Origin of the sequence: Halomonas sp. AOP43-A1-21 (assembly GCF_052376775.1) — a bacterium.
In the GTDB taxonomy this organism is placed as follows: Bacteria; Pseudomonadota; Gammaproteobacteria; order Pseudomonadales; family Halomonadaceae; genus Vreelandella; species Vreelandella colorata.
The window spans coordinates 56520-113598 of sequence record NZ_JBQSWC010000005.1; the positions used below are offsets into that span (position 1 = coordinate 56520).

57 protein-coding genes (1 of these 57 running past the window's edge) are annotated in these 57079 nt (G+C 55.5%); 18 read left to right on the forward strand and 39 right to left on the reverse strand.

Translation table 11 applies throughout. The features are described from left to right. Nucleotides 1-110 precede the first annotated feature (110 nt). The 3 genes from ACT3R7_RS04415 to rho form a co-directional block, all read right to left on the reverse strand. The gene (locus ACT3R7_RS04415) at nt 111-848 is read right to left on the reverse strand and encodes an NAD(P)H-flavin reductase (protein ID WP_193091028.1); all 738 of its coding nucleotides are present in this window, start codon (nt 846-848) and stop codon (nt 111-113) included. A gap of 44 nt (nt 849-892) precedes the next feature. After that, the gene (gene ubiD, locus ACT3R7_RS04420; protein ID WP_018918240.1) at nt 893-2389 is read right to left on the reverse strand and encodes a 4-hydroxy-3-polyprenylbenzoate decarboxylase; all 1497 of its coding nucleotides are present in this window, start codon (nt 2387-2389) and stop codon (nt 893-895) included. 88 nt (nt 2390-2477) lie between these two features. Then, nucleotides 2478-3737, reverse strand: a complete 1260-nt coding sequence (gene rho / locus ACT3R7_RS04425; protein WP_193091027.1) for a transcription termination factor Rho — start codon at nt 3735-3737, stop codon at nt 2478-2480. Between the two features lie 735 nt (nt 3738-4472). Between rho and ppx the strand changes: the two genes are divergently transcribed. After that, nucleotides 4473-6017 carry an exopolyphosphatase gene (gene ppx / locus ACT3R7_RS04430; protein ID WP_193091026.1) on the forward strand — a complete coding sequence of 515 codons (1545 nt, stop codon included), beginning with the start codon at nt 4473-4475 and terminating at the stop codon, nt 6015-6017. A 27-nt stretch (nt 6018-6044) separates the two neighbouring features. Here the strand turns inward: ppx and tilS are convergent, their stop codons facing one another. From tilS to rpsB, 18 genes are all read right to left on the reverse strand, one after another. Then, entirely contained in the window at nt 6045-7343 is a 1299-nt protein-coding gene (gene tilS / locus ACT3R7_RS04435; protein WP_193091025.1) for a tRNA lysidine(34) synthetase TilS, read from the reverse strand. Further along, nucleotides 7324-8277 (reverse strand): acetyl-CoA carboxylase carboxyl transferase subunit alpha, encoded by a 954-nt coding sequence (gene accA, locus ACT3R7_RS04440; protein WP_193091024.1) that lies wholly within the window; start codon nt 8275-8277, stop codon nt 7324-7326. The genes tilS and accA overlap by 20 nt, the downstream gene beginning before the upstream one ends. A gap of 137 nt (nt 8278-8414) precedes the next feature. Beyond that, nucleotides 8415-11921 (reverse strand): DNA polymerase III subunit alpha, encoded by a 3507-nt coding sequence (gene dnaE, locus ACT3R7_RS04445; RefSeq protein WP_193091023.1) that lies wholly within the window; start codon nt 11919-11921, stop codon nt 8415-8417. Between the two features lie 47 nt (nt 11922-11968). Further along, the gene (gene rnhB / locus ACT3R7_RS04450) at nt 11969-12586 is read right to left on the reverse strand and encodes a ribonuclease HII (protein ID WP_018918246.1); all 618 of its coding nucleotides are present in this window, start codon (nt 12584-12586) and stop codon (nt 11969-11971) included. Continuing rightward, nucleotides 12576-13748 (reverse strand): lipid-A-disaccharide synthase, encoded by a 1173-nt coding sequence (lpxB, locus tag ACT3R7_RS04455; protein WP_193091022.1) that lies wholly within the window; start codon nt 13746-13748, stop codon nt 12576-12578. The genes rnhB and lpxB overlap by 11 nt, the downstream gene beginning before the upstream one ends. Before the next feature lie 16 nt (nt 13749-13764). Continuing rightward, nucleotides 13765-14532, reverse strand: a complete 768-nt coding sequence (lpxA, locus tag ACT3R7_RS04460; protein WP_193091021.1) for an acyl-ACP--UDP-N-acetylglucosamine O-acyltransferase — start codon at nt 14530-14532, stop codon at nt 13765-13767. Then, the gene (fabZ, locus tag ACT3R7_RS04465) at nt 14529-14972 is read right to left on the reverse strand and encodes a 3-hydroxyacyl-ACP dehydratase FabZ (RefSeq protein WP_018918249.1); all 444 of its coding nucleotides are present in this window, start codon (nt 14970-14972) and stop codon (nt 14529-14531) included. The genes lpxA and fabZ overlap by 4 nt, the downstream gene beginning before the upstream one ends. Nucleotides 14973-15136: 164 nt before the next feature. Continuing rightward, nucleotides 15137-16174: a UDP-3-O-(3-hydroxymyristoyl)glucosamine N-acyltransferase gene (lpxD, locus tag ACT3R7_RS04470; protein ID WP_193091020.1), complete on the reverse strand. Its 1038-nt coding sequence runs from the start codon at nt 16172-16174 to the stop codon at nt 15137-15139. Between the two features lie 57 nt (nt 16175-16231). Further along, nucleotides 16232-16738 carry an OmpH/Skp family outer membrane protein gene (locus ACT3R7_RS04475; RefSeq protein ID WP_193091019.1) on the reverse strand — a complete coding sequence of 169 codons (507 nt, stop codon included), beginning with the start codon at nt 16736-16738 and terminating at the stop codon, nt 16232-16234. A gap of 59 nt (nt 16739-16797) precedes the next feature. Further along, nucleotides 16798-19149: an outer membrane protein assembly factor BamA gene (gene bamA, locus ACT3R7_RS04480; RefSeq protein ID WP_407648026.1), complete on the reverse strand. Its 2352-nt coding sequence runs from the start codon at nt 19147-19149 to the stop codon at nt 16798-16800. Nucleotides 19150-19249: 100 nt separating this feature from the next. Beyond that, a complete protein-coding gene (gene rseP, locus ACT3R7_RS04485; protein ID WP_193091018.1) occupies nt 19250-20608 on the reverse strand; it encodes an RIP metalloprotease RseP in 1359 nt (452 codons plus the stop codon). 86 nt (nt 20609-20694) lie between these two features. After that, entirely contained in the window at nt 20695-21885 is a 1191-nt protein-coding gene (gene ispC / locus ACT3R7_RS04490) for a 1-deoxy-D-xylulose-5-phosphate reductoisomerase (RefSeq protein ID WP_192538088.1), read from the reverse strand. Further along, nucleotides 21882-22703 (reverse strand): phosphatidate cytidylyltransferase, encoded by an 822-nt coding sequence (locus ACT3R7_RS04495; RefSeq protein ID WP_193091017.1) that lies wholly within the window; start codon nt 22701-22703, stop codon nt 21882-21884. Before ACT3R7_RS04495 ends, ispC begins: the two co-directional genes overlap by 4 nt. Beyond that, nucleotides 22696-23484, reverse strand: a complete 789-nt coding sequence (gene uppS, locus ACT3R7_RS04500) for a polyprenyl diphosphate synthase (protein WP_193091016.1) — start codon at nt 23482-23484, stop codon at nt 22696-22698. Before uppS ends, ACT3R7_RS04495 begins: the two co-directional genes overlap by 8 nt. A gap of 86 nt (nt 23485-23570) precedes the next feature. Beyond that, nucleotides 23571-24128 (reverse strand): ribosome recycling factor, encoded by a 558-nt coding sequence (gene frr / locus ACT3R7_RS04505; protein WP_193091015.1) that lies wholly within the window; start codon nt 24126-24128, stop codon nt 23571-23573. A 4-nt stretch (nt 24129-24132) separates the two neighbouring features. Then, the gene (gene pyrH / locus ACT3R7_RS04510) at nt 24133-24906 is read right to left on the reverse strand and encodes a UMP kinase (protein WP_018918258.1); all 774 of its coding nucleotides are present in this window, start codon (nt 24904-24906) and stop codon (nt 24133-24135) included. A 121-nt stretch (nt 24907-25027) separates the two neighbouring features. Continuing rightward, on the reverse strand, nt 25028-25897 hold the full coding sequence (tsf, locus tag ACT3R7_RS04515; protein ID WP_193091014.1) for a translation elongation factor Ts: 870 nt from the start codon (nt 25895-25897) through the stop codon (nt 25028-25030). A 219-nt stretch (nt 25898-26116) separates the two neighbouring features. Continuing rightward, the gene (gene rpsB, locus ACT3R7_RS04520) at nt 26117-26866 is read right to left on the reverse strand and encodes a 30S ribosomal protein S2 (protein WP_018918260.1); all 750 of its coding nucleotides are present in this window, start codon (nt 26864-26866) and stop codon (nt 26117-26119) included. 424 nt (nt 26867-27290) lie between these two features. Here rpsB and map point away from each other — a divergent pair, with 424 nt between their 5' ends. From map to ACT3R7_RS04555, 7 genes are all read left to right on the forward strand, one after another. After that, nucleotides 27291-28082, forward strand: a complete 792-nt coding sequence (gene map / locus ACT3R7_RS04525; protein WP_496198844.1) for a type I methionyl aminopeptidase — start codon at nt 27291-27293, stop codon at nt 28080-28082. Then, complete coding sequence (locus ACT3R7_RS04530; RefSeq protein WP_193091012.1) at nt 28082-30757, forward strand: [protein-PII] uridylyltransferase; 2676 nt, start codon at nt 28082-28084, stop codon at nt 30755-30757. Before map ends, ACT3R7_RS04530 begins: the two co-directional genes overlap by 1 nt. 116 nt (nt 30758-30873) lie before the next feature. After that, complete coding sequence (gene dapC, locus ACT3R7_RS04535) at nt 30874-32070, forward strand: succinyldiaminopimelate transaminase (protein WP_193091011.1); 1197 nt, start codon at nt 30874-30876, stop codon at nt 32068-32070. Nucleotides 32071-32110: 40 nt separating this feature from the next. Beyond that, nucleotides 32111-32458 carry a Spx/MgsR family RNA polymerase-binding regulatory protein gene (locus ACT3R7_RS04540; protein ID WP_193091010.1) on the forward strand — a complete coding sequence of 116 codons (348 nt, stop codon included), beginning with the start codon at nt 32111-32113 and terminating at the stop codon, nt 32456-32458. 134 nt (nt 32459-32592) lie between these two features. Continuing rightward, nucleotides 32593-33618, forward strand: coding sequence for a 2,3,4,5-tetrahydropyridine-2,6-dicarboxylate N-succinyltransferase (dapD, locus tag ACT3R7_RS04545; protein ID WP_193091009.1), 1026 nt, complete (start codon nt 32593-32595; stop codon nt 33616-33618). Beyond that, the gene (dapE, locus tag ACT3R7_RS04550; RefSeq protein ID WP_192538098.1) at nt 33605-34777 is read left to right on the forward strand and encodes a succinyl-diaminopimelate desuccinylase; all 1173 of its coding nucleotides are present in this window, start codon (nt 33605-33607) and stop codon (nt 34775-34777) included. The genes dapD and dapE overlap by 14 nt, the downstream gene beginning before the upstream one ends. After that, nucleotides 34777-35166, forward strand: coding sequence for a hypothetical protein (locus ACT3R7_RS04555; RefSeq protein ID WP_192538099.1), 390 nt, complete (start codon nt 34777-34779; stop codon nt 35164-35166). The genes dapE and ACT3R7_RS04555 overlap by 1 nt, the downstream gene beginning before the upstream one ends. 69 nt (nt 35167-35235) lie before the next feature. On the opposite strand, the gene ACT3R7_RS04560 is transcribed toward ACT3R7_RS04555, so the two are convergent. After that, nucleotides 35236-35790, reverse strand: a complete 555-nt coding sequence (locus tag ACT3R7_RS04560; RefSeq protein ID WP_225736151.1) for a cold-shock protein — start codon at nt 35788-35790, stop codon at nt 35236-35238. Nucleotides 35791-35900: 110 nt separating this feature from the next. Between ACT3R7_RS04560 and ACT3R7_RS04565 the strand changes: the two genes are divergently transcribed. After that, nucleotides 35901-36149, forward strand: a complete 249-nt coding sequence (locus tag ACT3R7_RS04565; RefSeq protein ID WP_018918283.1) for a SlyX family protein — start codon at nt 35901-35903, stop codon at nt 36147-36149. A 96-nt stretch (nt 36150-36245) separates the two neighbouring features. On the opposite strand, the gene ald is transcribed toward ACT3R7_RS04565, so the two are convergent. From ald to radC, 7 genes are all read right to left on the reverse strand, one after another. Next, on the reverse strand, nt 36246-37364 hold the full coding sequence (gene ald, locus ACT3R7_RS04570) for an alanine dehydrogenase (RefSeq protein WP_192538100.1): 1119 nt from the start codon (nt 37362-37364) through the stop codon (nt 36246-36248). A 162-nt stretch (nt 37365-37526) separates the two neighbouring features. Then, nucleotides 37527-37961: an acyl-CoA thioesterase gene (locus tag ACT3R7_RS04575; RefSeq protein WP_192538101.1), complete on the reverse strand. Its 435-nt coding sequence runs from the start codon at nt 37959-37961 to the stop codon at nt 37527-37529. 63 nt (nt 37962-38024) lie between these two features. Next, nucleotides 38025-39215, reverse strand: coding sequence for a class I SAM-dependent rRNA methyltransferase (locus ACT3R7_RS04580; RefSeq protein WP_018918286.1), 1191 nt, complete (start codon nt 39213-39215; stop codon nt 38025-38027). Between the two features lie 50 nt (nt 39216-39265). Next, on the reverse strand, nt 39266-40093 hold the full coding sequence (gene mutM, locus ACT3R7_RS04585) for a bifunctional DNA-formamidopyrimidine glycosylase/DNA-(apurinic or apyrimidinic site) lyase (RefSeq protein WP_193091008.1): 828 nt from the start codon (nt 40091-40093) through the stop codon (nt 39266-39268). Between the two features lie 151 nt (nt 40094-40244). After that, nucleotides 40245-40400, reverse strand: coding sequence for a 50S ribosomal protein L33 (gene rpmG / locus ACT3R7_RS04590; protein WP_009098622.1), 156 nt, complete (start codon nt 40398-40400; stop codon nt 40245-40247). A gap of 26 nt (nt 40401-40426) precedes the next feature. Beyond that, nucleotides 40427-40663 (reverse strand): 50S ribosomal protein L28, encoded by a 237-nt coding sequence (rpmB, locus tag ACT3R7_RS04595; protein WP_009724126.1) that lies wholly within the window; start codon nt 40661-40663, stop codon nt 40427-40429. Between the two features lie 261 nt (nt 40664-40924). Continuing rightward, on the reverse strand, nt 40925-41599 hold the full coding sequence (gene radC, locus ACT3R7_RS04600) for a RadC family protein (protein ID WP_193091007.1): 675 nt from the start codon (nt 41597-41599) through the stop codon (nt 40925-40927). Between the two features lie 147 nt (nt 41600-41746). Between radC and coaBC the strand changes: the two genes are divergently transcribed. The 7 genes from coaBC (at nt 41747) to ACT3R7_RS04635 (ending at nt 47788) form a co-directional block, all read left to right on the forward strand. Continuing rightward, nucleotides 41747-43009 carry a bifunctional phosphopantothenoylcysteine decarboxylase/phosphopantothenate--cysteine ligase CoaBC gene (gene coaBC / locus ACT3R7_RS04605; protein WP_193091006.1) on the forward strand — a complete coding sequence of 421 codons (1263 nt, stop codon included), beginning with the start codon at nt 41747-41749 and terminating at the stop codon, nt 43007-43009. A 92-nt stretch (nt 43010-43101) separates the two neighbouring features. After that, nucleotides 43102-43560: a dUTP diphosphatase gene (gene dut / locus ACT3R7_RS04610; RefSeq protein WP_192538104.1), complete on the forward strand. Its 459-nt coding sequence runs from the start codon at nt 43102-43104 to the stop codon at nt 43558-43560. Nucleotides 43561-43642: 82 nt separating this feature from the next. After that, a complete protein-coding gene (locus tag ACT3R7_RS04615; RefSeq protein ID WP_193091005.1) occupies nt 43643-45028 on the forward strand; it encodes a phosphomannomutase/phosphoglucomutase in 1386 nt (461 codons plus the stop codon). A 103-nt stretch (nt 45029-45131) separates the two neighbouring features. Further along, nucleotides 45132-46031, forward strand: coding sequence for an acetylglutamate kinase (gene argB / locus ACT3R7_RS04620; RefSeq protein WP_496198845.1), 900 nt, complete (start codon nt 45132-45134; stop codon nt 46029-46031). Nucleotides 46032-46052: 21 nt separating this feature from the next. Further along, a complete protein-coding gene (slmA, locus tag ACT3R7_RS04625) occupies nt 46053-46661 on the forward strand; it encodes a nucleoid occlusion factor SlmA (protein ID WP_192538107.1) in 609 nt (202 codons plus the stop codon). 164 nt (nt 46662-46825) lie between these two features. Further along, the gene (locus ACT3R7_RS04630) at nt 46826-47350 is read left to right on the forward strand and encodes a GNAT family N-acetyltransferase (protein ID WP_192538108.1); all 525 of its coding nucleotides are present in this window, start codon (nt 46826-46828) and stop codon (nt 47348-47350) included. 132 nt (nt 47351-47482) lie between these two features. Then, nucleotides 47483-47788 carry a hypothetical protein gene (locus tag ACT3R7_RS04635; protein WP_192538109.1) on the forward strand — a complete coding sequence of 102 codons (306 nt, stop codon included), beginning with the start codon at nt 47483-47485 and terminating at the stop codon, nt 47786-47788. Between the two features lie 105 nt (nt 47789-47893). On the opposite strand, the gene rpoH is transcribed toward ACT3R7_RS04635, so the two are convergent. From rpoH to ftsY, 4 genes are all read right to left on the reverse strand, one after another. Next, on the reverse strand, nt 47894-48760 hold the full coding sequence (gene rpoH, locus ACT3R7_RS04640) for an RNA polymerase sigma factor RpoH (RefSeq protein WP_018918295.1): 867 nt from the start codon (nt 48758-48760) through the stop codon (nt 47894-47896). 217 nt (nt 48761-48977) lie between these two features. Beyond that, nucleotides 48978-50018 carry a permease-like cell division protein FtsX gene (gene ftsX, locus ACT3R7_RS04645; RefSeq protein ID WP_192538110.1) on the reverse strand — a complete coding sequence of 347 codons (1041 nt, stop codon included), beginning with the start codon at nt 50016-50018 and terminating at the stop codon, nt 48978-48980. Beyond that, the gene (gene ftsE, locus ACT3R7_RS04650; RefSeq protein WP_018918297.1) at nt 50015-50683 is read right to left on the reverse strand and encodes a cell division ATP-binding protein FtsE; all 669 of its coding nucleotides are present in this window, start codon (nt 50681-50683) and stop codon (nt 50015-50017) included. The genes ftsX and ftsE overlap by 4 nt, the downstream gene beginning before the upstream one ends. Next, a complete protein-coding gene (gene ftsY / locus ACT3R7_RS04655; RefSeq protein WP_496198846.1) occupies nt 50680-52134 on the reverse strand; it encodes a signal recognition particle-docking protein FtsY in 1455 nt (484 codons plus the stop codon). The genes ftsE and ftsY overlap by 4 nt, the downstream gene beginning before the upstream one ends. Before the next feature lie 90 nt (nt 52135-52224). On the opposite strand from ftsY, the gene rsmD reads away from it, so the two are divergent. Together rsmD and ACT3R7_RS04665 are read left to right on the forward strand one after the other, a co-directional pair. Then, entirely contained in the window at nt 52225-52869 is a 645-nt protein-coding gene (rsmD, locus tag ACT3R7_RS04660) for a 16S rRNA (guanine(966)-N(2))-methyltransferase RsmD (RefSeq protein WP_193091082.1), read from the forward strand. Nucleotides 52870-52976: 107 nt separating this feature from the next. Beyond that, entirely contained in the window at nt 52977-53174 is a 198-nt protein-coding gene (locus ACT3R7_RS04665) for a cell division protein ZapB (protein ID WP_018918300.1), read from the forward strand. Here ACT3R7_RS04665 and ACT3R7_RS04670 read toward each other — a convergent pair. The 6 genes from ACT3R7_RS04670 to lysS all read right to left on the reverse strand — a co-directional run. After that, nucleotides 53167-53625: a GNAT family N-acetyltransferase gene (locus tag ACT3R7_RS04670; RefSeq protein ID WP_319643906.1), complete on the reverse strand. Its 459-nt coding sequence runs from the start codon at nt 53623-53625 to the stop codon at nt 53167-53169. The two genes, ACT3R7_RS04665 and ACT3R7_RS04670, sit on opposite strands and share 8 nt — an antisense overlap. Then, a complete protein-coding gene (locus ACT3R7_RS04675) occupies nt 53618-54454 on the reverse strand; it encodes a hypothetical protein (RefSeq protein WP_193091003.1) in 837 nt (278 codons plus the stop codon). Before ACT3R7_RS04675 ends, ACT3R7_RS04670 begins: the two co-directional genes overlap by 8 nt. Further along, on the reverse strand, nt 54451-54759 hold the full coding sequence (locus tag ACT3R7_RS04680) for a BolA family protein (RefSeq protein ID WP_192538714.1): 309 nt from the start codon (nt 54757-54759) through the stop codon (nt 54451-54453). Before ACT3R7_RS04680 ends, ACT3R7_RS04675 begins: the two co-directional genes overlap by 4 nt. A 40-nt stretch (nt 54760-54799) precedes the next feature. Next, entirely contained in the window at nt 54800-56203 is a 1404-nt protein-coding gene (locus ACT3R7_RS04685) for an MFS transporter (RefSeq protein WP_193091002.1), read from the reverse strand. 115 nt (nt 56204-56318) lie between these two features. Next, entirely contained in the window at nt 56319-56705 is a 387-nt protein-coding gene (locus tag ACT3R7_RS04690) for a hypothetical protein (protein WP_018918305.1), read from the reverse strand. Nucleotides 56706-56768: 63 nt separating this feature from the next. Beyond that, nucleotides 56769-57079 carry the end of a lysine--tRNA ligase gene (lysS, locus tag ACT3R7_RS04695; RefSeq protein WP_193091001.1) on the reverse strand. Its footprint extends 1201 nt past the window's final position, so the window shows 311 of its 1512 coding nt (coding positions 1202-1512); its start codon lies off the right edge, out of view; the stop codon is at nt 56769-56771.

Here is a 57079-nt window from a genome sequence, read left to right on the forward strand (position 1 = left end):
TGGCTTTATCCTGCCCTTACGCTTGGCAAATGGCAACTGTTTATCGCAAAACTGTTTATCGCAAAACAATGCATTTGGCAAACGCGGGCAGGTTTTTCGTCTTGCATCAATCAAGGGCGCGGCGCGTAGGCAAATACGTCTGAGAAGACACGCTCGCGGGTTACCCCTTTGGCTTCCAGAATATCCAGGCAGGCGTACACCATGCCGGGCGAGCCCGAGAGGTAAATATCGTAATCGCTAAACGTAAGCGCAGTCTTTTCCAGGACCAGGTCGATCCGACCCTGGTGATGATGAATTCGCTCACCGCTTGCCAGTGGCTCGGTCAGAGGGAATTCAGTCACGGCCTGAAAGGTGATCTGGGGGTAACGCCGGGCCCACTCAGACGCCAGATTTTCAGCATACAGATCACGGTGTTCGCGGGCGGCCCACCACAGGGAAATCGGCCGCTCGGGCTGATCACGCAGCGTAGCTTCAACGATGGCTTTCATCTGCGCAAAACCGGTGCCTGCGGCAATCAGCATTAGCGGACGCTGACTTTTCGGGTCAACAACACACTCACCGCCCGGCAAGCGCAGGGTCAGTTGGTTGGCTACTTGCAGCAGATTGCGCAACCGCGCCGAGTTATCGCGCTCGGGCCAGTGCTGAATATGCAGCTCGATCACGCCATCGCCCTGCTCGGCACTGGCAATCGAGAACGGCACCCAAGTCGTGTCATCCAACCGGAGTTCTAAATACTGACCGGGGGCATGCTGCATTGCTTCTGCGCGGCCTTCCAGCGTTACGCCAAATACGTCAGGATTTAAATCCTCAACGGCCGTTACCTGGCAGGTTAACGTCCTTGCGCTCATGAAAACCTCTTTGTAAAAAATCAATCAGCGATGCGCCACTAAACTTAACCGCCGTGCCGCGGAGCAGGCAGGGGAATACCAATCCCTAGCTCTTCCCATCGCTCGTCAACGCGGTTTTTAACCGTCTCATCCATCACGATGGGGGTGCCCCACTCACGGTCCGTTTCACCCGGCCATTTATTGGTCGCGTCCAGGCCCATCTTGGAGCCCAGGCCTGACACGGGCGAGGCGAAATCCAAGTAATCAATGGGTGTGTTTTCCACCATCACGGTATCGCGTGCCGGATCCATGCGTGTCGTGATCGCCCAGATCACGTCTTCCCAGTTGCGCGCATCGACATCGTCATCCAGCACAATCACAAACTTGGTGTACATGAACTGACGCAAAAAGCTCCATACGCCCATCATTACGCGCTTGGCGTGGCCGGGATACTGCTTTTTCATGGTGACGACCGCCATCCGATACGAGCACCCTTCCGGAGGCAGGTAGAAGTCAACGATTTCAGGAAACTGCTTGCAGAGTATTGGCACAAACACTTCGTTGAGTGCTAACCCCAAAACGGCTGGCTCATCCGGCGGGCGCCCGGTATAGGTCGAGTGATAAATGGCATCACGACGCATGGTCATGCGAGTGACCGTAAAGACCGGGAAGTGATCCACCTCGTTGTAATAACCGGTGTGATCACCGTATGGGCCTTCCGGCGCCATATCATCGGGATAGATAACCCCTTCCAAAATGATCTCGCTTGAAGCGGGTACCTCAAGGTCTGAATGACCACATTTAACGAGTTCGGTACGTGAGCCGCGCAGAAGCCCGGCAAACGCATATTCGGAGAGGGAATCAGGAACGGGGGTCACGGCCGCCAGGATCGTGGCAGGGTCAGCACCCAGCGCCACGGCAACCGGGAAAGGCTCGCCAGGATGCGCTTGCTGAAACTCCTGGAAATCCAGCGCCCCTCCACGGTGGGAGAGCCAGCGCATGATCAAGCGGTTTTTGCCGATCTTTTGCTGCCGGTAAATCCCCAGATTCTGACGCTTTTTATGCGGGCCTCGGGTAATGACCAGCGGCCATGTTACCAAAGGCGCCGCATCGCCCGGCCAGCAGTGCTGGATAGGCAGGCGATCAAGATCAACCTCGTCACCTTCAAAAACGACTTCCTGCACCGGGGCCCGCTTAACGGTTTTAGGCCCCATGCTAAGCACCTGCTTGAAAATGGGCAGCTTATCCCAGGCGTCTTTCAACCCCTTGGGCGGGTCAGGCTCTTTTAAAAAGGCCAGCAGCTTACCCACTTCACGCAGCGCTTCGACCGACTCCTGCCCCATCCCCAGCGCCACACGTTTGGGTGTACCGAAAAGATTGCCCAAAAGCGGCATGTCGTGACCCTTCACGTTCTCGAACAGAAGCGCCGGGCCACCGGCACGCAGCGTGCGGTCGCAAATTTCGGTGATTTCCAGGTAAGGATCGACTTCGGCTTGGATACGCTTGAGTTCACCGCGCGCTTCCAGCGCCGCGATGAAGTCGCGCAAGTCGTTATACTTCAAGACACACTCCCCGATAGGCTTACGCCGCCATGTAAGTATTAATCAACTCAGATAGGTGCTTATCAGCCCTAGCAGGTATCGATCAATCCTAGCGGCGCTTCATCGCTTCAAAGAACTCAAGATTCGTCTTGGTATCCTTCAGACGATCAATCAGGAATTCCGTGGCAGCAGTATCTTCCATCGGGTTGAGCAGCTTGCGTAAAATCCACATGCGCTGCATCTCTTCCTCAGACGCCAGCAGATCTTCACGCCGCGTACCGCTGCGACGAATATTGATTGCTGGGAAAACACGCCTTTCCGCCAGTTTGCGGTCAAGGTGCGCTTCCATATTACCGGTACCCTTGAACTCTTCGAAGATAACTTCATCCATCTTCGAACCGGTATCTACCAGGGCCGTGGCAATAATGGTCAGGCTGCCGCCTTCTTCGATATTACGCGCCGCACCGAAGAAGCGTTTGGGCTTCTCAAGGGCATGAGCGTCGACACCACCGGTCAGCACTTTACCCGAGCTCGGCACGACGGTGTTGTAGGCACGCGCCAAGCGGGTAATCGAGTCAAGCAGGATGACCACGTCTTTTTTGTGCTCAACCAAACGCTTGGCTTTTTCGATGACCATTTCAGCGACCTGAACGTGGCGCGCCGGCGGCTCATCGAAGGTGGAAGCCACCACTTCACCGCGCACGGTGCGCGACATTTCGGTAACTTCCTCCGGGCGCTCATCGATCAGCAGTACGATCAGATGGCACTCAGGGTTGTTGCGCGTAATCGAGGTGGCGATATTCTGCAGCATTAGTGTCTTACCCGCTTTGGGCGGAGACACCAGCAAGCCACGCTGACCTTTACCAATCGGTGCGGTCAGATCGATGATGCGGGCCGTAAGATCTTCGGTGGAACCGTTACCGATTTCCATCCGCATACGGTCATTCGGGAATAGCGGCGTCAGGTTCTCGAAGAGAATCTTATGTTTGGCATTTTCCGGACGGTCAAAGTTGATCTGGCTAACTTTGAGCAGGGCAAAATAGCGCTCGCCTTCTTTGGGCGGACGAATTTTGCCGGAAATGGAGTCGCCTTTGCGCAGATTGAAACGGCGGATCTGCGAGGGCGATACGTAGATATCGTCCGGTCCGGCAAGATACGAGCTGTCGGCGCTGCGCAGGAAGCCAAAGCCATCCTGAAGAATTTCCAGCACACCGTCGCCATAGATATCCTCACCGCTTTTAGCGTGTCGTTTGAGGATGGCGAAAATGATGTCCTGCTTGCGCGAACGGGCCAGATTATCGATACCCATTTCGCGGGCGATATCGAGCAGCTCGGGAACGGTTTTTTGCTTGAGTTCAGTGAGATTCATCGGTGTGTTAGAAAATTGCTCATGGAAGCTAGGCGCAAGCGCCAAAATAAGACAGGAGGCGTAGCACGTAATGATATGGCTAGGCACCGTGTGATGCGTTCAGATCCCGATAGGGCACATACTCGAAGATACGTCATTAGGCATGTACTAACTCATGGCAAGTGCGCAATGAGTTCTTGCTCAGTTCGAGAGTGCTAGCAGTTGTTTGCTGTGATTAGCATAAGGAAAGAACCAATCAACGGGTTATCTGACGACTTGGAAATCTGGCTGATGCTATCTGGATAAGTACTATAATGGACAAGTACTATTCTGGATAAGCACTATTTAGTCAACACTAAAAATTTCATCAACATCTGCATCGAAAAATACTACAAGCAGCAGCGTTGGGTAAGCACAGCGTTAAATAAATACGACTTCATCAATACGGGTAACGCCGATAACCATCAAGACGACACTAACGTTAATGCCATTTTCATGTAAACGTCGACGTTCAAGGCAACAGTGCTGCTTAGGCTTAAGTGCTGCTTAGGCTCAGAGAACAGGATTAATCTTAACCGCTGCGAATTTTAACCGCTACTGTCAATAATTAATACTGCCAGCACACTGTCATTTACCAGGTCGAATCAAGCCAGTCGTTCGATGGTAGTCAAGCCCTGTGATAAACGCAAGTCTTTGCCAATTGACAATAGCCAGAGCGCACCGCAACCTTGGCATAGCCAATACCAAGGATAGCTCATGCCCAAGGACATTTCAGCCTCAGTCACAGCTCCATCTAGCGAGTTAGAAAGCACGGCTCCGCAGCGTTTAGCCGCGATCGACCTCGGCTCTAACAGCTTCCACTTGCTGGTGGCCAACTATCAAAATGAGCGCCTTCAAGTCGTTGCCCGCTTGGGCGAAAAGGTCCAGCTAGCCGCTGGTTTGGATGAAGACGGCAAGCTTAACGAAGCTGCCATGCAGCGCGCGTTAGACTGCCTGGGTCGTTTTGCACCCTTTTTAAGTGATATCGAGAGCGCCAACCTGCGCATTGTGGGTACCAACGCCCTACGCGATGCGCATAATAGCCAGGCCTTTATTGAGCGCGCCGAAGCGCAGCTGGGCCATTCCATCGAGATTATCGCAGGACGTGAAGAAGCCCGGCTTATCTATCTAGGGGCTGCCCATGCGCTGGCAGAAAACGGGCGTCGCCTGATTGTTGATATTGGCGGCGGCTCGACAGAATTTATTATTGGCGAGGAGTTTGAGCCCAAGGCGCTTGAAAGCCTGCGCATGGGCTGCATCACGTTTACCAGCCGTTTCTTCCCTGATGGTGAACTCAGCGAAAAACGCATGCGCCGCGCCGAGCTTGCCGCGCTATCAGAGCTTGCCCATATTCAGCGCCCCTACCAGCGTTTGGGCTGGGAGGACCCGGTGGGCTCCAGCGGCACTATTAAAGCAGCAGCCAGCGTTCTACTCGCCTACGGCGACACGCCCAGCGAGGGCGTGATTACCCGTAGCGGCCTCAAGAAGCTGCGTGAGCGCCTCATTAAGTGCAAACACCTGGATAAGGTGGAGCTGGATGGGCTTAAGCCTGACCGCGCCCGTGTCTTCCCGGCAGGAATCGCGATTTTAAGTGCCATCTTCGAAGCCTTTGACCTACCTCAAATGCGCTTTGCCGATGGCGCCCTGCGCGAGGGCGTGCTCTATGATATGGCCGGGCGCAACAGCGCTGAGGATACCCGTTCCAGAAGCCTGGAGACCCTTCAGCGAATCTATGATGTGGATTCCCGCCAGGCCGATAACGTGGCTGACACCGCGCTGCGCCTGTTTAAGCAGGTACAAGGCATTTGGTCGCTCACCCACGAGCACCGCTACTACCTTGAGTGGGCAAGCTATGTACACGAAATTGGCCTGGCGATTTCCCACAGCCAATTTCATCGCCACGGCGCCTACCTGCTGGAACATTCCGACCTGGCGGGTTTCTCGCGCCCTGAGCAGCATCAGCTGGCGTTTCTGGTACGTGCCCACCGGCGCAAGTTCCCGCTCAAAGAGTGGCAAGCACTTCCCAAGGCGCAACAGGCCCATAGCGCCAAGCTCGCCCAGCTGCTGCGTCTGGCGGTACTGCTCAATCATTCCCGCCCGGAAAGCGCCCCGCCACTACCATCCATCAGCGCTGATGAACAAAGCCTGACGCTGACCTTACCCGTCAGCGAAGAGCCCACGCTGTTCAGCACCGACATTGAGCAGGAGCAGGCTTACCTGCAGGCCGCGGGGCTTACGTTAAACGTGATTCAGGAGAGCTAGGCGAGCAGTCTGGCTACCCTTGCTGATTCACTTCACACCTTTAAAAGCGACCCCTGCCGCCTGCCAGAGTACGCTGGCAGGCGGTCTGATGACACCTAAGCAGGCATCTTCCGCCATCACCATAATAAGCCGCTCGCGCTCCCAAGGCGGTATCTGCGCCTCCTGAAGCAGCCGTTTAACATCGCGTCGGCCCCGCCCGGCAAGTGCAATGACCTCCCCGCCCTGGCGCCAGCGCAACGTTAATGGCGAAGCGGTCTGTATTAATGGCGAAGCGGCCTGTAAAGAGAGCTCTAGCATGCCTAAGGGCGTAACAAGCCCTGTCTTGCCTTCCCACGCGCTTTGCCAAGCGGGTAGCGGCTCAAGTGGCGCCATAAGATAAAGCCGCCTTTTCCACACTCTAGCCTCTGCTCCTGGCCACGCAACATGCACGCTGGCATCAGTGGCAGCGGTTAGCTGGTCAAGCAAGCTATCCAGGCGGCGCTGAGGCGGGGTAGGCAATAACTGCTGCTGGCACCAAGTACGCACGAGCAGCCGCTGGCGAGGCCGCGAGCGCGTGGCCAACGCAGCAGCATCGATGCATTGCGCACCTGCGCGCAATGTATCCAGCTCCGCCAGGGCATATTCACGAAGAAGCGTATCGGCTTCCCCGGCATGCGCGGCACTACTGGAAAGCGTGCGGGCGGCTTCGGGCCAGCGCGCCTTGAGGGCCGGCATGACCTCATGGCGTAACCGGTTACGGTCGAACGCGACATCGCTATTGGTAGGGTCTTCACGCCACGCAAGGCCAAGCTGGCGGGCGCGGGTTTCTAAACAGCACCGGGTAACCGATAGCCAGGGCCGAACAAAGATAAGGCCATGTGCCTGGCGACAATAAGGCATTCCTGCCAGCCCGCGTATACCGCTACCCCGCAGGGCGGCAAGCATCAGCGTTTCCGCTTGATCGTCCTGATGCTGGGCAAGCCAAACACTATCCCCGGAGGGAATATGCGTTTGAAAGGCGCGGTAGCGGGCATTACGCGCGGCGGCTTCGATTCCCCCAACGCTTGGGTCAACCGTGACCCCTACTACCGTCAGAGGTACGTTCAGGTGCTGACACAGCGCCTGGCAGTGCTGTTCAAAGTCGGCAGCGCCAGCCTGTAAGCCATGATTGATATGAATAGCGTTTAGCGGTCGATTGGCCGAACGGCAAACCGAGGCAGCCAGGGTCAGTAATAAAGACGAATCCAGCCCCCCGGAAAGTGCCACCCAAATAGAGCGCCCCGGTGGGGTTTCCACCAGGGCGTCGTTTAATAGGCGTTCAAGCCGTTCAGGCAGCTGGGGCACCATAGCTCATCAGGCGTTGGTAACGACGCTCTAGCAGGTCGTCGGTATCAAGCGCCTGCAGGCGTTCAAGACTTGCGGTAATGGTTTCTCTAACGCGCTCGGCAGTTGAAATCGGATGACGATGCGCGCCGCCCAGCGGTTCCTTGATCAACCCATCTACAAAGCCAAGCTCTTTAAGGCGCTCGGCAGTAATGCCCATTGCCTGGGCCGCATCAGAGGCTTTTTCAGCGCTTTTCCAGAGAATAGATGCACAGCCTTCCGGTGAAATAACCGAGTAGGTGGAGTATTGCAGCATATTCAGCTCATCACACACACCGATAGCCAATGCTCCACCCGAGCCGCCTTCACCGACAACGGTAGAGATAATCGGCGTTTTCAGGCGCGACATGACCGCAAGGTTATAGGCAATCGCTTCACTTTGGCCGCGCTCTTCCGCATCAATACCTGGATAAGCACCCGGGGTATCGATAAAGGTTAGGATCGGCATTTTAAAGCGTTCGGCCATCTCCATCAGACGACATGCTTTGCGGTAACCTTCCGGGCGCGGCATACCGAAGTTACGGCGCACCTTCTCTTTGACATCGCGCCCTTTTTGATGGCCGATTACCATCACTGGCTTATCGTTCAAGCGTGCAACGCCACCGACCAGCGCAGCGTCATCAGCGAAATTACGGTCGCCATGCAGTTCGTCAAAGTCGCTGAACATATGCTCAAGATAGTCCAGCGTATAAGGCCGCTGAGGGTGGCGCGATAGCTGAGAGACCTGCCAGGGAGTCAAATCCTTGAAGATCGATTCTGTCAGCTTACGACTTTTCTCCTCCAGTCGGGATATCTCATCGGAGAGATTAACGCTATCGGAGCTAACTAAACGCAGCTCCTCAATTTTTGCCTGAAGTTCAGCAATGGGCTGTTCAAAATCGAGATAATTAGGATTCATCGGCTCTGCCTGTAAACTGCCTAAAAAAATAAGCCTTATCGAAACGAGCATTTAATGGAGAGCATTATCGCATCCTGACCCTGCCACGCAAGGTAATGCCCGTTCAATTAAAGTGCCCAACCGTCCTACGATCAGGTTTAACGATAGCGCAACTGGACGCCCGCCTGCCCTTCCACATCGCGAAGCGCGAGCAGCAGATCATCACTAGGGGCGACCTTCCACTCCTCCGCAAGCTCTAACCAGCCAACCGCCTCTTCATGTCGATACTGCACACGCACCGGCAAACCTTCATTAGTGCGGTAGGGTGTCAGACTATCGCGCAGGGTTTCAACCAAACGACCGTTGATACGCCCGGCATCCAGCGCAAGCTCGACCGCCTGGCCATAACGTATACGCGCCGTCACCATGGGCGTTACGTCTTTACCGCGCAGACGTAAGCCGCCTGAAAAGTCGTCGCTTGAGACTTCACCTTCAACGATCAATACCTGATCAGCCTCTATCTGACCACGCAGCTGTTCAAACATTTCACCAAACAGCGAGGCCTCAATACGTCCGGTGCGGTCATCCAGGGTGATAAACGCCATGGTATCGCCGCGTTTGGACTTCATGGTACGCATGGCGACCACTAGCCCTGCCACCCGTTGAGGTTCGCGGGAGGGTTTTAAATCGCTGATCCGGGTCGACACGAAACGTTTTAATTCACGTTCATATTCGTCAATGGGATGCCCGGTAAGATAAAGCCCCAGGGTATCTTTTTCACCCGAAAGCCGCTCCCGGTCGGTCCACTCACGCGCACCGAGGTATTCAGTGTAGACATTGATCTCTTCATCCTCGGCTTCAGCGAAGGCTTCGCCGAACATGTCCAACATCCCTAAGCTCTGGTTGGCATGATTCTGGGCAGCCGCTTTCAGGGCGTCTTCCATCGAGGCTGCCAGTACTGCGCGGTTAGGGCCGAGATTATCAAGCGCGCCTGAGCGAATCAGCGCTTCAAGCGTGCGCTTGTTCATCCGCTTGGGGTCAAGCCTGCGGCAGAAATCGAACAGGTCGGTAAACGGCCCACCCGTCTGGCGCGCTTCAACAATCGCCCCGATGGGACCCTCGCCCACCCCGCGAATCGCCCCCAAGCCGTACACCACGCGCCCTTCGGTATCCACGGTAAATTTGTAACCGCCCACGTTAACGTCTGGCGGCGTAACGGTCAGTTTGAGGTTGCGACACTCCTCGATTAACGGCACCACCTTATCCAGGTTGTCCATCTCGGTGGACATAACCGCCGCCATAAACGGCCCCGGATAATGGGCTTTCAGCCACGCGGTCTGGTAAGACACCAGCGCGTAGGCGGCAGAGTGGGACTTGTTAAACCCGTAACCGGCGAATTTTTCCACCAGATCGAAGATGTTACCCGCCAGGTTCTTATCAATGCCGTTGGCCGCACAACCTTCCATAAAGCCGTCACGCTGCTTGGCCATCTCCTCGGGCTTTTTCTTACCCATCGCCCGGCGCAGCATATCGGCCTGGCCCAGCGAGTAGCCGGCCATTACCTGAGCGATCTGCATGACCTGCTCTTGGTAAAGGATGATGCCGTAGGTAGGCGACAGCACCGGCTTTAACAGCTCGTGCTGATAATCCGGGTGTGGATAAGACACTTCGGCACGGCCATGCTTACGGTTGATAAAGTCATCGACCATGCCCGACTGCAGCGGGCCAGGGCGGAACAACGCCACCAGGGCGATCATGTCGTCCAGCGAATCAGGCAGAAGACGCTTGATCAGCTCCTTCATGCCGCGGGATTCGAGCTGGAAAACGGCGGTGGTTTCAGCACGCTTGAGCATCTCAAACGTTTTGCCGTCATCCAGCGGAATCGCATCAATGTTCAGCGGTTCCTGGCCGTTCACGCCGCGAACCTTATCGACCATCTCAAGCGCCCAGTCGATAATGGTCAGCGTACGCAGGCCCAGGAAATCGAACTTGACCAGCCCGGCGTCTTCGATATCGTTTTTATCGAACTGAACCACCAGCCCGTTGCCGTTTTCATCGCACAATAACGGTGAGAAATCAGTCAGCTTGGTAGGCGCGATAACCACGCCGCCCGCGTGCTTGCCGGTGCCGCGCGTTGTGCCCTCAAGCTTGAGGGCCATTTCCCAGATTTCTTCAGCTTCTTCGTCGTTAGCAATGAACTCTTTAAGCGCAGGCTCCTGCTCGATCGCCTTGCCAAGCGTCATGCCCACTTCAAACGGGATCAGCTTGGAGAGTTTGTCGCCCAGCGAATAGGGCCGCCCCTGGGCACGCGCCACGTCGCGCACCACGGCTTTGGCCGCCATGGTGCCGAAGGTAACGATCTGCGATACCGCATCGCGTCCGTAGCGCTCGGCCACGTATTCGATCACCTTGTCGCGTTTTTCCATGCAGAAATCGACGTCAAAGTCGGGCATGGAGACACGCTCGGGATTCAAAAAGCGCTCAAACAGCAGATCGTAGCCGATCGGGTCAAGGTCGGTGATTTTTTGCGCGTAGGCGACCAAGGAGCCCGCACCGGAACCCCGTCCGGGCCCTACCGGCACGTTGTTGTCCTTGGCCCACTGGATAAAGTCCATTACGATCAGAAAGTAGCCGGGGAAGCCCATCTGAATAATAACGTTGAGCTCGAACTCCAGCCGGTCGCGGTAACGCTGATCAATTTCCTTGTATTCGTCGCTGTCGCGCGGGTAGCGCTCAACCGGAAACAGGAAGTCCAGGCGATCCGTCAGGCCGTCGTGGGAAACCTTGCGGAAAAACTCATCCTGGGTCATGCCTTCCGGAATTTCAAACTCGGGCAAAAATATTTCGCCCAGACGCACATCCACGCTGCAGCGCTCGGCAATCATCACGCTGTTTTCAAGCGCTTCCGGGATATCCGAGAACAGCGCCGCCATCTCATCAGGGCTTTTCAGATACTGCTCTTCGGTGTAGCGGCGTTCGCGGCGCGGGTCATCCAGCGCCTTGCCTTCACCGATCGCCACGCGTGTTTCATGTGCCCAGAAGTCATCCCGCTCAAGAAAGCGCACATCGTTGGTGGCCACCACCGGCGTGCCGGTGTCGATGGCAAGCTTGACGCTGGCATGCACACACGCCTCTTCAAGCGGACGCCCGGTACGGATCAGCTCCAAATAGAAACGATCCGGAAAGGCAGTCTGCCACTCTTCAAGCAACTGGCGCGCTTCACGTTCATGATCGGAGAGCAGATGACGACCAATTTCGCCCTCCCGCGCGCCGGAAAGTGCAATCAGACCGTCACTTTGTTCAAGCACCCAGCGCTTGTCCAGAATGGCTTTACCCTGGCGCTGGCCGTGGGTCCAGCCCTTGGAGATCAGCTCGGTCAGGTTACGATAGCCGACGTCATTCATCGCCAGCAGCGTTATACGGTAAGGGTGAGATTCATCGTGAGGATTAAAAAGCCACAGGTCGCTGCCGATGATCGGTTTGAGCCCCGCGCCCTGGGCAGCTTTGTAAAATTTGACCAGGCCAAATAAATTGGTTTCGTCAGTGAGCGCAAGCGCGGGCATGGCGCGCTCGGCAGTGGTACTGACCAATGACTTAAGCTTTACCAAGCCGTCGACCAGGGAGTATTCACTGTGCAAACGTAGATGAACAAACGGTACCGTCATGACACTCTCGGTAAAATCTCGGTAAAAAGAAATGAACGCAGATTAGCTTATATCAGCGCCAGCTGACGCTGGACGGGAGCAAAGCTTCGGCGATGTTCCTCAAGCGGCCCATGGGCCGTTAGCGCCTCAAGGTGCTGTTTGGTTGGGTAGCCCTTATGGCGCGCAAAACCATACTCAGGATAGCGCATATCCAACGCTACCATCTGAGCATCGCGCGCGACCTTGGCAAGAATCGACGCCGCGGCAATCGCTGGATGGCGCGCATCGCCTTTGACCACCGCCTGCCCCGGCAAAATATGTCCCGGCAACCGGTTACCGTCTACCAGCAAATATTCGGCAGCAGGGGCTAAACCGTCGATCGCACGACGCATCGCCAAATGTGTGGCGTGGTAGATATTGAGCTGGTCGACTTCAGCAGCACTTGCCTCAGCGACCACAAATGCCAACGCCTGCTCGCGAATCAGCAGGTCTAGCGCTTCACGCTTGCGGGCCGTAAGCTTTTTAGAGTCGGTCAACCCGTTAATCGGGCGCATAGGATCAAGAATCACCGCCGCCGCCACAACGCTACCGATCAATGGCCCACGCCCGACTTCATCTACTCCGGCTAAGCGCTCGCCCACATAGGCGATTTCAAGCGGCGGAAAGTTGTCTGGTTTAGCTGGCATGGTCACTCTCTAGAGGCTGGCCGAACGCAATGGCAGTTATCGCCTCAGCGGCGCGGCGGCTGGCATCGCGCTGCAGGTTGGCGTGCATCGTGGCAAAGCGGGCCTCTAACGCCAGGCGTGCTTCATTATCGCTAAGCAATTCATGGAGCTGGTCCGCAATGGCCTCAGGCGTCGCCGCTTCCTGGATAAGCTCGGGCACAACGCTTTGCTGGGCGATCAGATTGGGCAGCGATACCCACCGGGTTTTCACCATACGCTTGGCAAGCCAATGCGTAGCGGGCGCCATCTTGTACGCGACCAGCATTGCCCGGTGGCACAGCATGGCTTCAAGCGCAGCGGTCCCGGACGCCAAAAGTACGGCATCACTGGCAACCATCGCCTCCCGCGCCTGACCATTTAATAGCTCAACACGCTCGGTAAGCGTTGGATAGTGAGACAAAAGTACTTTAATTTCGTCATGACGCAGCGCTGAGGCGGCCGGAATCAAAACCTTTAGCGTGGCATGACGCTGGCACAGCAGCTCCGCGGCGGCTAAAAAAGTATGGCCCAGGAAGCGTATTTCGTTGCCGCGCGAGCCTGGCAATAACGCGAGTACCGGCGCGTTTTCATCAAGGCCGAGCACCTGGCGCGTTGCGACGCGATCGTTTTCAAGCGGTAGCTCATCGGCAAGCGGATGGCCTACAAACACAACAGGGACGTTGTGGTGACGATAAAAATCCGCCTCAAAGGGTAGCAGCGTGAGCATGCCATCGACGGATTTAGCGATGCCTTTCACCCGCCCCTGACGCCACGCCCACACCGAGGGGCTGACATAGTGGGCCGTTTTGATCCCTGCGCTACGCAGCTGTTTTTCAAGCCCTAGGGTAAAATCAGGTGCATCAATGCCCACCATGATATCCGGCTGCCAGGCGAGCGCTTCGCGGCGTAACGTGCGGCGCACGCCCACCAGCTCAGGCAGATGCTTGATGACTTCGACAATTCCCATGACCGAAAGCGTTTCCAGCGGAAAGCGGCTTTGCATGCCTTCAGCGATCATGCGTGGGCCACCGATGCCTCGAAACTCAACCTCGGGATGGTGCGCCTTTAGCGCGCGCATCAGGCCAGCACCGAGGATATCTCCCGACAGCTCGCCCGCCACTAGATAAATGCGCTGCAATGTCATAACCGAATGGACATAATTATCGGGTAATACCGCGAGTTGAACGTTCGATAGAGGCGGCAAAATGAGCCACTTCTTCGATATCAAATCGCGTGCGCATCTCGTCAAGCGCCTGCTCAACGGTCAGGCCCTGGCGATACACCATTTTATAGGCGGCGCTTAAGGCATTAACCGCTTCACGGCTAAACCCACGTCGCTTCAAGCCCACCAGATTAAGGCCACGGGCTTCGGCCGGGTTACCGTTAATCATTATGTAGGCTGGGGTATCTTTGGTGATAATCGACCCGCCGCCAGCCATGGCATGATCGCCAAAGTGGCAAAACTGGTGTACGGCAGAAAGACCGCCCAAAATAGCGAAATCACCCAGCGTTACGTGGCCCGCCAAGGTTACCTGGTTGGCAAGAATACAGTCATTGCCGATCACACAATCATGGCCTACGTGGACATAGGCCATAAACAGATTACGCGAGCCGATCGTGGTTTCACTACGATCCTGTACCGTACCGCGGTGCAGCGTGACGCCTTCGCGCACCACATTATCGTCGCCCATTACCAGGCGGGTAGGTTCGCCTGCATATTTCTTATCCTGGCAATCCTCGCCTACCGAGGCGAACTGAAAAATGCGCGTACGCTTACCTAGCACCGTGGGGCCTTTAACCACCACGTGTGGGCCAATTATGGAGCCTTCGCCAATTGTGACGTCGGGCCCAATAACACTAAAGGGACCAACCTCGACGTCATCGGCAAGCCGCGCCGTCGGGTCAACCAAAGCAGTAGGATGTATCAAGCAACCTTCCTCTCGGCACAAATGATTTCTGCCTCGCAAGCAAGCTCCCCACCTACCGTTGCCCGGCAGGCAAACTTCCAAATCCCACGCTTGCCGCGGATAACGTTCGCTTGCAGCACCAGTTGGTCACCGGGCATTACAGGCCGTTTGAAACGCACGTTGTCGCTTCCTACAAGATAGTAAACATACCCATCGGCAGGAAGCTTGTTGACCGTTTTAAAACCTAAAATACCGCACACTTGAGCTAATGCTTCAACGACCAACACCCCAGGCATAATGGGGTGATGGGGAAAATGGCCATTAAAAAAAGGCTCGTTGATACTAACATTTTTAAACGCAACGATGGATTCGCCCACGGTTAATTCCGTTACTCGATCCACCAGCAAAAACGGGTAGCGGTGGGGCAAGTATTCGCGAATTTCATTAATATCCATAACCATCGAAACGACCTCTAAAAAGACAAAAGGCCTGACTAGTATCAGGCATGCACCAGCATATAGCTGGTTAAAAGGCAGTGAATTATAACCTGAGGCGCTAAAGCCTCAAGTTACGTGCCGAGCAATTAACAGGACCTTCATTAATAAGACCTTGATCAATGAGACCTTCACGTATCACGCGTATTTTTTTCCAGCCGTGACAAGCGCTTGGCAATATCATCCAGCTGTTTAAAGCGCACTGCATTTTTACGCCACTGCGAGTTAGCCATCGCCCCGGTGCCAGAAGAGTAGACGCCCGGTTTATGAATCGAGTTGGTAACCAGGCTCATGCCGGTTACCTGCACGCCGTCACAAATCGTTAGATGGCCAGATAACCCGACACCCCCACCCAGCATACAGTGCTTACCCACCTGGGTGGATCCGGCAATACCCACACAGCCAGCAAGCGCACTATGCGCGCCGATAATCACGTTATGGGCGATCTGGACCTGGCTATCGATTTTGACGTCATCGCCAATCAGGGTGTCGCCCAGCGCGCCACGGTCGATACTCGAGCAACTGCCGACCTCGACATCATCACCCAGCACGACGCCGCCCAGCTGGGCAATTTTGTGCCACCCTGCACCGTCGTGAGCAAACCCAAAACCATCTCCACCAATCACACAGCCGCTCTGTAAAATCACCCGTTTGCCGATAATCACACCATGGCACACGGTGACATTGGCATGCAGGCGGGTTTTGTTGCCCACAATGCTATCCGCACCTATCACGCTACCGGCCCCGACGACCACATGATCGCCAAGCGTAACGCCCTCTTCCACTACAGCATGGGCTTGAATCGAGACGCCTTCGCCCATTGTCACGTTTTCGGCCACAACAGCCGTTGGATGAATACCGGGCTTATCACGTGCGGGTAGGGGATCAAATAGCTGGGAGAGTTTGGCATAGCCCAGATAGGGGTTTTCCATCTCAAGCTTTGGCACCGGGCAGTTCTTGCCGTGCTCGGGGTGGAGCAGAACGGCAGCCGCTTGAGTGGTGGCTAAATCCTTGAGATAAGCCCGATTTGCCAAAAAAGCCACCTGATCAGGCTGGGCCTCTTTTAGGGTTGCCAACCCACGAATGGGCTTATCGGCGTCCCCGGCAAAGGCGACTCCTAAATGGCGAGCGATGTCCGCAAGAGTGTGGTGGTGCAGTGCGTGCGTCATGGGAGCCCAACAAAACAGTGGTGCAGCATGGCCACACCGGCAGTCATTAAAAATTAATTATAGCGAATCAAATATCTGGGTAACTTCGTCCGTCACGTTGGGCAAATCTACCGACGAGTGCAGCACGCCCTGTGGCTCAACTAGCACATCGATACTGTGGCGACTCAACACCTGCTCAACCGCCTGCTCAAGCTTGGACTCAGCGCCTTCCAGGAACTGCTGCTCGGAGTTCTGCTGTGCTTGCATCACTTCACGACGTAGCTGCTCAAAGCGAGACCCCTTTTGCTGAAGCTCAGCAATCAGTGAATCACGCTGCGATTGTGCCATGGTTTCGCCTTCACGCTGCAGGCGTTCCTGCAACTGCTGAAGCTCATTACCCAAGCTCTGGGCTTCACTCTGCTGGCTGCCAATCTGTCCTTCTAGCCGACTCAGCGAGGCTTGAGCAGACTGAGTATTCATCAGCGCTGCCCGCCAATCGAGCACAGCCACCTCTGCGGCTACGGCATGGGCGGACGGTAAAGCTATCGCCCCGAACAGACACACAGCCGCTGTCAGTTTACGCATCGAGTTAACTCCTTGTTATCAGGCAGGAGCGCACCCCACAGGTGCGCTCTGTAGCAAAGTTAGAACGTTTGTCCCAGTGAGAACTGGAAGAACTGCGTGTCGTCGCCACTTTCATCATTAAGCGGCTCAGCGATGCTAAAGGTCAGCGGACCAACAGGCGTTAGCCAAGCAAGGCCAACACCCACACTATAGCGTAAGTCGCCTAAATCAACGCCAGAACTACATTGCTGACGCCCTTGATCGGCCTCCAGCACATCGTAGCAGGAGCTCAAGAACGTGTTACCGGCATCAAAGAATATAGATGGCTGAACGGAGCGCTGGTTCTCAACAAACGGCATGGGGAAGATAACTTCAGCACTACCTTCCACCAGCACGTTACCGCCCATAGTACGGTCACGACCGCCCTCAACGGCAGGTGTTGTGCGCTGCCCAAGCGTATTGGACGTAAAGCCACGCACTGAACCTAAACCGCCCGAATAGAAGTTTTCATAGAAGGGGTAGGGATCGTTAGAGCCCAGCGTATCGGCATAGCCCAGGTTACCGCTAAATTTAAGCGCCCAGGTTTCGTCGTTATTAATCGGGAACAGCTGCTGGGCGCGGGCGCGAAGCTTATAGTACTCGGCATCACTGCCCGGTGCGCTGGTTTCAAGCGACAGGCGCTGGTAGTTACCGGCTGTCGGCATGACGCCTCGGTTAAGGTTGTTACGCGTCCAGCTCGCCGTGAGCTTTAAGCTCTGAGCGTCTTTACCTTCGTCATCAACGTAGCGGCGAATTTCTGACGCTGTATCGTTATACGTCTTGATCGAGAGATCTTCCAGGCTCGCGCCGAAGTTCAATCGGGAAAGCTCGCTTATGGGGTAACCAAAGTTGATACCCGCCCCGTAAGCATCGGTTGAATAGGTAGAAATATCCGAGTCGGCGTAATCGGTTTCGCGGTAGAACACATTATAGCCGCGCGAAACACCATCCAGCGTCCAGTACGGATCGGTAAAGGCAAAGTTGACGCTGGTAAACGTATCACTGCGCTGCGCACCGACGTTGACGCGGTTACCGGTACCCAGGAAGTTATTCTGGGCAAGCCCTACACCGTAGATGACACCGGCGCTCTGTGAGAAACCCACGCTTGCCGAGACCGAGCCCGAGGGCTGCTCTTCAACGTTATAGGTAACATCCAGCTTATCGGGCTCACCCGGTACCGGCTGGGTATTCACCTCGACCTGGCTAAAGAAGCCAAGCCGCTCAAGGCGCTGACGCGACTGGGTGATTGATTCAGTCGATGCCGGCGCACCTTCCATCTGAATCATTTCACGGCGCAGCACTTCATCCTGCGTTGTGGTATTACCGTAAAACTCAATGCGGCGAACGTAGGTGCGCTGACCGGGGTCAACCGCGATCACTAGATCAACCGTCTCTCCGTCATCAGCCATTTCAGGAATACCCTGAATATCGGCAAAGGCGAAGCCTTCAGCGCCCAAACGCAGGCGCAGCGCTTCGGTTGAAGCATTTACCTGACCGCGAGAGAAGATATCGCCGCTTTTGATTTCCAGCAGGTTTCGCGCTTCGCTTTCGCTGATTTGCAAATCACCCGCAAAGCGGACATTGCCTACGCGGTACTGATTGCCCTCATCGATATTGAGGGTCACGAATATTTCGGATTTCTCGGGCCCAATGGATACCTGTGTGGAGGTAACATCAAAGTTCACATAGCCGCGGTCAAGATAGAACGAGCGCAGACGCTCGATATCACCGGATAAGGCCTCGCGCGAATATTCATCGCTTGAAAACCAGCCGAAGAAGCGCCCGGGCTTGTCGTTTAGCTCAAAGACATTACGCAGCGTTTCATCGTCGAAGTCCTGGTTACCGACAATATTGATCTGACGAATTTTAGCTACTTCGCCTTCATTAATATTGATATTAACCTGGACGCGACCTTCATCGATCTGCTCGACTTCAGTCGAAATGCTCGCGCTGTAACGCCCTTGAGATTGATAAACGCCTTCCAGCTCACGTTGAATCTCTTCAAGGGTCGAAAGCTGCAGCACCTGGCCTTCGGATAGACCCGATTCGCGCAAACCATTACGCAGGTCCTCTTCGGAAAGCTTTTGGTTGCCGGTGAGGTTCAAACGCGCAATCGTCGGGCGCTCAACGACCTGGATGATCAGTACGTCGCCTTCACGGGCTAACGACACGTCTTCAAACAGACCGGTGGCAAATAAATCGCGTGCGGCAGACGCTAGCTGCTGTTCGCTAACCCGATCGTTAGCACTGACAGGAAACGCATTGAAGACCGAGGCGGCGGATACCCGCTGTAGTCCTTCCACACGGATGTCCGAAACATCAAAGGATTGTGCCTGGGCGCCGCTGGCGCCTACCAGCAAGAGTGCCGCCATTCCAAGGGTCTTGATTTTCATGCAGTCAGTTCGCTCGCGTTGGTCTGCCTGTCGTTCCAGACAGGCACCATATACATTTGTGCAGGCAGATGACAAGGCATCCTGCGCGCTACACGCGTTATTACCAAAGGCGCATCAGATCGAAATACAAGGCCATCGCCATCAAGCCGCCAACCATGGCAAGCCCAATGCGTAACCCCATTGCCTGGGTTTGCTCAGAGACCGGCCGCCCACGTACGATTTCCACAAAATAATAAAACAAGTGTCCACCATCGAGTACCGGAATAGGTAGTAAATTTAGCACGCCGAGACTGATGGAAAGATAGGCGAGAAAGCCTACAAATGCTTCCATTCCTGCGCGCGCTGAATCACCCGAAATTTGCGCAATCGTAATGGGACCTGAAAGGTTGGAGGGTGAAATCAACCCTACCAACATCTTACGAATCGAATCAACGGTTAGTATTACCATATTACCGGTACGCGCGAATGCCTGACCTACCGCCTCAATCGGCCCATAGCGGATCTCTCGCTGCAGGGACTCAGGCCATGAGACAGGTTCAACGCCTGCACCAATGTACCCAACCTCACCGCCACTCTCCAGTACGTTACTCTTTGGAGTGAGCGAAAGAACGCCCTGTTCACCCTCACGGTCATAGGTGACGCTGAGCGTTTCACCGGCACTGCGTCGAATCAGGGTGACGAACTGCATCCAGTCTTCCACCGGCGTTTGATCAATCGCCGTAATACGATCACCCGCTTTCAAACCTGCATCAGCGGCCGCTTCGCCATCTACCACCTGCCCCAGCACCGCGGGGAACTCCGGCTGCCAGGGTGCCATACCCAGGGTTTGCAACGGCTGCGGCGTGTCCTGTCGAGCCAGGTAGTTATCGACCGCAAGACTATATTGACGTTCACTGCTGCTACCTTCCGGTAACGCCGTAATATTGAGCGCACCGCTAAAGCCAATCATGGAGATAAGCTTTAAATTAATTTCTTCCCAAGAGCGCACGGCGTCACCCTGGATAGCGGTGATTTCACTACCGTGGGCAAGGCCTGCCTCGGCTGCCGGTGAGTCGGGTGTAACATCACCGACCATGGGAGCAACCGTCGAAATACCTGCTACAAACAAGGCCCAATAGGCGACGATGGCCAGCAGAAAGTTTGCAAGTGGCCCCGCGGCTACAATGGCAATACGCTGCCACACGTTTTTTCGGTTAAACGCTTGATCTAACTGATCGTCAGGAACAGGGGCTTCACGCTCATCAAGCATTTTAACGTAGCCGCCCAGCGGAATCGCGGCCAACGCGAATTCGGTCCCATGGCGATCCACGGTAGACCAGAGCGGTTTACCAAAGCCCACCGAAAAGCGCAGCACTTTAACGCCACAGCGACGCGCTACCCAGAAGTGACCAAACTCGTGAAAGGTAATCAATAGCCCCAACACGACAAGTACCGCTAAAATATTTTGTAACAGGCCCACAATAAACTCCTTAGCACCATGCATACCAGCCGCTGATGCTTAAGCGACCTACTCGTCTTTCTGTTATCTATTGCCTAATCTCAGCGCTATCTTTGCTCAACGAACTGGGCTGCCTGCTCGCGCGCCCACTGATCAGCTGCCAGTACGTTCTCGATGCTGTCGGCATCGCCGTCGTAGGGAAGTGACAGTACGTGGGCCACTATCTCGGCAATAGCGTTAAAGGCAATTGTCTCTTCCAAAAAAGCCGCAACCGCAATCTCGTTGGCCGCATTGAGAATGGCGGGCGCAGCGCCGCCTTTCTGTATGGATTCACGGGCCAGGCGCAGACAGGGAAAGCGAACCTCGTCCGCGGTTTCAAAATCCAGCCGGGCGATTTGAAACAGATCCAATGTCTCCACACCCGCCTCAATACGCTCAGGCCAAGCCAACCCATAGGCAATCGGTGTGCGCATATCGGGGTTGCCTAGTTGCGCAATCACCGAGCCATCGACATAGGCTGCCATGGAGTGAATCACACTCTGAGGATGAACCACTACCTGAATTTGCTCCGGCGTGGTATCAAATAGCCAGCACGCCTCAATCAGCTCCAAACCTTTGTTCATCAAGGTGGCGCTATCGACGGAGATTTTTCGCCCCATCGACCAGTTAGGGTGGGCGCAGGCCTGGTCGGGCGTGGCACTAGCGATATCCGCAGCGCTCCAGGTACGAAAAGGTCCCCCAGACGCCGTCAACAGTAACTGTTTGACGCCATATTTCCCTAATCCGCCGCGGTGCTCCTTGGGTAGACACTGATAGATTGCGTTATGTTCAGAGTCGATCGGCAGCAGCGTCGCCCCTGAGCGCTCCACGGCCTGCATAAAAAGCGCACCGCTCAACACCAAGGCCTCTTTATTAGCCAGCAGCACGCGCTTGCCTGCTTGCACCGCGGCAAGGGCAGGCAGCAAGCCTGCCGCGCCTACGATAGCGGCCATCACGGTATCCACACTGGCTTCACGGGCGACCTGACAGAGCGCCTCTCCCCCTGCTAATACCTCGGTTGCCTGGCCCGCATCATCAAGCGCCTGACGCAACCAGAGAGCATCCGTTTCTTGATCGAGTACGGCAACGCGGGGGCGATGGGCTAAGCACTGATCCAGCAACGCTTCTTTTGAAGTATGCGCAGTAAGCGCATAGACGCGGTAGCGATCGGGATGACGGGCAATAACATCGAGCGTGCTAATCCCGATAGAGCCTGTTGAACCAAGCACGGTAATTTGCTGAATAGGTGGCTGGCTCATAATGGGAGCACCTGCCCTTGAAGAACAGGCAAATAGAGCAGTGCAAATAGCGGAATCGCGGCAGTAAGACTATCGATACGGTCCAGTACGCCGCCGTGGCCAGGTAACAGTTGGCTTGAATCCTTAACATCCCGATAGCGCTTGAGCATGCTTTCCAGAAGATCGCCCAGTACCGAGGTAAGTGTTACTACCGACGTGATAAGCACCAGAGCAATGCCGCCTGCGAGCCCAAGCGGCTGCCAAAGGGCAAACGCAATTGACAGTAGCGTGGTGGCTACCATCCCCCCTATCACGCCTTCCCACGACTTGCCGGGGCTAACACGCGGGGCAAGTTTTCGCTTCCCCCATTGGCGCCCAGCAAAGTAGGCGCCAATATCGGCAGCCCAGACCAGGAGCAGAACAAACAGCAGCCACACGGCACCGCTTTCACGCAAAATATTAAACCCTACCCAGCAGGGGATCAGTACCCATAGACCCATGGCTAAGCGCCTGCCCGTTGCCTGCCACTGATGCCCTTTATCCGGATAGTGTGTGACCCAGTAGAGGTTGAGCAACCAACCCAGCGCAGCACACCATAACGGCCAGACAGCCAAGGCGGCCCCCGCAAACCACATGATCAGCATCAAAAACGCAGCACCAGCAACTAGCTGAATGCGCTGGCTCTGGCGACTTATGCCGGCGAGGTTCGTCCACTCCCAGGCACCGAGTAGCACCATAAAAGCGGTAAAAAGCGCAAATGCGCCTCCTTGTAAGCCAAACAGGCCAATCAGCACCACGGGTGCCAACCAGGCTGCGGTTATAATCCGCTGTCTAAGCACCTTGCGCCTCTATTTGTTCGTCGGTCATACCAAAACGTCGGCGTCGCTGACAAAATTCATTTAACGCGACATCCAGCGCTTCGGCACCGAAATCTGGCCATAGTAAGGGCGAGAAATACAGCTCAGCATATGCTAACTGCCATAGCATAAAATTAGATAAGCGCTGCTCGCCACTGGTTCGAATACACAGGTCAATGGGCGTTACGTGACGACGCTCCATTGCCGCCTCAAAGCGGGTTTCATCGATGTCTTCAGGCTGTAATTCGCCTGTCGACACTTGCTCTGCAAGCTCGCGTGCCGCCCGAGTAATATCCCACTGCCCACCATAGTTGGCCGCAATAATCAGATGCATACCGGTATTATCTGCCGTCAGCGCTTCGGCGCGATTAATATACTTTTGGATAGCATGGGAAAAGCCGCGCCGCTCGCCAATAATGGTTAGCCGGATATTACGCTCATTTAGCTTTTTGACTTCACGCTTAAGCGCCATCAAAAAAAGCTCCATTAGCGCATTCACTTCTGCAGCGGGGCGCTTCCAGTTTTCACTCGAAAAGGCAAACAGGCTCAGCGTTTTCACCTGTCGTTCGGCGGCACGCTGGATTACCGCTCTGACGGCTTCTACGCCTGCGCGATGGCCGCGCACACCCGACATTCCGCGCGCCCGAGCCCAACGGTTATTGCCGTCCATTATGATAGCGACGTGCGACGGTATTGCTTCATCCCAAATAAGAGATGGCGTACTGGCATCGCCTGGCGGTTCTTCAGGAAGCTGCGACGTCATGAGGTCTCGCACAAAAGCTCGGTCATAATAAAGCCATAGGCCTAGCGGGTAGGCTGGCTACCCGCGACTAAATAAAGGAGAGACGTTTATACCTGCATCAGGTCCTGCTCTTTTGCCGCCAGCGCCTTGTCGATCTCGGCGATATACTTATCGGTCAGCTTCTGAATTTCATCTTCACCCTGGCGCTGATCGTCTTCAGTAATGTCTTTATCCTTAAGCAAGGATTTGAAATCACCGTTGGCGTCACGACGTACGTTACGAACCGCAACGCGGGCATTTTCAGCCTCAGAACGCGCCTGCTTGATATAGCCCTTGCGGGTTTCTTCGGTCAGCATCGGCATCGGCACGCGGATAACGTTGCCAGCACTTGCCGGGTTCAGACCCAGATCAGCAGTCATAATAGCCTTTTCAACTTTAGGCACCATGCCCTGTTCCCACGGCGCCACGGCAAGCGTACGCGCGTCTTCAACGTTTACCGAGGCCACTTGGCTAAGCGGTACCTGACTGCCGTAATAGTCAACGGTTACGGCATCCAGAATACTCGGGTGCGCACGCCCAGTACGAATTTTGTTGAAGTTGCTATTCAGCGACTCAACGCTTTTTTTCATACGAGACTCTGCGTCTTTCTTAATATCGTTGATCACGTCATTATCCTCTATCTATCAGCGTGCCTTCCTTGCCCCCTACTACCAAATTCAGTAGGGCACCAGGCTTATTCATATCAAATACCCGCACCGGCATATCATGGTCACGTACCAGGCAGATGGCGGTCAAATCCATAACGCCTAATTTCTGATCCAGAGCGTCATCATAGGAGAGCTGGTCATACTTTACGGCATCAGAGTGTTTCAAGGGGTCCTTGTTATAAACCCCATCCACTTTGGTGGCCTTGATGACTACATCCACATCGACTTCGATGCCTCGTAAACAGGCAGCCGAGTCGGTTGTGAAGAACGGGTTACCCGTTCCTGCCGAGAACAACACTACGTCTCCTGACGTTAAATAGCGGATGGCGGTGCGGCGGTCATAATGCTCTACCACACCACTCATGGGAATCGCCGACATTACCCGCGAACGGATATTCGAACGCTCCAATGCATCGCGCATGGCCAGCGCGTTCATTACCGTTGCCAGCATTCCCATGTGGTCGCCTGTGACCCGATCCATTCCGGCTTCGCTTAGCGCTGCACCCCGAAACAGGTTACCACCACCAATCACGATACCGACTTGCACTCCGATACCCACCAGCTGGCCGATTTCGAGCGCCATACGGTCCAACACTTTAGGGTCGATACCAAAATCGTGCTCTCCCATCAGCGCCTCGCCGGAAAGCTTCAGCAAAATACGCTTGTATTTTGACTTCGATTTCTCAAGTTTGTTGGGAACAACAAGCGCGGTAGGCTCTTGAACATCACGTGACATGGCATCTCTCCTGAAGCAGACCTAGACACAGGTGGGCGAAGCAACCCCTAGATTAGCAGGGGCCGGATACACGAAGGCGTGCGCTTACGCGCACGCCATCTTTTGACTGAAACATCTGACCTTAACGACGGCCAGCCTGTTCCATAACTTCTTTAGCGAAGTCGACTTCTTCTTTCTCGATGCCTTCACCCACTTCAAAGCGCGTGAAGCTAACTACTTCGCCACCGGCTGCTTTAACGAATTCAGCAACGGTCTGGTTCGGGTCTTTAACGAACGGCTGCTCGGTCAGGCTGTTTTCCGCCAGATATTTCTTCAGACGACCTTGAACCATTTTCTCAGCAATCTGCTCGGGCTTGCCTGCCATGTCCGGCTGACCCAGGATGATGGCTTTCTCTTGGTCCAACTGCTCTTGCGGCATATCGGCCGGGTGAGCAACTGCTGGATTAATGGCTGCTACGTGCATAGCAACGTCTTTCGCCGCTTCTGCAGTACCGCCAGTAAGTACGGTCAGAACGCCAATGCGGCCACCGTGAACGTATGCACCCACCAGGCCACCGTCAACGGCGTTGACAACTACCGCACGACGTACGCCGATGTTTTCACCGATTTTCTGAACCAGCTGCTCGCGGGCAGTTTCAGGGTCACCTGCCATAACGGCTGCAACATCTTCGCTTTTCGCAGCAAAGAAAGCGCTGGCGATTTTGTCAGCAAACGCGATGAAGTTGTCATCACGCGCAACAAAGTCGGTCTCGGAGTTGATTTCAACCATTACGCCGTAGCTACCGTCTTCTGCTACACGGGTAACAACAACACCCTCTGCAGCGATACGATCGGCTTTCTTCGCGGCTTTTAAGCCTGAATTTTTACGCAGGTTTTCGATCGCGACTTCAATATCACCGTCGGTTTCGGTGAGTGCTTTTTTACACTCCATCATGCCGAGACCAGTACGTTCGCGCAGTTCCTTGACCTGAGAGGCGCTGATAGCTGCCATGAGAATTCACCTCGGAAATGGTTCTAGCTGAGAGTTAAACGCCCTACAGAGTATAAACATGATAGATGACCATCATGTATCACTTTGAAGGTCGCTTGCCGGCAACAGGTGCCCGGCATAATCGGCCCACCCGGATATTCATCCAAAGCGGGAAAAAGGGGGCATAGGCCCCCTCTTCAACACAATGCGGCTCAACTGCCCGCCGCATCTACTGCAACCTTACTCGGCAGCAGCGTCGGTGTCTGCAGAAGCAGCCTCTTCGGTCACTTCAACGAACTCGTCCGGACGACCTTCTTTCGCACGACCACACGCGTCAGCAATGGCTTTCACGTAAATCTGGATAGCACGGATGGAGTCATCGTTACCCGGAATAACGTAATCAACGCCATCAGGGTTAGAGTTGGTATCAACCACGCCAATAACCGGGATACCCAGCTTGTTGGCTTCGTTGATCGCGATGCGCTCGTGGTCAACGTCGATGACGAACAGTGCGTCCGGCAGGCCGCCCATGTTCTTGATACCACCGATAGAACGCTCGAGCTTCTCTTGCTCGCGAGTTGCCATCAGGACTTCTTTTTTGGTCAGCTTGTCGAACGTGCCGTCTTCGCGCATGGTTTCAAGTTCGCGCAGACGCTTAATGGACTGACGAATGGTCTTGAAGTTAGTCAGCATGCCGCCCAACCAGCGATGGTTGACGAACGGCTGATTAACGCGATTCGCTTCTTCTTTGATGATCTTGCTAGCGCTGCGCTTGGTGCCAACAAACAAAATTTTGTTGTTGGATGCCGACATCTTCTCGACCACATCCACGGCTTCGTTCAGTGCCGGCAGAGTGTGCTCAAGGTTAATGATGTGAATCTTGTTGCGCGCGCCGAAGATGAACTTGCCCATCTTCGGATTCCAGTATTTGGTCTGGTGACCGAAGTGAGCGCCTGCTTTCAGCAGGTCACGCATATTAACGTGAGACATGGTAAAACTCCTGAAACTCGGGTTAGGCCTCCACGCACCCCATGGATCCGACCATTGACCACGTTAAAACGTTGCCAGCGGCACCCGGGACCATGTGTCGGTGCATGTGTGTTTTCAAGGCTTGCTATATTAGCCACGCATCCAAAAATGAACGCGCAACGGGTCGTTCGACTGACCATGATCGCCGACTAGCGATAAAGAAGCTAGGAATGACGATTGCAGGAAAGCGCGCGGCTTTATACCATAGATCATTGCCAAGATGAAGTCACAGCTCGTGTTACGATCTTTATTTGTTGCTTAAGACTGTTACTTAGTAGGCTTACTTACTATTGTCGCTTAACACTGTTTCCTGGCTACTTTTCTTAATCCCGTTGTTTCTTAATACTGTATTCTTAACTACCGCCTGAACCCATATCGAGAATTCATGAACGTTCCCATCAAGACACCTTCAGAAATCGAGAAAATGCGCGAAGCCGGGCGCCAAGCCGTCAGCGTGTTTGAAATGATCACGCCTCATATACAGGCGGGCGTCAGCACCGGCGAGATCGACCGACTGTGTCATGAATATATTGTCAATGAACTGGGCTCCACGCCTGCCCCACTCAACTACCACGGCTATACCCACGCCACCTGTATCTCCTTGAATCACGTGGTTTGCCACGGCTTCCCAGATTTCAATAAAAAGCTCAAGAATGGCGACATCATGAATCTGGATGTCACGGTTAAGACGCCGGATGGCTACCACGGCGACTCCAGCATGATGTTTGTCATCGGCGAAACCATTCAAGGTGAGCGCCTGTGCCGGATCACCCAGGAATGCCTGTATAAAAGCATCGCCCTGGTAAAACCCGGCGTGCGTCTTTCAGAGCTTGCCCAAGCGATTCAAAAACATGCCGAAAGCCATGGCTACTCTGTGGTACGCGACTTCTGTGGGCATGGCATTGGCGCGGGTTTCCATGAAGAGCCTCAGGTTCTGCACTACGATGGCTACGCGCCTGAAGCTGACATCACCCTGGAAGCCGGCATGTGCTTTACCATCGAGCCCATGATTAACGTTGGCGGCTATAAAACCAAAGTGCTTCGCGACGGCTGGACAGCCGTCACCAAGGACAAGAGCCTGTCGGCTCAATGGGAACACACCTTACTGGTCACCGAGACCGGGGTTGAAGTTCTGACCGCGCGTAGCGATGAAGACTTTAGCTTTTTAAATCGCTAATGCTCCTTCACCACTACCGGTTCGAGCCGGACACGTCACTGTATGACCTTGAAGCTTTGCGCACGGAGCTCTCCGGTTCACGCTCGCCCATTGCGCCGTTTAAAACGGCGCTCCGCGAGCTGCAGGCCCGGCTGGACGACCGGTTTCGTTCAGGCGCTGACATACGCGATCTGGTGCGCGGGCGAGCTTGGTACTTAGACCAACTGCTGGCCATTGCCTGGAATCTGCACGCCTGGCCAGATGACGGCGTAGCGCTGGTCGCCGTAGGCGGTTACGGCCGAGGTGAACTTCACCCTCACTCGGATATCGACCTGCTTTTGCTGCTTGAGCAGGATGACGACACTCCCTACCGAGAATCCCTAAGCGCGTTTATCACCTTTTTATGGGATATCGGCTTGGAGATTGGCCACAGCGTCCGCTCGTTAAATGACTGCGAACGTGAAGCCAAGGCGGATGTCACCGTCATCACCAACCTGCTTGAATCACGCCTGATCGCCGGGCCTGAGTCGTTGCGGGCAACCATGCATGAGCGTTTAAGCACCGAGCAACTCTGGCCTGCCGACCGTTTTTTTGAAGCCAAGTGGCAGGAGCAGATTGCCCGCCACTACCGCTACAACAACTCGGAATACCATCTTGAGCCTAACCTGAAAAGCTCGCCTGGCGGCCTACGCGACATTCAAATGATTGGCTGGATTGCCAAGCGCCACTTCGGCACCGAGCAGTACGCTGACATTGTCGCTAACGGCTTTATGAACGATGCCGAGCTGCGTATTTTGAGCCAGGGGCAGGCATTCTTGTGGCAGGTGCGTTATGCCCTGCATATGTTGACCGACCGCGCCGAAGACCGGCTACTGTTTGATCATCAGCGCACCATTGCCGAGCTGTTTGGCTTTAAAGACACGCCCGAGCGTTTAGCCGTTGAGCAGTTCATGAAGCGCTACTATCGTCACGTAACAGCGCTTGCTGGCTTGAACGATATGCTGCTTCAGCACTTCGATGAAGTAATTTTGCGCGGCAAAGAGGCGCTGGAAACCATTCAGCTCAACGAGCGCTTTGAAACCAAGGGCGGCTATATTCAAGCACGCTCGCGCAGCCTGTTTCGCGAGCAGCCGGAGGCCATGCTGGAACTGTTCCTGCTCATGGCTAGGCACCCCGAAATTGAAGGCGTGCGTGCGGATACTATTCGCCTTATCCGCGATCACCGCCATCAAATCGACGATCACTACCGCGACGACCCGCTTCATCAGCAGCTGTTTCTGGAAATCTTGCGCGCGCCCGGCAACGTGCCGCGCCAATTGCGGCGCATGAACCGCTACGGCATTTTGGGTAAGTACCTGCCCGAATTTGGCCGTGCGGTAGGCCTGATGCAGCATGACCTGTTTCATATCTACACGGTGGATGCCCATACCCTGCGCCTGCTGAAATTCCTGCACGGGTTTCGTAAACCCAGCGCCAAGGACGAGTTCCCCGTGGCCGCGGTTCTTATCAACCAGCTGCCTAAGCTGGATATTTTATGGATAGCAGGCCTGTTTCACGATATCGGCAAGGGCCGTGGTGGTGACCATTCAGAAATTGGCGCCCGGGATGTTGAGCACTTTTGCCAACGCCACCATATAACGCCTCACGATACGAAACTGGCCAGTTGGCTTGTCGAGCATCATCTGCTCATGTCGATGACTGCTCAGAAGCGTGATATCAGTGACCCCGACGTTATTCGCGATTTTGCCTTAGTTGTGCGTAATGAAGCGCGCCTGGATTACCTTTACGTACTGACAGTCGCTGATATCAACGCCACCAACCCGACGCTATGGAATGGCTGGCGGGCGTCACTTCTGCGCCAGCTTTATGCTGAAACCAAGCGCGCCCTGCGACGCGGGCTTAAAAATCCGCCGGACCGTGATGACTGGGTGCGGGAAACACGCTCCGAAGCCCGCTCGCTGCTCAATACCCTCGGGATTGGACGCGCGCAAATCGACACACTTTGGGAATCACTCGGCGAGGATTATTTCTTACAGTACGCCCCCAGCGAAATCGTCTGGCAAACCCAAGGGATTTTGGTCCATAACGCCTCCCCCTTGCCACTAGTATTAATCAGCGCGCCGACGGTCGATATGGCAGAAGGCGGAACCAAAGTGTTTATTCACACTCGCTCGGTCGACGACCTGTTTGCCGCGACCGCCGCGGCAATGGAGCAGCTAGGGCTTTCGATTCACGATGCGCGCATTGTTACCTCGCATAACAACTGGACGCTGAATACCTTTATCGTACTGGATAACCACGGCCAGCCAATTCGCGACCCTGAGCACATCAATGAAATGCGCCAGCACCTGGTCGAAGAGCTGGACGACCCTGACGATTACCCAGAGATCGTCACCCGCCATACGCCGCGCCAGCTAAAGCACTTTAAAGTGCCCACCGAAGTGTTGATCGAGCAGGACCCGGCCAATGAGCGTACGCTGCTAGAACTCACGGCCCCCGACCGGCCAGGGCTTTTGGCCCGGGTCGGGCGTATTTTCATGGAGCAGGATATCGCGCTATCGACGGCTAAAATTGCCACTCTGGGTGAGCGCGTCGAGGACGTTTTCTTTATCACCACCAAATCGGGCGAGCCGCTAACCGACCCCTTGCGCCAGCAGCAGCTACGCGAGCGGTTGATTGAGGTCTTGGGGGTTTGAGCATGGCGCTTAAGTTTGAGCCCACACCGGGGCTTGCTATAATCGGCGCCTTACACCTGTCGTTTTAATACGCTAGCAGGGCACGCTCTCAACAAAACACTCTCAACGGACTCGCCATGAACCCTGATCTCGCTGCCCTTCATCCCTATCCGTTTGAGAAACTGGCCGCGCTTAAAGCCGAATTAACACCCCGGGCTGATTTGACGCATATTCCGTTGACGATTGGCGAGCCCCAGCACGCACCCTACCCGGCAGCACTCGAAGCACTGGTTAAACACCAGTTGGAAATGGCCCGCTACCCGGCCACCAACGGCTTGCCAGCGTTTCGTGACACGCTGGCCCAGTGGGCTACCGGCCGCTTCAAGCTGCCGGGTCTGGATGCCGAGCGTCAAGTACTGCCCGTGAACGGCACCCGCGAAGCCATTTTTGCCTTTGTGCAGGCCGCGCTTGACCGCACACGCCCTGCCAACGTGGTCGTGCCCAATCCGTTTTATCAGATTTATGAAGGCGCAACACTTCTGGCCGATGGTGAGCCGGTTTATTTAAACTGCACCGCTGAAAACGGCTTTCGGCCGGACTTCACCACGCTTAGCGCGGCCACCTGGCGTGATGTGCAAATCGTGTTTATCTGCTCGCCCGGTAACCCCACCGGCGCGGTTACTTCCATTGATGAGTTCAAACAGCTGATTGCGCTGGCCGATGAGCATGATTTTATCATCGCCTCGGATGAGTGTTACTCCGAGCTTTATCTGGATGAACAGACGCCGCCGCCAGGGCTTTTACAGGCCTGCGCAGAGCTTGGCCGCGATGACTATCGCCGCTGCGTGGTATTTCATTCGCTGTCGAAACGCTCTAACTTACCGGGCCTGCGTTCGGGCTTTGTGGCGGGCGACGCCGCTATTCTGGCGCCGTTTAAGCGTTATCGCACCTATCACGGCTGTGCCATGTCGTTACCGGTACAGCACGCCTCCATTGCGGCATGGCAGGATGAAGCGCACGTACGTGCCAACCGCGATGCCTACCGTGAAAAATTTAGCGCTGTGGTCGATGCGCTAGCCCCGGTAATGGACTTCCCCACGCCGGAGGCAAGCTTTTACCTGTGGCCTGCCGTACCGGGTGGCGATGATATTGGCTTTACCCAGCGGCTTTTTACCGAGCAGAACGTAAGCGTATTGCCTGGAAGTTTAATGGGCCGCCCTGACGCGCAGGGCATTAATCCAGGCGCGGGCCGCCTACGCCTAGCCCTGGTGGCCGAGCTTGCCCCGACCCTTGAAGCCGCGCAGCGTATCCGTCAGCTGATTGAGCGTAGTTAATTCACATCTTTACGGCACGAACAGCACGAAAGGAGATACCATGTTTACACTCTATGTCATTGATACCTGCGATACGTGCCGTAAGGCGCGCAAAGCGTTGGAAGAGAACGGCATACCGTTCAAAACCCACGATTTACGCAAAGATGGTTTATCGGCAGGACTACTGGAGCATATTCTGGAGCGGGCTCCGCTTCTTGAAGTCGTCAATAAGCGTAGCAAGACATGGCGCGACCTTCCTCAGGAAGATAAAGATAGCCTGGACGCCAACTCTGCACGCCAGCTGCTGCTGAAACACCCGACGCTGCTTAAACGTCCGCTGCTGGATACCGGCGGCGACGCCATACAGGTGGGTTACCGCGACGGCGATTACGCTAAGATTAGCGGCTGATTCAACGCCGCTAATCTGCTTGTTTGTATCAACGCTTTTGTACAAATACTTTTATATCAACACATTGTTAAACCGACATTTGGCTTCTGTTAACTGTTCGGTTAACCACGTTATTAACCACAGGATGAACGTTTATGTTGAGCTTTGCGCTTGGAATTGGCACGCAGAATACTCAAGGCGACTGGCTGGAAATTTACTACCCGGCACCGCTGTTCAAGCCACAGGAAAGCCTGGTTAACGCTGCCAAAGAAGCGCTTAACGCCCCTCAGGGCAATGCAGCCGTTAGCTTTTTACCGGAAGACTGCACCCGTTTGGCCAAAGCGCTTGAAGCGGCTGGCTACACAGAGCAAGCCGAACTCACTGAGTCGCTTGCGGCAAGCCAACGCCCGCTGGTAGCGATGTTCATTGAAACGGATCAGGCGCCGCAAACGGCTCCTGAGGTGTACCTTAAGCTCCACCTGTTATCGCATCGCCTGGTCAAGCCGCATGGTTTGGATCTTACCGGCATGTTCGGCCTGCTGCGCAATATCGCCTGGACCAACGAAGGCGCGATCGATATCGAAGAGCTGCCTGCGCGTCGCCTGAAAGCGCGCTTGGCCGGTCGTGCGCTATCCGTCGACTGTGTCGATAAATTCCCCAAAATGACCGACTACGTGGTACCGACCGGCATCCGCATTGGCGATACCGCACGGGTACGCCTGGGTGCGCACCTGGGTGAAGGCACCACGGTTATGCATGAAGGCTTTGTGAACTTCAATGCTGGCACCGAAGGCCCAGGCATGATCGAAGGACGCATCTCAGCTGGCGTCATGGTCGGCAAGGGCTCTGACCTGGGCGGCGGCTGCTCCACCATGGGTACGCTATCCGGCGGCGGCAATATCGTCATTAAAGTAGGCGAAGGCTGCCTGATCGGTGCCAATGCCGGTATTGGCATTCCGCTGGGCGATCGCTGCACGGTCGAATCCGGCCTGTACATCACCGCAGGCACCAAAGTAGCCCTGCTGGATGACGAAGGCAACGAGGTTAAAACCCTGGCCGCACGCGAACTGGCGGGCCAAAACGACCTGCTACTGCGCCGTAACTCTAAAAATGGCCGTGTCGAGTGCCTGACCAATAAAAGCGCCATCGCGCTGAACGAGGCGCTGCATGCCCATAACTGAGCCTGACACGCTGTCGCCAACGCTACAGCTTGCCTTTGAGCTGTTAAGCCGCCCGTCAGTGACGCCGGACGATGAAGGCTGCCAGGACATCATGATCGAGCGCTTAACGGCGCTCGGTTTTCATATTGAGCCAATGCCGTTTGGCGATGTGCAGAACTTCTGGGCCGTACGCGGTCATCATGGCCCGGTGATTGCCTTTGCCGGCCATACCGATGTGGTACCCAGCGGGCCGCCCACCGGTTGGGAATTTCCACCGTTTTCACCCTGCATTAATGAGCAAGGCATGCTTTGTGGGCGGGGCGCTGCGGATATGAAAGGCAGCCTGGCGTCTATGCTTACCGCCGTGGAACGCTTTGTAGCCCGCTACCCTGACCATGATGGCCGCATCGCGTTTTTAATCACGTCGGATGAGGAAGGCCCGGCCGTCGACGGCACTCGCGCCGTGGTCGAACAGCTGCGTGAGCGCAATGAGCGCCTTGATTACTGCATTGTGGGCGAGCCTTCATCTACCGATCGCCTGGGCGATGTGATTAAAAACGGTCGACGCGGCTCGCTGGGTGGCGTTTTGCATATTCAAGGAATTCAGGGCCACGTGGCTTACCCGCATCTGGCACGCAACCCGATCCACCAGGCGATGCCTGCGCTGGACGCCCTGGTCAATGAGCACTGGGATGCGGGCAACGATTTCTTCCCCGCCACCAGCTTTCAAATATCCAACCTGCGCGCGGGCACCGGGGCGACTAACGTGATCCCTGGCGATGTGGAAGTGGTGTTTAATTTCCGCTTCTCGACCGAGGTGACCCACGAGCAGCTTAAAGAGCGTACCCACGCGATTCTGGCGCGCTATGGTTTAGAGTATCAGTTGGATTGGACGCTGAATGGTGAGCCGTTTCTGACCGCAGAAGGTGAGCTGGTTGACGCTGCCATTCGCGGCGTGGAAGCTGTCACGGGTAAGCGCCCTGCGCTATCGACCAGCGGCGGCACGTCCGATGGCCGCTTTATCGCCACGCTGGGCGCTCAGGTGGTCGAGCTAGGCCCGCTTAACGACACCATTCACAAGGTAAACGAGCGCGTACGCGCCAGCGACCTGGATGACTTGAGCCGGATCTATGAGGCGACGCTTCAGGCACTGCTAACGTCGGATGAGGTAAGCGCATAATGGAGCAGTATCCGGATATTGAAGTGTACGTTGCCCGCGTTTCTCATGACACGCTTAACGCCTGGCTTGCCAGCGCGCTTTCCGCCCCGCCACTAACACCGGCGGGCAAAGGCAAGTGGAAAACCCGCGGCATGTACCAGGGCGAAGAGGTGCCGATCCTCTTGGTCGATAACGTGGCGGATGGCTTTGCCAGCCTGTGGTTTGATAGCAGCCACACGCCATGGATGACCGACCAGGAGTGCGCGCAACACGCCGCCGAAGCGCTGCAAACGGAAATTCGCTGCTCGCTTGGGGGCTGGCATCCAGGCAATGATGACCCTGACCGGTTCTGGCAGGTTCTGCCCGGTGGTAAAGAAGGCGCCATAGAGTGGCCGGATTCGGGCCGTTAACCACCGCCTTAAACGCAATCGACCCCGCCTAGGCGGGGTCGATCGTCATCTTGCTTAATCGTGCAATCGTTACTCAATAATACTCACATCGTCGGCCTGCAAACCACGGTCATTTTTAATCACGTGGTAACGCACAATTTGGCCTTCTGCTAGCATACGCGGACCGCGGCCCCGGATAGCACGAAAGTGAACAAACACATCTTCACCGTTATCGCGGGTAATAAAACCGTAGCCTTTATTGGTATTGAACCACTTCACTTCACCCTCTTCACGCCCATCGTTAAAGTCGATGATATCTTCCTCTTCATCATCCACTTCATCGACCGGTTGAGGCTGACGCGGTGCGGCCTGAACACGACCTGCTTCTGAACGCTCTGCAACGGGTTTGACGACCACTGGCGGCGCCAGGGCAGCCGTTGCCAGCGTACCAATACATAAAACGATAAAGCTACCCAGGGCAACGGCGATATAGATGCTGCTGACGCCGCTGATGGCTAACTCAGCCTGCCATAAATCGGCCAAGGGTGCGTTGGTTAAATGAACAATCCCGGCCAACAGAAGTGGCGTGGGGGCGGCTAGTAATACACTGATTAAGAAACAGCGAAACACAACTTTTGGATTCATAGATGATAAAAGCTCTCTTGTTGTATGGGTAACAGACGAAGGACAATACCCGAACTATCAGGCCCATTCCTAACAGTACCGGACATATTACACAAGGTTGCCATGTTACCATGACACAAGACTTTTCTCCTGCTGAGCTAACGCAACGTCTTGAAACGCTAGAAAGTCGCCTGGCCTACCAGGAACACTGGCTGGACACCCTCGACCAGGCCGTTGCGCAACAAGAGCAACGACTCGCCAAACTCGAACAGATAAGCGCTCTAATGCGTGAGCGCTTACGCGAGCAGCACCAGGCGTTTCAAGCCGATAATACTCAAGGCACGGCTCGTCCTGAAGACGAAATACCGCCGCATTATTAATAAAGCATCTTAGCCTGATTAGTAAAGCGCTGACGCTTCACTAATGTTAAATAAAATTAATTATTTTTACTAAGAATAGCTTACCACGTCATAGGCTTAACGCCGGATAAGACTTGACGGGTCTACACTCTCCAGGCCAAAGGCGTTGGCGACGGCCGCGTAAGTAACCTGCCCGGCGTGTACATTAAGCCCTGGCAGGAAGTTAGCGTCATCGCCCAGTGCCTGCTGCCAGCCCTTATCGGCAAGCGCCAGTACAAACGGCAACGTCGCGTTGGTTAACCCAAGCGTTGAGGTGCGCGCCACGCCGCCCGGCATGTTGGCCACACAATAATGCACGATGCCATCCACGATATAGGTAGGTCCGGCGTGGGTGGTGGGCCTGCTGGTTTCAAAGCAGCCGCCCTGATCAATCGCCACATCCACCAGCACACTGCCGGGCTTCATATCGCCAAGCATGGCACGGGTAATCAGCTTGGGCGCCGCCGCTCCCGGTATTAGCACAGCACCGATAATCATGTCGGACTCGCGCACCGCATGATCCAGCGCATCCGCCGTGGAGTAAACCGTTTTTATACGCCCTTGATAGCGGCTATCCAGCACCTCCAGACGAGCCAGCGATTTATCCAGAATCGTCACATCGGCACCCAGCCCCAGCGCCATGCGTGCAGCGTTTTCACCCACCACGCCGCCGCCAATCACGGTGACCTTACCCGGTGCCACGCCCGGTACGCCGGGCAGCAGCACGCCAGCACCACCCTGGGCTTTTTCCAGGCTATGCGCGCCCGCCTGAACGGCCATACGCCCGGCCACGGTGCTCATCGGGGCGAGGAGCGGCAGTCCGCCGTGGGCATCGGTAATCGTTTCGTAGGCAATGCAGGTCGCCCCACTCTCCATCAAGCCACGCGTTAATGCCTCTTCGGCCGCCAAGTGCAGGTAGGTAAAAAGCGTGTGCTGGGAAGTAAGCCGTGCGACTTCGTCTTTTTGAGGCTCTTTAACTTTTAAAATAAGCTCAGCGCTTTGCCAAAGAGTGGCCACATCGGGCTCAATCTGTGCGCCTGCGGCTGCGTAGTCGCTGTCGTTAAACCCTGCACCCTCACCCGCGCCAGCCTGCACGTAAACCGTATGGCCGCGGCTGGTAAGTTCACGCGCGCCCGTGGGCGTCAGCGCTACGCGGTACTCATGATTTTTAATTTCCTTCGGGACGGCAACGTTCATTGGATCTCTCCTAGTGTAAGCGGACCGATACTGTCTCTCTTCAATTACAGCACAGCTTAAGCCTGCCACCATCGCCCGATTTAAAAACAAAAAAAACGCCGGTTAAGGCGTTTTATAGGAGAAAATTCTAGCGTTATCCGGTTTTATACCAGAAATTTAACGTCACTCGTCGACCAGCGCCGCGCCATAGATTCCCTGATATTCATCGGGCAGCCGTTTGGGCCGCCCGCTGGAAAGCGCAATGCACGCAAACCGGGTACGCGCGTTTAATAGCGTTTTTGCATCCCGCTGGCGTTTAAGCTGAAAACGCCGGGTCAGGCTAAAACGGCCATCGCACTCTACAATCCAAGTAGCCAGCGCCAGCTCATCGCCTGCAAACGCGGGGGCAAGGTAGTCCAGCTCATGGCGATGTACCGCCATGGCGCGATCTAACTCGCGGTAGCGCTCCAGAGACAGGCCAAGCGCCTCGGAGTGGGCCCAGCTAATCTGCTCGACCCAGCGTAGGTATTCGCTGTTATTCACGTGTTGATAGGCGTCTATCGCCTCTTCGCTCACGTGAATATCGATCACAAAAGGATCAGGTAGCGCCCACTCCATCACGTTGCCCCTTATGCTGCCTGTGCTTAGCGCCTTACTCGCCCCAAAACTCAACGCTCACCATTAATCGCGAAATACCCGTACGCCTAACGCTTTCAGGTAAGACGTTTCCGGGATCGCCGGGTGTACCGGATGATCGGGGCCCTGGTGGCCTTGGAAAATCACCTGACCATGGCGATCCTGATGGCGTACCGCGCCGCGAACCACATCTACCAGGCGATCTGTCGCCAGGTGCATGGAGCACGACGCCGACAGCAGCAGGCCGTCACGGCCCAGCAAACGCATCGCTTCACGGTTCAAGCGCGCGTACGCCCGCTCGCCGTTAGGGATATCTTTACGCTTCTTGATGAACGCGGGTGGATCCAGAATGATCACGTCAAACTGCTCGCCGTCGGCTTTGAGCGCCGCCAGGGCTTCAAAGGCGTCGCCTTCGCCGATTGCTACCTGTTCCTGAACGCCATTGAGCTCGGCATTACGCGCCACTTGCTCAAGCGCCGGGCCAGAGGCATCGATACACAGCACTTCAGAGGCGCCATTTGCCGCCGCCTGAACGCCCCAGCCACCTATATAGCTGAACACGTCGAGTACGCGCTTACCGGCCACCTGGCTATTGAGCCAAGCGCGGTTTTCGCGGTGATCAAAGAACCAGCCGGTTTTCTGGCCATTAAGCACAGGTACGACAAAGCGCGTGCCGTTCTCTTCGATCAACACTTCGTCGGGCAGCGTGCCTTTTACCACATCAACGTGGGCTTCCAGGCCTTCCTGACGACGTCCGCCGGTATCGTTACGGAACACAATCACTTCAGGCTTAACCACTTTTTCAAGCGCATCAACAATTTCATCAGCCAGTGCCTGCATGCCCGCGGTATTCAGCTGCACCACCAGCACATCGCCAAACCGGTCGATGACCAGCCCAGGCAGCAAATCGCCTTCACCATGAATCAGGCGGTAAAACGGCTTGTCATAGACACGCTGACGCAGTGACAGCGCCTGATTAAAGCGGTGTACAAACAGCGAGCGATCCAGGCGCATATCCGGGTCACGGGACATCACGCGGCCCGCAATCAGCGAGTGCGGGTTGATATATGCTACGCCCAGGACTTTACCATTGGAGGCCTCGACCAGTGCGGTTTCGCCAGCAGTGAAATTTTTAAGCGGCGTTTCTTTAATATCCACTTCGTTGGAGTAGATCCACAGATGGCCTGCTTTCAAGCGGCGATCGGCGTTTTTATTCAAGCGCAGGCGTTGGGTCACAACAGTCTCCAAAAGCGTAGATAACAAAGTAGCAAAGGGTGGGCCAGCGTTTAACGCTGACAGCCAGGGCAAAAAACGCTGGCACGCTGGCCAAGCGTAATACGCTGAAGTTCAGCGCCGCAGCGTAAGCAGGGCTGGCCCTGGCGCCCATATACATTTAGCCGCTGAGCAAAATAGCCAGGCTCACCCTGACCGCTGACAAAATCGCGTAGCGTCGTACCGCCCTGGGTAATCGCGGCTGCCAATACCTCTTTGACGGCGGCGGCCAGCAGCTTGTAGCGCTCAAGGGAAATACGTCCGGCCGCACGGCGGGGATCGATACCGGCCATAAACAGCGCTTCAGTAGCATAAATATTACCCGCGCCAACCACGATGCGGTTATCCATTAAAAAGGGCTTCACCGCCACGCGTTTATTGCGTGACAGTTTATACAGCCATTCGCCGTTAAACGTTTCATCAAACGGCTCGGGGCCCAGGTGAACCAGGCGCCTATCCGCCGTGCCGTCGCCCAGCTGCCAATCGACAAAACCGAAGCGGCGCGGGTCATGATAGCGCAGCACATGGCCACTGGCGGTGACAACATCGACATGGTCATGCTTTTTAGGGATGTCGCCCACCTGGGCAATACGCAAACTGCCCGACATCCCCAGATGCCATAGCAGTGTTGCCTCGTTTGGCGACTGCTGTATGGGGATTTGCAGGTACTTGGCGCGACGGGTCAGAGTACCAATACGCGCACCGATCAACCGCTCAGGCAGGTCGTCAGGCACAGGAACACGCAAGCGCGGCTGACGAACAAGCACCTCGGTAATTTCCTGACCTTCAAGATAGGGTGCAATGCCGCGTTTGGTGGTTTCAACTTCGGGCAGTTCAGGCATGAAGAGGACCTAGTTACGATATCGGTTCATACGCGAGAGGTATTGTCGCATATGCACCGATAAACACCATGCATGCAAAAACCCGGCATTGGGCCGGGTTTTTCAACAGGCGCTCGCCTGCAGTGGAAGCCGATCATCATCGCTTGCGCGATTACTTGATCTTGGCTTCCTTGTAGATAACGTGCTTACGGACAACCGGGTCGTATTTCTTGAATTCGAACTTATCCGGTGTGTTCCGCTTGTTCTTATCAGTGGTGTAGAAGTGGCCTGTACCGGCACTGGACACCAGCTTGATCTTATCGCGCATGGTTTTACTCTCCCAAAAATGCTGTCTTAGATGGCGTCGCCGCGCTTACGGATATCAGCCAGAACCGTCTCGATACCTTTCTTGTCGATGATACGCATGCCCTTAGAGGAAACGCGCAGCTTGACGAAGCGGTTTTCGGCTTCAACCCAAAAACGATGGGTGTGCAGGTTCGGCAAGAAACGACGACGTGTCTTACGCTGGGAGTGTGAAACGTTATTTCCAGTTACCGGACGCTTGCCGGTAACCTGACATACTTTGGACATGAGAGCCTCCAACCGCTTGGCCAGGATATAAGCCTGAGTGTTCAAAACTGTCGGGCAAACCGGAGCAGGGAGGGAGTCGACGCCGTTAACCGCCTACTAGCTGTACCCAAATCCGTTATTCAACCCAAGTTTAAAGGTGGCACTTTATACCAGAGCACCTAACTACCGGCAAGCAAAACCATCTAAAAAGGCCTAAAAAAGCCACTTTTTAGTTATTTTACCTGAATAGTCGACGTTATCCGCCTGCTATCCATCTACTGCCTATAGCCAGCCTCGCTCGGCAAAAGAGACCACGTCTCCATCTCCCACCACGAAATGATCCAATACGCGTACGTCAAAGAGTCCAAGGGCCTCTTTTAAGCGTTCGGTGATACGACGATCAGCATCGCTTGGCTCAGCCACACCGGAGGGGTGATTGTGGGCCAGGATAACGGCGCCAGCGCTAAGTTCTAATGCGCGCTTGGCAACTTCGCGGGGGTAAACGGATGCGCTGTCTAGGGTACCGCGAAACAGGGATTCATAGCGAATAATTCGGTGCTGTGTGTCCAAAAAAATTACCGCGAACTCCTCATGACCCAAATGACGCAGCTGAGAACTCAGATAATGGCGCACCAGTTCAGGCGACGTCAGCGCGTTGCCGCGCGCCAGCTGGCTGGCTAAATGACGCTTTGAAATCTCAAGCGTGGCCTGTAGCTGGGCGAATTTTGCACTACCCAAACCGTGGGCGGCGCAAAAGCTTACCTGATCGGCTTCCAATAGCGGGCGCAGGCCGCCAAACGTCGTGAGCAGATCACGCGCCAAATCGACCGCCGAGCGCCCCTGCACGCCTACTCTCAAGAAAATTGCCAGTAATTCGGCGTCTGAAAGCGTCTGCGCGCCCATGGTTAACAGTTTTTCCCGCGGCCGCTCGCCCTCCGGCCAGTGATTGATCCCCATTCTTCCCCCATTTCCCTTTCCGCCCGAATTCACTCGCCCAAAAAGCTCAGTAAACCTAGCTTACCTGTTATAGGCGCCGACATGCCAAATTAGTAAGACGGATGGTATGGTAAGCCTCCCCAAGAACGCTCATGTGGATCCTTTGCCATGGTTTCTGTTTCTGCTTCTGTTAACCCGACGACGCTATCGACGCTTGCTGGTAAACGCATTCTCCTGGGCATTAGCGCGGGCATTGCGGCGTATAAAAGCGCGCTGATCGTGCGGCTGCTTAAGCAGGCGGGCTGCGAAGTGCGTGTCGTCATGACCAGCGGTGCCCAGGCGTTTATTACCCCGCTGACGCTGCAGGCACTATCCGGCGAGCCGGTGCGCACGTCGCTCCTTGACCCGGAAGCAGAAGCCGGGATGGGCCATATTGAACTCGCCCGCTGGGCGGATATCGTGCTGATCGCCCCGGCAACGGCTGACTTGATTGCCCGGCTGGTTCACGGCATGGCGGATGATTTGCTCACCACGCTGTGCCTGGCCAGTGAAGCGCCCAAGCTGATTGCCCCCGCCATGAACCAGGCCATGTGGCGCCACCCGGCAACCCAGCGCAATGTAGCGCAGCTGGGCGCTGATGGCTGGCAGCTCATCGGCCCTGCCGCTGGCGACCAGGCATGTGGCGATGTCGGCCCAGGGCGCATGAGCGAGCCTGAGGCCATTTTTGAGACGGTTACGCGTCACTTTTCTGGCGCTCCACAGCCAAGCAACAGTCCCCATGTGGTGATTACTGCGGGCCCTACCCGCGAGGCACTTGACCCGGTGCGTTATCTCTCCAACCACAGCTCGGGTAAAATGGGCTATGCCCTGGCCGCAGCGGCAGTGGCTCAAGGCGCCCGCGTAACGTTGATTAGCGGGCCCGTAGCGCTTCCCACGCCTGCTGGCGTAACCCGTATTGACGTTGAATCCGCTGAGCAGATGCATCAAGAAGCCATGCGCCTGGCGCCAGAGGCGGCGCTATTTATTGGCTGCGCCGCCGTTGCCGACTACCGCTCGGCCTCACCTGCCGAGCATAAGCTCAAAAAGCAGGCCGACAGCGACACGCTTACGCTCACGCTGATCAAAAACCCGGACATTATTGCCGATGTGGCCGCCCTGCCTGCGGGCAAGCGCCCTATGGTCGTAGGCTTTGCCGCAGAGACGCAGCAGCTGGAGCAGTACGCCCACGATAAGCTTAATCGCAAGGGGCTTGATATGATTGTCGCCAACGACGTCTCTCAGGCAGGCCTGGGGTTTGGCAGCAACGACAATGCGGCGCTGCTACTCTGGCGCACGGCGCAAGGCACCGAGCACCGCCTGGAAGCCCCTCAGCCCAAAACCCAGCTTGCGCAGGGCATCATCCGCCAGGCGCTGGCGTTGCTTTCTTTATAACAGCTGTTTTCAATAGCGGTTTTTTCAATACCTGTTTTTAACAACTGTTTTTAATAGTTTTTTTAATAGCTTTTTTAATGTTGGAGCCATTCATGACTACCCGCCCCCGTCTGCAGTGCAAAGTGCTTGATGAGCGCCTGCATGACTATATGCCGCACTATGCGACCGAAGGTTCCGCTGGCATGGATCTGCGGGCGCTGCTCGACGAGCCGCTGACGCTGCAACCTGGTGAATGCCAACTCGTACGAACGGGTCTTGCCATCTATATTGAAGACCCGAGCCTTGCCGGAATGATCCTTCCCCGCTCGGGCCTTGGCCATAAACATGGCATTGTATTGGGTAATCTGGTGGGTCTGATCGATTCCGACTACCAGGGTGAGCTGATGGTATCGGTATGGAACCGAGGTCAGAGCGCCTTTACGCTGTCGCCTTTTGAACGGCTGGCGCAATATGTGCTCGTTCCCGTGGTGCAAGCCGAACTTTCTATTGTGGATGCTTTTACTGACTCCACTCGGGGCAGCGGTGGCTTTGGCAGCACTGGCCGTCAATAACCGCCCTGGCCATCAACACCGACAAGCGCAAGCCCGGCTAACGTTACGTAGCACTAACATTACGTAGTAACAGGAAGAGCGAATGGACGTACCTGCTTCGATTTTTCGTGCTTATGATATTCGCGGCATCGTCGATAAAACGCTGAGCGAATCCACCACAGAATGGATTGGGCGTGCCGTGGGTGCCGAGGCGGCGGCGCGCGGCGAGCAAACCGTTATCGTTGCCCGGGATGGGCGCCTGTCCGGAGAGCGCCTGCAAGCGGCACTGATCCGCGGCCTGACAGCCGCTGGACGCGACGTTATCGATATCGGCATGGTACCCACGCCGGCACTCTACTTTGCCACTCACACGCTGCCTGAGAGCCGCTCTGGCGTAATGGTCACCGGTAGCCACAACCCGCCAGACTATAACGGTTTCAAAATCGTTCTGGCCGGGGAAACCCTGTCAGGAGAAGCCATTGCCGCGCTTTTTGAGCGCATTCAAGCCGGCGAGCTAACCACTGGCCAGGGCAGTGTTCGTCAGCACGATATTCGCGACACCTACCTCACGCGCATTCTGGAAGACGTGCACGTTAAGCGACCCTTAAAAGCGGTCGTGGACTGCGGCAACGGTGTGACTGGCGAGCTTGGCCCGCAGCTGATCGAGCGGCTAGGGGTCGAGACCACGGCCTTATTTGCCGATATTGACGGTCATTTTCCCAATCATCACCCCGACCCCGGCAAGCCAGAAAACCTGCAGGATCTAATCAAGAGCGTTCAGGTAACCGGTGCCGATATCGGGCTTGCCTTTGATGGCGATGGCGACCGGGTGGGCGTAGTCACCCCGCGCGGCAGAATCATTTACGCCGACCATCTGCTGATGGCCTTTGCCACCGACATGCTTTCGCGCAACCCGGGCGCCAGAGTGATTTTTGATATCAAGTGCACCGGCAACCTTGCCCGCGTGATTAGCGAGGCTGGCGGCGAGCCTGAGATGTGGCGCACCGGCCATTCGCTGATTAAAGCGCGCATGCGGGAAACCAACGCTCAGCTGGGTGGGGAAATGAGCGGCCATATTTTCTTCAAAGAACGCTGGTATGGTTTTGATGACGGTCTTTACGCCGCCGCACGTCTGCTGGAAATTCTGGCGCTTTATAACGAAGATGCAGACGCCTTTTTTGACCGCTTTCCTCAGGATCTAAGCACGCCAGAAATCAATATAATCGTTAGTGATGAAGAGAAATTTGGCCTGATTGAAGCGCTTGCCCGCACGGGCGACTTCGGCGAAGGTATCAAAACCACGCTGGATGGCATTCGTATCGACTACGCCGATGGCTGGGGGTTATGCCGCGCCTCCAATACCACTCCGGCGTTAGTGATGCGCTTTGAGGGGAAAAATGCTGAAGCACTGGCGCGTATAAGGGAACGCTTTGCCAACGCCTTAGCACGCGTTGCGCCTACGCTTAAGATTCCCGAAACGCCGGTTTAAGCGCACTTTGGTAAGCGCAACACGATAATAATAGCCGTTAACCACGTACTATCTAAGCAAAAGAACACTGGACAAAAGAAAACAGTAAGCAAGGGACAACACTATGAATTCAGCCAGTCGCGACCCCCAGGTCGTTGTGGAGGTGCTTTCCGAGGCGCTTCCCTATATTCAGCAGTTTTCCGGCAAAACCGTCGTGGTCAAGTACGGCGGCAATGCGATGACGGAAGATACCCTGATCAACTCGTTTGCACGCGACATCGTGCTGATGAAAGAGGTAGGTATCAATCCCGTGGTCGTCCACGGCGGCGGTCCGCAAATCGGTAGCCTGCTGGAAAAGCTCAATATCGTATCGCGCTTTGTTAACGGCATGCGCGTGACTGACTCGCAAACCATGGATGTCGTTGAAATGGTGCTGGGCGGTTTGGTCAATAAAAGCATCGTCAACCTGATCAATCAAAGCGGCGGCAAAGCGATTGGCTTAACGGGCAAAGATGGCGCTCAGATACGCGCCCGCCAGCTGAAAGTCGAGCACCAGAGCCCGGAAATGACCGTACCGGAAATTATCGATATCGGTCACGTGGGTGAAGTTGAGTCGATCTCAACTGATTTGATCGAGATGCTCGCTGCCCGCGATTTCATCCCCGTGATCGCCCCGATCGGCGTAGATGGCGAAGGCCATAGTTACAACATTAACGCCGACCTGGTGGCTGGCAAATTAGCCGAGGCGTTAAATGCCGAAAAGCTGATGCTGCTGACCAACGTAGCGGGATTGATGAATGGCGAAGGCAAGGTATTGACCGGGCTAAGCACTCTGCAGGTAGATGCCCTGATTGCCGACGGCACCATCTATGGCGGCATGTTGCCCAAAATACGCTGCGCGCTTGATGCAGTGAAAAATGGTGTTAACAGCGCGCACATTATTGATGGGCGTGTGCCACACGCGGTGTTGCTGGAAATTTTCACCAACGCCGGGGTCGGCACTCTCATCACTGACGCGAGCTAACCGCGACGGAGGGCTAACGTCATGAGCGACGATCAAAAACCTCGCCGCCGCGAGCAGATTCTTCAGGCGCTTGCGTTAATGCTTGAAGAAGATAGCGGAAAACGAATTACTACGGCCGCCCTGGCGCGCCAGGTAGGCGTTTCTGAGGCAGCACTTTATCGCCACTTTCCCAGTAAAGCGCGGATGTTTGAAGGCTTAATCGACTTTATTGAAGAGAGTATTTTTGCGCGTATTACGCGGATTCTGGAAGACGTCCCTGAGGCCACCGCACGCTGCGGCACGATTCTGGCGCTATTGCTGGGCTTTGCCGAGAAAAACCCTGGGCTTGCTCGGGTGATGGGCGGCGACGTTCTGACCGGCGAAACGGCGCGTCTGCGCCAGCGCGTTCATCAATTGTTTGAACGCTTGGAAATGCAGCTAAAACAGATCATTCGCGAAGCGGAACTGCGCGAAGGCCGCCGCCCGAGCATTCCAGCACCGGCAGCCGCTAATTTGTTAATCACCCAGGCGGAAGGCCGCATCTCGCAATATGTGCGTAGCGATTTCAAGCGGCTGCCCACAGAACACTGGGAAGACCAGTGGGCATTTTTAGCCAGCCAACTACTGCGTGAAGTGCCCCAACCGGCTTAACTGCGCATGTGGCCAACAGCGCAGTTGGCCACTCTTTTTCGCTTATACGCTGCCTCGCCGCTGGCGAAGAGAGGCATTTTACATTCTCCCACCTAGCACAACATTGTAGTCGCCCAACTCTTCAAGTATTGCTTTAGCTATCAATTGAAGTAACAGGAATATCCATGGACTTAACGATTAGACAGGCGACTGTTGAAGATGCTGACGGGCTCGTTGATATTGGACGTCAGACTTATATTGAAACGTTTGCTGATTTCTATCCGCAAACGGTTATGAGCAAGTATCTAGACAAAGCATTTTCTGTCAGCCAACTGGAAAATGAATTAAAGCATACACAATCCCAGTTCTGGCTATTGGAAGTCGAGGGCCTATGCGCAGGCTATTTAAAGGTAAATTGGGGAAACGCTCAAACGGAGATGCAGGAAGAGTCAGGGCTAGAAATTGAAAGAATTTATCTCGCGCGCAAGTTCAAAGGAGCAGGATTCGGCAAGCGGCTTTTCGAGAAAGCCAGAGAAATTGCCAAAGCGCTTGATAGAACATATTTGTGGCTAGGCGTCTGGGAAAACAATCAACAAGCGATAATGTTTTATCAGTCGCGAGGATTTGTTGTCATCGGTTCGCATAATTTTCAGATGGGTGATATTTGCGATACGGACTACATAATGAAGCTAGAACTAACTCGCCAATAGCTGCTCTTAAGAACTTATCAACTTCCCTTTAATCTCTTAGACCTTAGGCAACCCAACCATCCACACTTCGGAGGCTGGCGATGGGCATACCGCCCATGCCATATCAACCACCTCGCCAAAGGAAGGCTTCTTTTGAATATTACCCACCTTGAACACGCGGTTATCGCGCTGATCTTTCAAGCCTTGCTTTGGCCGTTTGTGGGCCGCTGGGTGGCGGGCTCGTTGATTGTGGCGGTATTTTTAGGGCGTGAGATTGCTCAGCATGAATATGCGGGCGGCGGGGCCAATCAGGTTGGCTACTTTTATGGCTTATTCAACCACTGGTCGCTGGATTCATTTTTGGATTTCACGGCCCCGGCTCTCGCCTGTGCCTGTGTGGCGTCAATCATGCCGGGCAGCTGGCTGTGGAAATACATCAAAGCGCGGCGCCAAAAATAGCCATGCACACCTAGGCGGCCATAAAAAACCGGCTCTCTAATCGATAGAGGCCGGTTTTTTTCAAACGATGCAACGTTCTGGCGAGGCAAAGCTGACTATGTAGGCTTACGCCGCGATAGCATCGCCCATTTTTTGGCGCAGCTTTTTCATCGCGTTCTTTTCAAGCTGACGGATACGCTCGGCGCTTACGCCGTACACATCGGCCAAGTCATGTAATGTCGCCTTATTATCGGTGAGCCAGCGGCGCTGCAGAATATCCCGCGAGCGTTCATCAAGGCCTTTCAAGGCAAGCTGTAAACGGCGCGTTGAGTCTTCCTCAAAGTCGCTGTCTTCAAGCTTAGTCGCCGGGTCCGCTGAGGCATCATCCAGAAAATAAGCCGGCGCCTGGTAAGCGCTCTCTTCATCGTCGTTGGGCGCAGCATCAAAGCCTGCATCATAAGCAGATAGGCGCCCTTCCATATCGCGCACTACCTCGGGCTTAACATCGAGATCTTTGGCGATGGCATCGACTTCATCGTTATTCAACCAGGCAAGACGCTTCTTGGCGCTGCGCAAGTTAAAGAACAGTTTACGCTGGGCTTTGGTAGTGGCGATTTTAACGATCCGCCAGTTACGCAGCACAAACTCGTGAATTTCCGCTTTGATCCAGTGAACCGCAAACGAAACCAGGCGCACCCCTTGATTGGGATCAAAGCGCTTGACGGCTTTCATCAAGCCGACGTTACCTTCCTGAATCAAGTCAGCTTGGGGCAGCCCATAACCCGAATAACTGCGCGCGATATGCACCACAAAACGTAGATGCGACAGTACCAAGCGGCGTGCTGCCTCTAAATCGCCATCATCATACAGGCGGAAGGCAAGCTCGCGCTCTTCTTCAACAGTTAGCACCGAAATGCCGTTAACCGCTCGAATATAGCCGCCCAGGTCATGACCTGGAGAAAGCTGTCCCACCGGTAGAAGACTAGTGCTCATGTGCAGGTGGTCTCCCTTCAAACCTATCGTGGTTGACGTACGTGGTTGAAATCACTACGTGGTTGAAATCAAATCGTACGCCTCAATTAACAACTAAGACCTTACTGAAAAAGCAAGGTTCACTTGTTTCGTTTGGCATTTAACGCCAACATCCTTGGGCTAACTGTATCCAGGGTAATTAACCATTGTTACGGTTAGCGGACACCGGCTAATCACCTTAGCGTGGGCGAATGCTGGAAAGATGACGAGTTACTGCAAGCCAAGCGCCCAGCCAGCCTAGTAGCGTACTGCAGGATAGCAAAATTATAGAGCCTGTGATATCCAACTGTGGTAATGAAAAGCTTGCGCCGTAACTTGCGGCAAGCGCCGCCACAGGAAGCGATAGCCAGTGGTTGCCCAACCCCAGTAAACCTAACGATAAAATCCCGCCTCCCAAGCCATACCAGGCGCCACTGTATAAAAATGGTCGACGTACAAAGGCATGGGTCGCACCAATCAGCATTACCACTTCGATTTCCCGTCGCCGGCTTTCAACCGCCAGACGAATCGTATTGCCTACCACTAGCAGCACGCCCAGCCCAAACAGCATGCCTAGCGCTAACGCCACCCGCCGCCCAAGCGCTGCCAAATGGCGTAACCGCTCAACCCAAGCTAAATCAACCCTGACTTCATCGACTCCGGTCAGGGCTTCCAGTGTCATGGCCAGCTGTTGCATGGCCGCTGGTTCGACATCCTGGGGCCTAACCACAATACTCGCTGGGAGCGGATTGTCATCAAGACCTGCCAGCACATCATCCAACCCCAAAGACTGCTGGAACTCGGCCATGCCCTGCTCGGCACTGATCATACGCGTATCGAGGACCGCCTGCTCAGCACTTACCGCCTCTTCAATTCTTACCGCCTGAGCCGCATCGACGGACGTCGCCAGATAGACGGTGAGAGTGGCGCTTTCATCAAGCTCTGCATCCAATAATCGAGCGCTGTCCAGGGTTAGCCATAGCGCGGCGGGAAGCACCAACGCAATCGCAATCGCGAGCATGGTAAGCAGGTTGCCGACCGGATGGCGCACCAGCCGATAAAAACTGTCCCAGCTCATCGCCCGGTGGTGGCGCCCCCAGGCGCGCATGCGGCTTGAAAACCGGGTTTGCTGGGAGTTTGCCCCACGCCGTTTGGGCGCCTCCTGGCGTGGCACGGCCGCGCTACGCTTTGCCCGGGGTGCTGCGCCGGTTGGGCGCCTAGGTGTCGTGGCACGCTTCATACGGCTCCCTCATCGCCGACCAGGCGCCCATCGCGCAGGCGTAAAATACGGTGCCGCAAGCGCGCAATCAAGGCAAGATCGTGACTTGCAATCATGACCGTCGTCCCGATGCGGTTGAAGTCCTCGAACAGCGCCATGATGTCTGCGGAAAGCTGCGGGTCCAGGTTGCCCGTCGGCTCGTCGGCAAGCAGCAGGGCAGGCTTATTAACGACCGCCCGGGCGATGCCCACCCGTTGCTGTTCACCGCCGGAAAGCTCGACAGGTAACGCTTTTTCACGATGGAGCAGGCCAACCTTATCAAGCGCAGCGCGGACACGGCGCGCCGTTTCCCGTGGTTCAATACCCTGAATTTCCAGCGGCAGTGAAACGTTGTGAAACACGCTTCTATCAAACAGCAGCTGATGGTCCTGGAAGACCACGCCTATCTGGCGCCGATAGAAAGGCACCTGGCTTGAGTGAAGCTGCGCGATATCATGCCCTGCCACGACAACTCGACCACGGCTGGGCTTTTCAAGGCGCATAATCAGGCGTAACAAGGAGCTTTTACCCGCGCCGGAATGGCCGGTTAAAAACACCATTTCACCGCGCTCCACACGAAAATCCAGGTGCGCCAGGGCTTCAAAGCGTCCTCCGTAGCGCTTACCGACGTGCTCAAAAGCGATCATGCGCTGGCATCATCCCCTTGGCGATCAAACAGCGCGTTAACAAAGTCATTGGCTTCAAAGGGGCGCAGATCATCCAGCCCTTCACCCACACCGATAAAGCGAATAGGGGTTTTGAGCTGCTTCGCCAGCGCAAAGATAATCCCGCCCTTCGCGGTGCCGTCCAGCTTAGTCAGCGTGATGCCGGTCACGGGAATGGCCTCATTGAACGTACTCGCCTGGGCGATAGCGTTTTGCCCGGTGCCAGCGTCCAGTACCAGCATCACTTCGTGGGGAGCGGTGCCATCAAGCTTTTGCATGACGCGATGGACCTTTTTTAGCTCTTCCATCAAGTGACTCTTGTTATGCAGGCGCCCTGCCGTATCGGCGATTAGCACATCTACGCCGCGCGCTTTGGCGGCGGCTACCGCATCGTATATGACCGAGGCGCTGTCGGCGCCGGTATGCTGAGCAATCACCGGCACGCTATTGCGCTCACCCCATACTTTAAGCTGTTCAACCGCCGCCGCACGGAAGGTATCGCCCGCCGCGAGCATCACGCTTTTGCCTTCACGCTGAAAGCGCTGAGTCAATTTGCCAATCGTGGTCGTTTTACCCACGCCGTTCACCCCAACGACCAGAATAACGAAGGGGCCATCCTGTGACTTATCCAGATCAAGCGGCGTTGCCACTGGCCCAAGCATGGCAGCTAACTCCTCCTGCAAGCCACGGTAAAGCGCTTCAGGGTTATTAAGCTCCTTGCGCGACACACGCTTCTCTAGACGCTCAATAATCTCGCTGGTTGCCTCAATGCCCACATCGGCCATTAATAGCTGAGTTTCCAAATCCTCTAGCAGCTCGTCATCAATCTGTTTTTTACCCAAAAACAGATCGGAAATACCGTCGGCTAAATTGGCGCGGGTTTTACCCAGGCCTGATTTAATCCGCGCAAACCAGCCCTGTTTTTCGCTCTTGGCAGCCACCGGCTTCTCTTGAAGCTCGGGCTTCTGCACAGGCTGGATCTCAGGTTCCGGCTGCACTGGATCGATTTCAGGTTCAGGAGCAGGTTCTGGGCTAATTTCTGGCGCAGGCTCCGGTTTGATCTCAGGCTCAGGCGGCTCCGGTTTAATCTCAGGCTCAGACGGCTCTGGCTTAATCTCGGGCTCAGACGGCTCTGGCTTGATCTCGGGCTCAGACGGCTCCGGCTTGATCTCGGGTTCAGACGGCTCCGGTTTAATCTCAGGCTCAGACGGCTCCGGCTTGATCTCGGGCTCAGACGGCTTCGGTTTAATCTCAGGCGGAGCAGGCGCTGGCTCAAACTCTTGCTTGGCTTCCGGCACGGTGTTTTCAGCGTCGGCTAGCGGCTTCTGCGGCGATTCATCAAGCAGCTCATCATCGTTGAGTTCCTGAGGGAGTTGCTTTTGCTGCTCCTGTTGGGAGTCGTGCTTTTTCTTACGCTTGAAAAAACCAAACATGGGTGTCATCCGACTTAAAAGGTGAACATTGTGACCATCCTACCACCGCCAACCAAGACTTTGGATAAGCAGCCCGCTACAATCCACTATATGACACGACAACGCTCCTCTCGCCCAAACACTCGTTCAAGTACTCATTCAGGTACTCGCTCAACCGCTTCCCGTGGTGCGCCCACCAAACAGCCCGGTAAGCTACGTATTATCGGTGGTGATTTTCGCCGTCGCCAGCTACCCGTGCTTGATCGCCCCGGCCTGCGTCCTACCCCGGACAGGGTGCGCGAAACGCTGTTTAACTGGCTAGGCCAGCAGCTATACGGCCAGCGCGTGCTGGACCTGTTTGCGGGCACCGGCGCATTGGGTATTGAAGCGCTCTCGCGCGGCGCGGCCCATGTTGACTTTATCGAACGTGACAGCAGCGTGGCGGCTTATATTACCCAAAATCTGGCGACTCTTGGCGCCACGCGTGGCCATGTGACTACCCGTGACGCTGAGGCTTTCCTTAACCAGCCTTCACAACCTTTTGATCTGGTTTTTCTTGACCCGCCCTTCAATCAGGGGCTTGCCGCCAACTGCTGCAGCGCTCTAGAAAGCCGCGGCTGGCTTACTCAAGACGCCATGATATATCTGGAAACCGAACGCGCCCTCACGCCGGTTATCCCGGCGAATTGGCAGTTACACCGCGAAACTCAAGCGGGGGAAAGCACCGCTCGGCTCTACCTGCGACAAACTCCCTAAACAGCGCTTGCCGATAATGGCCACGAGCGTTACGCTCGCCACATTCACCCCTGTTGGCAAGCCTGTCGTTTGTTTTTATAACCTGTGTTTATAATCTGGAGATTTACATGAGCCTGGAACTGTTCAATCAGCTTGAGCAAAAAGTCACCGATACGGTGGACGCACTGGAAATGATGAAGCTGGAAAACGAAGAGCTGCGCGATGAAAATGCCAAGCTTAAGCAAGAGCGTGAAGAGTGGGAACGCCGCCTGAACAGTCTACTGAGCAAGTTTGAAACCAGCGATACGCCGAGCACCACTAGCTAAGCGTACGTGACAGCAGTACCGCGTCTTCCCGCCCGGCGGTTCCCTGCACTGCCGGGTAGTAGCCTTTACGCAGCCCATCCACGCCAAAGCCCCAGCGCTTATACAGGCTAATAGCGGCCACATTGCCCGCACGCACCTCAAGCAGCACACGCTCACTTTGCCACTCGGCCACTTTCTGCAGCGCTGCATTCATCAGCCCACCGCCCACCCCAAGGTGGCGATGCTCGGGCAGTACGCCAATCGCCTGCAGCTCAGCATCAAAAGGTAAGCGCGCGACGATGGCATAGCCCACCAACTCCCCGGCTTGAATACACCCTAATACGCAGCTTGTCGCATCGGTTAAGGCCTCATGAAGCTGAGCATCACTGGCCCCGCTTTGGGCCTGCGCTTCAAGTGCCATCAACTGGGCAAGCTCGCTCTCCTGAAGCTCGTTTATCGTGCGCTCAGTCACGACTGCTTGGGCCTTTCTCAAGCGTCTGCCACTCTTGGCCAAGCACGTTTAAAGCAGGCCACAGTTCCCGCTTGGCCTGCGGATTCTGAATCAACCCGGCAAGCGACGGCCCTTGCCATATCGGCAGTGCCAGCGTTTGGCTGTGTGTTTGCTGAACGTTAAGCACCTGCCAAATCTCGTCGGTCTGTTGCGTCTCATGTTCGCCCCACCACAGCACACGCTCAAGCTTCCAGCCCTTCCGGCTTGCGCTACCCTCGATAAACGCTGAAAGCCCCTCGCGGGCTTCTTCAAGCGGCTCTGCGACTTCAAAAGCGTTGGCCATGGGCGGCCATTCAAACAGCATGATGCTGGGCAGTTCGCCCTGCTGAATGCTGGCAGCCTGCAAGATATTGCTTAGCAGCTGCTGCTCTTTAGGCGTGATATTGCCAGGGTGCAAACTCAGCCAGCGCTGGCCAATACACATGCAGGAAAGCGCAAAGCGCAGGGGCTTGGCAGAGGTTGCGGGTGTCGGTTTGGGCGCAGGTGATACTGCTTCTTTTTTAACGGGCGGCTCAGCGACCGGCGGGGCCTGCCCAAGCAGGGCCCGCACTGACAAAGGCGAAGCCTCAGGCGATGGTGTGCTTAGCTCAGCCGGTTTGGCTTCTTTGCGCGGCGGCGGTGCGTCATCAAGCACCGCTTGCAGGCGATCACGCGGAGGTGTTTTTTCCGGTGGCGTATCGTCCCACTCGCAGGCTTCGGTCGGCAGTGCATTCGGCAGCTGATAGCGCGACGCCCAGGCGGTAATGCCCATGGCGTCGAGGTAGTAACGGCGGGCAACTTCTGGTGTCACTGGCCGCCGCCACGACAGTTAGGTGAATCAGGACGCTCACCGCCCCGCGTCTGCCATTCAACCGGTGTATATAGATGTAGCGCCAGGGCGTGGACCGGTCCGGACAGTTCGTCGGCCAGCAGCGCGTAGATTTTCTGGTGGCGCTTCACCGGCATTAAGCCGTCGAAAATATCGCTTACCAGCGTCACCTTAAAGTGGGTTTCGGAGTTGGCGGGCACGTTATGCATGTGGCTTTCGTTTTCCACACGCACTGCTTCAGGCGCTAACGCCGCTAACTTCTGCTCGATCTGTGCTTGCACCGTCATGCATGCTCTCCTCGGTATTTAACGTTTTTATTGTACGCGCTTACTGGCTGCCAGACGACGTCCGCCGCTCAACAAGTGCACGCCGGGCGACAGAAATTCTTGAAAGGCTTGCCAGCAGCGCCAGAAAAGACGTAGCGGCTCCCAGCCACAGGGTTACCTGAACGGCCAAGCCAAGCGCCAAAGCGGCGCCCACCATGGCAACCCCCAGCGACTGACCCACCGTGCGGATAGTACTCATAACGCCCGATACGTTGGCGCTACGCTCAGGGGGCAGACTGCCCATCATTTCGCGATTATTGGGCGGCTGAAACAGGCCAAAACCGATTCCGCACAGCGCCGTGCGCCAAAGGCTTTCCGCCACGCCCATGGTTTCATCCACCAGCGCCAGCGCGATTAATCCAGCAATCAACAGTCCAAGCCCGGCGCTTGAAAGCACGCTTGGGTTAATGCGATCGGCAAGCCGGCCCGCTAGTGGGCCCACCACCATAATGGCGAGGGGCCATGGGGTAAACAGCCAGGCGGTTTCCAGCGGCGTAAAGCCCATTTGCTCCTGATAGAAAAACGATAGCGCTACAAACGTCAGCCCCTGACCAATAAACGCAAGCCCTGACGCCGATACTGCAAGGGTGAAGCGCTTTTCAGCAAACACGCTAAGCGGCAGCAGCGGATATGGCGCGCGGCGCTGACGGGCAATAAAACCTGCAAAGCTTGATACCGCCAACAGCACCCAGGCACCCACTTGCCAGAAAGGCGCCGCGTGGCCCACGGCATCCATGGCCAAAAAGAAGCTTGCCAGCATCAGCATGGAAAGCAGCGCACCCAAAAAATCGAAGCTGCCCTGGCGAGGCTTATCCTTTGGCAGGGCCCGGTTCGCCAACCATAGCGAACATAGCCCCAAGGGTAGATTGAGCGCAAACAGCCACGGCCAATCGGCAAACGATAGAATTACCCCGCTAAGCGTGGGCCCTGCGGCATAGCCGCCCGCCACGACCAGCGCGCTTAATCCCAAGGCGCTGCCCAGCAGACGCGAGGGAAAGATAGCCCGATAAAGCGCAGGGCCAATCGAGAGCGTGGCGGCAGCGCCCAGGCCCTGCAAAGCGCGAAACACCAGCAGCGCTTCCAGGTTACGGGAAAGCGCGGCACCCAGCGCGCCCAGCATGAAGGTGGTCAATCCAAACAGGTAAATATGCCTGCGAGTGACCAGCTCGCTAATCCCGGCAAATACCAGCAAAAACGCCGCGCACACCACCTGAAACATATTGGTGATCCATACCGCACGCGACGCCGATGCGTTTAGATCCGCGGCGATAGTGGGCAGGGCAAGATTGATCATGGTGGTATCCACCACCGCCATCAGCGTACCGGTAATCAGTGCCAGCACCGCTAACGCACGTTCAGGCCCGGGCAGGCCGTCGTCTCCAGGACGGGTTTCAAACAGTCGCATGGGTGGGATGTTCCTAAAACGAAACGACTAACACGTTAAAACCGGCCTAAGCCGGTTTTAACGTGTATGAACGCAGCCGCCTGAATGCGGTTACGACATTAGCTAACGCCGTGCGTTAATCCTGGTCGTTGTCGAGCAGCAACGCATCATCAACATCAGAAATTTCAAGCGCTGTCTCATCATCCAGGTCGATGGCGAGATAGCTGTGCTCAATGCGCAGAAATTCCTGAAATAGGGCCCAGTTAAGCGTTTCCGGCCACTGACGTTCGTCCTCTTCCCAAGCGCGCAGCTCGGTCTCGAGAATTTCGGCAAAGCGGTCACGTACAAAGGTTTCAAGCGCTTCCGGGGTGTCCATCTCAGGGATAAGATAAACGGTACTTTCACGTTCGACGTCGTCCAGTGTCAGGTCGTCGTCTCCCATGGTGGGTTCCAGCGCATTGATCCAGTCCACAAAGGGCTGGGTCGGCCTGACGCTCAGAGCGGAGCGGTTAAGCAGTTTCATGGGATTCTCCTCGCCGTCGAAACGTTGACCATTATGGGCGCTAAAACGCGCCCTTACCAACTTTTAGTCTACTTCGGGACGCATCGCCGGGAATAGCAGCACATCACGAATGGAGGGGCTGTCGGTAAACAGCATCACCAAACGGTCAATACCAATACCTTCACCGGCAGTGGGCGGCATGCCATATTCCAGGGCACGCACGTAGTCTGCATCGTAGTACATCGCCTCTAGGTCGCCCGCCTCTTTCTCGGCAGCCTGCTCACGGAAGCGCTCGGCCTGGTCCTCGGCGTCATTCAGCTCCGAGAAACCGTTGGCAATTTCACGCCCGCCCACAAAGAACTCGAAGCGGTCGGTGACAAACGGGTTGGCATCGT

What these genes read in the sequence shown, in the direction of transcription:
- ACT3R7_RS04415 (WP_193091028.1), bottom strand. Translation starts at nt 848, where the DNA reads ATGAGCGCAAGGACGTTAACCTGCCAGGTAACGGCCGTTGAGGATTTA.
- rho (WP_193091027.1), bottom strand. Translation starts at nt 3,737, where the DNA reads ATGAATCTCACTGAACTCAAGCAAAAAACCGTTCCCGAGCTGCTCGAT.
- ppx (WP_193091026.1), top strand. Translation starts at nt 4,473, where the DNA reads ATGCCCAAGGACATTTCAGCCTCAGTCACAGCTCCATCTAGCGAGTTA.
- tilS (WP_193091025.1), bottom strand. Translation starts at nt 7,343, where the DNA reads ATGGTGCCCCAGCTGCCTGAACGGCTTGAACGCCTATTAAACGACGCC.
- accA (WP_193091024.1), bottom strand. Translation starts at nt 8,277, where the DNA reads ATGAATCCTAATTATCTCGATTTTGAACAGCCCATTGCTGAACTTCAG.
- dnaE (WP_193091023.1), bottom strand. Translation starts at nt 11,921, where the DNA reads ATGACGGTACCGTTTGTTCATCTACGTTTGCACAGTGAATACTCCCTG.
- rnhB (WP_018918246.1), bottom strand. Translation starts at nt 12,586, where the DNA reads ATGCCAGCTAAACCAGACAACTTTCCGCCGCTTGAAATCGCCTATGTG.
- lpxB (WP_193091022.1), bottom strand. Translation starts at nt 13,748, where the DNA reads ATGACATTGCAGCGCATTTATCTAGTGGCGGGCGAGCTGTCGGGAGAT.
- fabZ (WP_018918249.1), bottom strand. Translation starts at nt 14,972, where the DNA reads ATGGTTATGGATATTAATGAAATTCGCGAATACTTGCCCCACCGCTAC.
- lpxD (WP_193091020.1), bottom strand. Translation starts at nt 16,174, where the DNA reads ATGACGCACGCACTGCACCACCACACTCTTGCGGACATCGCTCGCCAT.
- ACT3R7_RS04475 (WP_193091019.1), bottom strand. Translation starts at nt 16,738, where the DNA reads ATGCGTAAACTGACAGCGGCTGTGTGTCTGTTCGGGGCGATAGCTTTA.
- bamA (WP_407648026.1), bottom strand. Translation starts at nt 19,149, where the DNA reads ATGAAAATCAAGACCCTTGGAATGGCGGCACTCTTGCTGGTAGGCGCC.
- ispC (WP_192538088.1), bottom strand. Translation starts at nt 21,885, where the DNA reads ATGAGCCAGCCACCTATTCAGCAAATTACCGTGCTTGGTTCAACAGGC.
- uppS (WP_193091016.1), bottom strand. Translation starts at nt 23,484, where the DNA reads ATGACGTCGCAGCTTCCTGAAGAACCGCCAGGCGATGCCAGTACGCCA.
- pyrH (WP_018918258.1), bottom strand. Translation starts at nt 24,906, where the DNA reads ATGTCACGTGATGTTCAAGAGCCTACCGCGCTTGTTGTTCCCAACAAA.
- tsf (WP_193091014.1), bottom strand. Translation starts at nt 25,897, where the DNA reads ATGGCAGCTATCAGCGCCTCTCAGGTCAAGGAACTGCGCGAACGTACT.
- rpsB (WP_018918260.1), bottom strand. Translation starts at nt 26,866, where the DNA reads ATGTCTCACGTTAATATGCGTGACCTGCTGAAAGCAGGCGCTCACTTC.
- map (WP_496198844.1), top strand. Translation starts at nt 27,291, where the DNA reads ATGAACGTTCCCATCAAGACACCTTCAGAAATCGAGAAAATGCGCGAA.
- ACT3R7_RS04530 (WP_193091012.1), top strand. Translation starts at nt 28,082, where the DNA reads ATGCTCCTTCACCACTACCGGTTCGAGCCGGACACGTCACTGTATGAC.
- dapC (WP_193091011.1), top strand. Translation starts at nt 30,874, where the DNA reads ATGAACCCTGATCTCGCTGCCCTTCATCCCTATCCGTTTGAGAAACTG.
- ACT3R7_RS04540 (WP_193091010.1), top strand. Translation starts at nt 32,111, where the DNA reads ATGTTTACACTCTATGTCATTGATACCTGCGATACGTGCCGTAAGGCG.
- dapD (WP_193091009.1), top strand. Translation starts at nt 32,593, where the DNA reads ATGTTGAGCTTTGCGCTTGGAATTGGCACGCAGAATACTCAAGGCGAC.
- dapE (WP_192538098.1), top strand. Translation starts at nt 33,605, where the DNA reads ATGCCCATAACTGAGCCTGACACGCTGTCGCCAACGCTACAGCTTGCC.
- ACT3R7_RS04555 (WP_192538099.1), top strand. Translation starts at nt 34,777, where the DNA reads ATGGAGCAGTATCCGGATATTGAAGTGTACGTTGCCCGCGTTTCTCAT.
- ACT3R7_RS04560 (WP_225736151.1), bottom strand. Translation starts at nt 35,790, where the DNA reads ATGAATCCAAAAGTTGTGTTTCGCTGTTTCTTAATCAGTGTATTACTA.
- ACT3R7_RS04565 (WP_018918283.1), top strand. Translation starts at nt 35,901, where the DNA reads ATGACACAAGACTTTTCTCCTGCTGAGCTAACGCAACGTCTTGAAACG.
- ald (WP_192538100.1), bottom strand. Translation starts at nt 37,364, where the DNA reads ATGAACGTTGCCGTCCCGAAGGAAATTAAAAATCATGAGTACCGCGTA.
- ACT3R7_RS04575 (WP_192538101.1), bottom strand. Translation starts at nt 37,961, where the DNA reads ATGGAGTGGGCGCTACCTGATCCTTTTGTGATCGATATTCACGTGAGC.
- mutM (WP_193091008.1), bottom strand. Translation starts at nt 40,093, where the DNA reads ATGCCTGAACTGCCCGAAGTTGAAACCACCAAACGCGGCATTGCACCC.
- rpmG (WP_009098622.1), bottom strand. Translation starts at nt 40,400, where the DNA reads ATGCGCGATAAGATCAAGCTGGTGTCCAGTGCCGGTACAGGCCACTTC.
- rpmB (WP_009724126.1), bottom strand. Translation starts at nt 40,663, where the DNA reads ATGTCCAAAGTATGTCAGGTTACCGGCAAGCGTCCGGTAACTGGAAAT.
- radC (WP_193091007.1), bottom strand. Translation starts at nt 41,599, where the DNA reads ATGGGGATCAATCACTGGCCGGAGGGCGAGCGGCCGCGGGAAAAACTG.
- coaBC (WP_193091006.1), top strand. Translation starts at nt 41,747, where the DNA reads ATGGTTTCTGTTTCTGCTTCTGTTAACCCGACGACGCTATCGACGCTT.
- dut (WP_192538104.1), top strand. Translation starts at nt 43,102, where the DNA reads ATGACTACCCGCCCCCGTCTGCAGTGCAAAGTGCTTGATGAGCGCCTG.
- ACT3R7_RS04615 (WP_193091005.1), top strand. Translation starts at nt 43,643, where the DNA reads ATGGACGTACCTGCTTCGATTTTTCGTGCTTATGATATTCGCGGCATC.
- argB (WP_496198845.1), top strand. Translation starts at nt 45,132, where the DNA reads ATGAATTCAGCCAGTCGCGACCCCCAGGTCGTTGTGGAGGTGCTTTCC.
- slmA (WP_192538107.1), top strand. Translation starts at nt 46,053, where the DNA reads ATGAGCGACGATCAAAAACCTCGCCGCCGCGAGCAGATTCTTCAGGCG.
- ACT3R7_RS04630 (WP_192538108.1), top strand. Translation starts at nt 46,826, where the DNA reads ATGGACTTAACGATTAGACAGGCGACTGTTGAAGATGCTGACGGGCTC.
- rpoH (WP_018918295.1), bottom strand. Translation starts at nt 48,760, where the DNA reads ATGAGCACTAGTCTTCTACCGGTGGGACAGCTTTCTCCAGGTCATGAC.
- ftsX (WP_192538110.1), bottom strand. Translation starts at nt 50,018, where the DNA reads ATGAAGCGTGCCACGACACCTAGGCGCCCAACCGGCGCAGCACCCCGG.
- ftsE (WP_018918297.1), bottom strand. Translation starts at nt 50,683, where the DNA reads ATGATCGCTTTTGAGCACGTCGGTAAGCGCTACGGAGGACGCTTTGAA.
- ftsY (WP_496198846.1), bottom strand. Translation starts at nt 52,134, where the DNA reads ATGTTTGGTTTTTTCAAGCGTAAGAAAAAGCACGACTCCCAACAGGAG.
- rsmD (WP_193091082.1), top strand. Translation starts at nt 52,225, where the DNA reads ATGACACGACAACGCTCCTCTCGCCCAAACACTCGTTCAAGTACTCAT.
- ACT3R7_RS04665 (WP_018918300.1), top strand. Translation starts at nt 52,977, where the DNA reads ATGAGCCTGGAACTGTTCAATCAGCTTGAGCAAAAAGTCACCGATACG.
- ACT3R7_RS04680 (WP_192538714.1), bottom strand. Translation starts at nt 54,759, where the DNA reads ATGACGGTGCAAGCACAGATCGAGCAGAAGTTAGCGGCGTTAGCGCCT.
- ACT3R7_RS04685 (WP_193091002.1), bottom strand. Translation starts at nt 56,203, where the DNA reads ATGCGACTGTTTGAAACCCGTCCTGGAGACGACGGCCTGCCCGGGCCT.
- ACT3R7_RS04690 (WP_018918305.1), bottom strand. Translation starts at nt 56,705, where the DNA reads ATGAAACTGCTTAACCGCTCCGCTCTGAGCGTCAGGCCGACCCAGCCC.